The organism is Micromonospora sp. CPCC 206171, from assembly GCF_036906755.1.
GTDB classification, from domain to species: Bacteria; Actinomycetota; Actinomycetes; order Mycobacteriales; family Micromonosporaceae; genus Micromonospora; species Micromonospora purpureochromogenes.
The window spans coordinates 57080-112754 of record NZ_JBAKHT010000014.1 but is presented as its reverse complement, the minus strand read 5'-3'; the positions used below and the strand labels follow the sequence as shown (position 1 = coordinate 112754).

The 55675-nt window shown below is 72.4% G+C and carries 59 protein-coding genes, 3 tRNA genes, 1 pseudogene and 1 riboswitch (2 of these 64 cut by a window edge); of the genes and pseudogenes, 31 read left to right on the top strand and 32 right to left on the bottom strand.

The genetic code is table 11. The annotated features are described in order from the left end of the window. Positions 1-102, bottom strand: the start of a protein-coding gene (gene bluB, locus V6U89_RS17805; protein ID WP_334572338.1) for a 5,6-dimethylbenzimidazole synthase. It extends 525 nt beyond the left edge of the window; 102 of the gene's 627 nt are visible here — the first part of the coding sequence; the start codon lies at positions 100-102; the stop codon falls past the left edge of the window. Between the two features lie 35 nt (positions 103-137). Beyond that, a riboswitch (cobalamin riboswitch) is annotated at positions 138-335 on the bottom strand. Between the two features lie 123 nt (positions 336-458). Between bluB and V6U89_RS17800 the strand changes: the two genes are divergently transcribed. Both V6U89_RS17800 and V6U89_RS17795 read left to right on the top strand, forming a co-directional pair. After that, the gene (locus V6U89_RS17800) at positions 459-932 is read left to right on the top strand and encodes a hypothetical protein (protein WP_334572337.1); all 474 of its coding nucleotides are present in this window, start codon (positions 459-461) and stop codon (positions 930-932) included. A 58-nt stretch (positions 933-990) separates the two neighbouring features. Next, on the top strand, positions 991-1752 hold the full coding sequence (locus V6U89_RS17795; RefSeq protein WP_334572336.1) for a crotonase/enoyl-CoA hydratase family protein: 762 nt from the start codon (positions 991-993) through the stop codon (positions 1750-1752). Here V6U89_RS17795 and V6U89_RS17790 read toward each other — a convergent pair. Further along, the gene (locus V6U89_RS17790; RefSeq protein ID WP_334572334.1) at positions 1745-3229 is read right to left on the bottom strand and encodes a dihydrolipoyl dehydrogenase family protein; all 1485 of its coding nucleotides are present in this window, start codon (positions 3227-3229) and stop codon (positions 1745-1747) included. The genes V6U89_RS17795 and V6U89_RS17790 overlap by 8 nt on opposite strands. A 92-nt stretch (positions 3230-3321) precedes the next feature. On the opposite strand from V6U89_RS17790, the gene V6U89_RS17785 reads away from it, so the two are divergent. Continuing rightward, positions 3322-4377, top strand: coding sequence for a serine hydrolase domain-containing protein (locus V6U89_RS17785; protein WP_334572333.1), 1056 nt, complete (start codon positions 3322-3324; stop codon positions 4375-4377). A 206-nt stretch (positions 4378-4583) separates the two neighbouring features. Here V6U89_RS17785 and V6U89_RS17780 read toward each other — a convergent pair. Then, positions 4584-5750, bottom strand: a pseudogene (locus V6U89_RS17780) (cryptochrome/photolyase family protein); the annotation flags it as partial. Continuing rightward, positions 5747-6664, bottom strand: coding sequence for a phytoene/squalene synthase family protein (locus tag V6U89_RS17775; protein ID WP_334572331.1), 918 nt, complete (start codon positions 6662-6664; stop codon positions 5747-5749). The gene V6U89_RS17775 and the pseudogene V6U89_RS17780, both read right to left, overlap by 4 nt. A gap of 64 nt (positions 6665-6728) precedes the next feature. On the opposite strand from V6U89_RS17775, the gene V6U89_RS17770 reads away from it, so the two are divergent. The 12 genes from V6U89_RS17770 (at position 6729) to V6U89_RS17715 (ending at position 14530) form a co-directional block, all read left to right on the top strand. Continuing rightward, a complete protein-coding gene (locus V6U89_RS17770) occupies positions 6729-7883 on the top strand; it encodes a polyprenyl synthetase family protein (RefSeq protein ID WP_334572330.1) in 1155 nt (384 codons plus the stop codon). Positions 7884-7911: 28 nt separating this feature from the next. After that, on the top strand, positions 7912-9393 hold the full coding sequence (gene crtI, locus V6U89_RS17765) for a phytoene desaturase family protein (protein WP_334572329.1): 1482 nt from the start codon (positions 7912-7914) through the stop codon (positions 9391-9393). Positions 9394-9469: 76 nt separating this feature from the next. Next, complete coding sequence (gene idi / locus V6U89_RS17760; RefSeq protein WP_334572328.1) at positions 9470-10075, top strand: isopentenyl-diphosphate Delta-isomerase; 606 nt, start codon at positions 9470-9472, stop codon at positions 10073-10075. Further along, positions 10065-11006, top strand: a complete 942-nt coding sequence (locus V6U89_RS17755; protein WP_334572327.1) for a MerR family transcriptional regulator — start codon at positions 10065-10067, stop codon at positions 11004-11006. The genes idi and V6U89_RS17755 overlap by 11 nt, the downstream gene beginning before the upstream one ends. A 74-nt stretch (positions 11007-11080) precedes the next feature. Continuing rightward, entirely contained in the window at positions 11081-11881 is an 801-nt protein-coding gene (locus V6U89_RS17750; RefSeq protein ID WP_334572326.1) for a polysaccharide deacetylase family protein, read from the top strand. 157 nt (positions 11882-12038) lie between these two features. Further along, positions 12039-12111, top strand: a tRNA-Glu gene (locus V6U89_RS17745). Positions 12112-12144: 33 nt separating this feature from the next. Further along, positions 12145-12221 (top strand) — tRNA-Asp (locus V6U89_RS17740). 101 nt (positions 12222-12322) lie between these two features. Continuing rightward, a tRNA-Phe gene (locus tag V6U89_RS17735) sits at positions 12323-12396 on the top strand. A 189-nt stretch (positions 12397-12585) separates the two neighbouring features. Then, complete coding sequence (locus V6U89_RS17730; RefSeq protein WP_334572325.1) at positions 12586-12822, top strand: hypothetical protein; 237 nt, start codon at positions 12586-12588, stop codon at positions 12820-12822. Continuing rightward, on the top strand, positions 12804-13043 hold the full coding sequence (locus V6U89_RS17725; protein WP_334572324.1) for a tyrosine-type recombinase/integrase: 240 nt from the start codon (positions 12804-12806) through the stop codon (positions 13041-13043). The genes V6U89_RS17730 and V6U89_RS17725 overlap by 19 nt, the downstream gene beginning before the upstream one ends. A 90-nt stretch (positions 13044-13133) precedes the next feature. Continuing rightward, on the top strand, positions 13134-13418 hold the full coding sequence (locus V6U89_RS17720; protein ID WP_334572323.1) for a hypothetical protein: 285 nt from the start codon (positions 13134-13136) through the stop codon (positions 13416-13418). 773 nt (positions 13419-14191) lie between these two features. Continuing rightward, complete coding sequence (locus V6U89_RS17715; protein ID WP_334572322.1) at positions 14192-14530, top strand: DUF7668 domain-containing protein; 339 nt, start codon at positions 14192-14194, stop codon at positions 14528-14530. Positions 14531-14660: 130 nt separating this feature from the next. On the opposite strand, the gene V6U89_RS17710 is transcribed toward V6U89_RS17715, so the two are convergent. Beyond that, entirely contained in the window at positions 14661-15152 is a 492-nt protein-coding gene (locus tag V6U89_RS17710) for a hypothetical protein (RefSeq protein WP_334572321.1), read from the bottom strand. Positions 15153-15583: 431 nt separating this feature from the next. Then, positions 15584-15910, bottom strand: a complete 327-nt coding sequence (locus V6U89_RS17705) for a hypothetical protein (RefSeq protein WP_334572320.1) — start codon at positions 15908-15910, stop codon at positions 15584-15586. A 508-nt stretch (positions 15911-16418) separates the two neighbouring features. Here V6U89_RS17705 and V6U89_RS17700 point away from each other — a divergent pair. After that, positions 16419-17621: an NAD(P)/FAD-dependent oxidoreductase gene (locus V6U89_RS17700; RefSeq protein ID WP_334572319.1), complete on the top strand. Its 1203-nt coding sequence runs from the start codon at positions 16419-16421 to the stop codon at positions 17619-17621. Between the two features lie 14 nt (positions 17622-17635). Then, positions 17636-18532: an RNA polymerase sigma-70 factor gene (locus V6U89_RS17695; protein WP_334572318.1), complete on the top strand. Its 897-nt coding sequence runs from the start codon at positions 17636-17638 to the stop codon at positions 18530-18532. An 84-nt stretch (positions 18533-18616) separates the two neighbouring features. Here the strand turns inward: V6U89_RS17695 and V6U89_RS17690 are convergent, their stop codons facing one another. The 4 genes from V6U89_RS17690 to V6U89_RS17675 all read right to left on the bottom strand — a co-directional run bounded on the left by V6U89_RS17690 (position 18617) and on the right by V6U89_RS17675 (position 21895). Beyond that, positions 18617-19081: a GNAT family N-acetyltransferase gene (locus tag V6U89_RS17690; protein ID WP_334572317.1), complete on the bottom strand. Its 465-nt coding sequence runs from the start codon at positions 19079-19081 to the stop codon at positions 18617-18619. 88 nt (positions 19082-19169) lie between these two features. Then, the gene (locus tag V6U89_RS17685) at positions 19170-20318 is read right to left on the bottom strand and encodes a CU044_5270 family protein (RefSeq protein WP_334572316.1); all 1149 of its coding nucleotides are present in this window, start codon (positions 20316-20318) and stop codon (positions 19170-19172) included. A 17-nt stretch (positions 20319-20335) separates the two neighbouring features. Beyond that, complete coding sequence (locus V6U89_RS17680) at positions 20336-20896, bottom strand: RNA polymerase sigma factor (RefSeq protein WP_334572315.1); 561 nt, start codon at positions 20894-20896, stop codon at positions 20336-20338. A 162-nt stretch (positions 20897-21058) separates the two neighbouring features. Next, a complete protein-coding gene (locus V6U89_RS17675) occupies positions 21059-21895 on the bottom strand; it encodes an FAD-dependent monooxygenase (protein ID WP_334572390.1) in 837 nt (278 codons plus the stop codon). 29 nt (positions 21896-21924) lie between these two features. On the opposite strand from V6U89_RS17675, the gene V6U89_RS17670 reads away from it, so the two are divergent. Together V6U89_RS17670 and V6U89_RS17665 are read left to right on the top strand one after the other, a co-directional pair. After that, a complete protein-coding gene (locus V6U89_RS17670; RefSeq protein WP_280840550.1) occupies positions 21925-22284 on the top strand; it encodes an ArsR/SmtB family transcription factor in 360 nt (119 codons plus the stop codon). Further along, on the top strand, positions 22281-22976 hold the full coding sequence (locus tag V6U89_RS17665; RefSeq protein WP_334572314.1) for a cation diffusion facilitator family transporter: 696 nt from the start codon (positions 22281-22283) through the stop codon (positions 22974-22976). The genes V6U89_RS17670 and V6U89_RS17665 overlap by 4 nt, the downstream gene beginning before the upstream one ends. Positions 22977-23282: 306 nt before the next feature. Here the strand turns inward: V6U89_RS17665 and V6U89_RS17660 are convergent, their stop codons facing one another. Further along, a complete protein-coding gene (locus V6U89_RS17660; RefSeq protein WP_334572313.1) occupies positions 23283-24266 on the bottom strand; it encodes a hypothetical protein in 984 nt (327 codons plus the stop codon). A 172-nt stretch (positions 24267-24438) separates the two neighbouring features. Between V6U89_RS17660 and V6U89_RS17655 the strand changes: the two genes are divergently transcribed. Then, positions 24439-24954, top strand: coding sequence for an SRPBCC family protein (locus V6U89_RS17655; protein WP_334572312.1), 516 nt, complete (start codon positions 24439-24441; stop codon positions 24952-24954). An 11-nt stretch (positions 24955-24965) separates the two neighbouring features. Here the strand turns inward: V6U89_RS17655 and V6U89_RS17650 are convergent, their stop codons facing one another. Then, positions 24966-25670, bottom strand: coding sequence for a DUF2786 domain-containing protein (locus V6U89_RS17650; protein ID WP_334572311.1), 705 nt, complete (start codon positions 25668-25670; stop codon positions 24966-24968). A gap of 118 nt (positions 25671-25788) precedes the next feature. On the opposite strand from V6U89_RS17650, the gene V6U89_RS17645 reads away from it, so the two are divergent. Beyond that, positions 25789-26202, top strand: coding sequence for a hypothetical protein (locus V6U89_RS17645; RefSeq protein ID WP_088959459.1), 414 nt, complete (start codon positions 25789-25791; stop codon positions 26200-26202). A gap of 38 nt (positions 26203-26240) precedes the next feature. Here V6U89_RS17645 and V6U89_RS17640 read toward each other — a convergent pair whose 3' ends face one another. Next, positions 26241-26630 carry a hypothetical protein gene (locus V6U89_RS17640; RefSeq protein ID WP_334572310.1) on the bottom strand — a complete coding sequence of 130 codons (390 nt, stop codon included), beginning with the start codon at positions 26628-26630 and terminating at the stop codon, positions 26241-26243. Between the two features lie 166 nt (positions 26631-26796). Here V6U89_RS17640 and V6U89_RS17635 point away from each other — a divergent pair, with 166 nt between their 5' ends. Further along, positions 26797-28152 (top strand): ABC transporter substrate-binding protein, encoded by a 1356-nt coding sequence (locus tag V6U89_RS17635; protein WP_334572309.1) that lies wholly within the window; start codon positions 26797-26799, stop codon positions 28150-28152. 61 nt (positions 28153-28213) lie between these two features. Here V6U89_RS17635 and V6U89_RS17630 read toward each other — a convergent pair whose 3' ends face one another. Beyond that, positions 28214-28957 carry an enoyl-CoA hydratase/isomerase family protein gene (locus V6U89_RS17630; protein ID WP_334572308.1) on the bottom strand — a complete coding sequence of 248 codons (744 nt, stop codon included), beginning with the start codon at positions 28955-28957 and terminating at the stop codon, positions 28214-28216. Then, positions 28954-29832, bottom strand: coding sequence for a 3-hydroxyacyl-CoA dehydrogenase family protein (locus V6U89_RS17625; RefSeq protein ID WP_334572307.1), 879 nt, complete (start codon positions 29830-29832; stop codon positions 28954-28956). The genes V6U89_RS17630 and V6U89_RS17625 overlap by 4 nt, the downstream gene beginning before the upstream one ends. A gap of 160 nt (positions 29833-29992) precedes the next feature. Here V6U89_RS17625 and V6U89_RS17620 point away from each other — a divergent pair, with 160 nt between their 5' ends. Next, positions 29993-30298 carry a hypothetical protein gene (locus V6U89_RS17620; RefSeq protein WP_154940649.1) on the top strand — a complete coding sequence of 102 codons (306 nt, stop codon included), beginning with the start codon at positions 29993-29995 and terminating at the stop codon, positions 30296-30298. A gap of 41 nt (positions 30299-30339) precedes the next feature. Here the strand turns inward: V6U89_RS17620 and V6U89_RS17615 are convergent, their stop codons facing one another. Continuing rightward, the gene (locus tag V6U89_RS17615) at positions 30340-31119 is read right to left on the bottom strand and encodes a class I SAM-dependent methyltransferase (RefSeq protein ID WP_334572306.1); all 780 of its coding nucleotides are present in this window, start codon (positions 31117-31119) and stop codon (positions 30340-30342) included. A 54-nt stretch (positions 31120-31173) separates the two neighbouring features. On the opposite strand from V6U89_RS17615, the gene V6U89_RS17610 reads away from it, so the two are divergent. Continuing rightward, positions 31174-31554, top strand: coding sequence for a PPOX class F420-dependent oxidoreductase (locus tag V6U89_RS17610; protein ID WP_334572305.1), 381 nt, complete (start codon positions 31174-31176; stop codon positions 31552-31554). Positions 31555-31649: 95 nt separating this feature from the next. On the opposite strand, the gene V6U89_RS17605 is transcribed toward V6U89_RS17610, so the two are convergent. Both V6U89_RS17605 and V6U89_RS17600 read right to left on the bottom strand, forming a co-directional pair. Continuing rightward, complete coding sequence (locus V6U89_RS17605; protein ID WP_007073996.1) at positions 31650-31859, bottom strand: BldC family transcriptional regulator; 210 nt, start codon at positions 31857-31859, stop codon at positions 31650-31652. A gap of 252 nt (positions 31860-32111) precedes the next feature. After that, complete coding sequence (locus tag V6U89_RS17600; protein WP_334572304.1) at positions 32112-32951, bottom strand: hypothetical protein; 840 nt, start codon at positions 32949-32951, stop codon at positions 32112-32114. Between the two features lie 170 nt (positions 32952-33121). Between V6U89_RS17600 and V6U89_RS17595 the strand changes: the two genes are divergently transcribed. Further along, positions 33122-34204: a Glu/Leu/Phe/Val family dehydrogenase gene (locus V6U89_RS17595; RefSeq protein WP_334572303.1), complete on the top strand. Its 1083-nt coding sequence runs from the start codon at positions 33122-33124 to the stop codon at positions 34202-34204. A gap of 290 nt (positions 34205-34494) precedes the next feature. Continuing rightward, positions 34495-34710, top strand: coding sequence for a DUF3073 domain-containing protein (locus V6U89_RS17590; protein WP_334572302.1), 216 nt, complete (start codon positions 34495-34497; stop codon positions 34708-34710). A gap of 143 nt (positions 34711-34853) precedes the next feature. On the opposite strand, the gene amcA is transcribed toward V6U89_RS17590, so the two are convergent. From amcA to V6U89_RS17565, 5 genes are all read right to left on the bottom strand, one after another. Then, positions 34854-35090, bottom strand: coding sequence for a multiple cyclophane-containing RiPP AmcA (amcA, locus tag V6U89_RS17585; protein WP_154940662.1), 237 nt, complete (start codon positions 35088-35090; stop codon positions 34854-34856). After that, positions 35059-36162, bottom strand: a complete 1104-nt coding sequence (gene amcB, locus V6U89_RS17580; protein ID WP_334572389.1) for a cyclophane-forming radical SAM peptide maturase AmcB — start codon at positions 36160-36162, stop codon at positions 35059-35061. The genes amcA and amcB overlap by 32 nt, the downstream gene beginning before the upstream one ends. A gap of 128 nt (positions 36163-36290) precedes the next feature. Beyond that, positions 36291-37445 (bottom strand): phosphoribosylformylglycinamidine cyclo-ligase, encoded by a 1155-nt coding sequence (gene purM, locus V6U89_RS17575; protein WP_154940666.1) that lies wholly within the window; start codon positions 37443-37445, stop codon positions 36291-36293. A gap of 55 nt (positions 37446-37500) precedes the next feature. Further along, on the bottom strand, positions 37501-39039 hold the full coding sequence (gene purF / locus V6U89_RS17570; protein ID WP_334572301.1) for an amidophosphoribosyltransferase: 1539 nt from the start codon (positions 39037-39039) through the stop codon (positions 37501-37503). Between the two features lie 172 nt (positions 39040-39211). Further along, on the bottom strand, positions 39212-39565 hold the full coding sequence (locus tag V6U89_RS17565) for a sterol carrier family protein (RefSeq protein WP_334572300.1): 354 nt from the start codon (positions 39563-39565) through the stop codon (positions 39212-39214). A 152-nt stretch (positions 39566-39717) separates the two neighbouring features. Here V6U89_RS17565 and V6U89_RS17560 point away from each other — a divergent pair, with 152 nt between their 5' ends. Next, positions 39718-41739, top strand: a complete 2022-nt coding sequence (locus V6U89_RS17560; protein ID WP_334572299.1) for a carboxypeptidase-like regulatory domain-containing protein — start codon at positions 39718-39720, stop codon at positions 41737-41739. 64 nt (positions 41740-41803) lie between these two features. Here the strand turns inward: V6U89_RS17560 and V6U89_RS17555 are convergent, their stop codons facing one another. The 4 genes from V6U89_RS17555 to purS form a co-directional block, all read right to left on the bottom strand. Beyond that, entirely contained in the window at positions 41804-42559 is a 756-nt protein-coding gene (locus V6U89_RS17555) for a 2-phosphosulfolactate phosphatase (RefSeq protein WP_334572298.1), read from the bottom strand. A 4-nt stretch (positions 42560-42563) separates the two neighbouring features. Next, the gene (gene purL / locus V6U89_RS17550; protein WP_334572297.1) at positions 42564-45353 is read right to left on the bottom strand and encodes a phosphoribosylformylglycinamidine synthase subunit PurL; all 2790 of its coding nucleotides are present in this window, start codon (positions 45351-45353) and stop codon (positions 42564-42566) included. A 70-nt stretch (positions 45354-45423) separates the two neighbouring features. After that, a complete protein-coding gene (purQ, locus tag V6U89_RS17545) occupies positions 45424-46107 on the bottom strand; it encodes a phosphoribosylformylglycinamidine synthase subunit PurQ (protein ID WP_334572296.1) in 684 nt (227 codons plus the stop codon). Beyond that, positions 46104-46367, bottom strand: a complete 264-nt coding sequence (purS, locus tag V6U89_RS17540; protein ID WP_334572295.1) for a phosphoribosylformylglycinamidine synthase subunit PurS — start codon at positions 46365-46367, stop codon at positions 46104-46106. The genes purQ and purS overlap by 4 nt, the downstream gene beginning before the upstream one ends. A gap of 460 nt (positions 46368-46827) precedes the next feature. Between purS and V6U89_RS17535 the strand changes: the two genes are divergently transcribed. Continuing rightward, complete coding sequence (locus tag V6U89_RS17535; protein WP_334572294.1) at positions 46828-47511, top strand: S1 family peptidase; 684 nt, start codon at positions 46828-46830, stop codon at positions 47509-47511. Between the two features lie 23 nt (positions 47512-47534). After that, on the top strand, positions 47535-48101 hold the full coding sequence (locus V6U89_RS17530; protein ID WP_334572388.1) for a YbjQ family protein: 567 nt from the start codon (positions 47535-47537) through the stop codon (positions 48099-48101). Between the two features lie 98 nt (positions 48102-48199). On the opposite strand, the gene purB is transcribed toward V6U89_RS17530, so the two are convergent. The 5 genes from purB to V6U89_RS17505 form a co-directional block, all read right to left on the bottom strand. After that, positions 48200-49624 carry an adenylosuccinate lyase gene (gene purB, locus V6U89_RS17525; RefSeq protein WP_334572293.1) on the bottom strand — a complete coding sequence of 475 codons (1425 nt, stop codon included), beginning with the start codon at positions 49622-49624 and terminating at the stop codon, positions 48200-48202. A 49-nt stretch (positions 49625-49673) separates the two neighbouring features. After that, positions 49674-50327, bottom strand: a complete 654-nt coding sequence (locus V6U89_RS17520; protein ID WP_334572291.1) for an NYN domain-containing protein — start codon at positions 50325-50327, stop codon at positions 49674-49676. A 230-nt stretch (positions 50328-50557) separates the two neighbouring features. Continuing rightward, a complete protein-coding gene (locus V6U89_RS17515) occupies positions 50558-50803 on the bottom strand; it encodes a hypothetical protein (RefSeq protein WP_179802599.1) in 246 nt (81 codons plus the stop codon). A gap of 63 nt (positions 50804-50866) precedes the next feature. Then, the gene (locus V6U89_RS17510; RefSeq protein ID WP_334572289.1) at positions 50867-51793 is read right to left on the bottom strand and encodes a TNT domain-containing protein; all 927 of its coding nucleotides are present in this window, start codon (positions 51791-51793) and stop codon (positions 50867-50869) included. A gap of 143 nt (positions 51794-51936) precedes the next feature. After that, positions 51937-53229, bottom strand: coding sequence for an acetyl-CoA C-acetyltransferase (locus V6U89_RS17505; protein ID WP_334572287.1), 1293 nt, complete (start codon positions 53227-53229; stop codon positions 51937-51939). A 56-nt stretch (positions 53230-53285) separates the two neighbouring features. Here V6U89_RS17505 and V6U89_RS17500 point away from each other — a divergent pair, with 56 nt between their 5' ends. Next, positions 53286-54668 carry a 3-oxoacyl-ACP reductase gene (locus V6U89_RS17500; RefSeq protein WP_334572285.1) on the top strand — a complete coding sequence of 461 codons (1383 nt, stop codon included), beginning with the start codon at positions 53286-53288 and terminating at the stop codon, positions 54666-54668. A gap of 236 nt (positions 54669-54904) precedes the next feature. Then, positions 54905-55675, top strand: partial view of a MaoC/PaaZ C-terminal domain-containing protein gene (locus V6U89_RS17495; protein WP_334572387.1) — the 5' portion only. 57 nt of this gene lie beyond the right edge of the window; only the first 771 of its 828 coding nucleotides appear in the window; it begins with the start codon at positions 54905-54907; its stop codon lies beyond the right edge, outside the window.

The following is a 55675-nucleotide window of genomic DNA, read 5'->3' as shown; positions in this document are numbered from 1 at the left end:
CGCGGCGTCGAGGACGCGGTGCAGGGTGTCGTCCGGCACCGGCGCCCCGGTGAACTCGGCCCGGACGTCACGGCGACGGTGGATGGCGGTGTAGAGGTCCACGGCAGGCTCCCGCTGCGCAAGCCCACCCCGGACGGGTGGGCGGTCGACGCGAGGCCGGTCTTCGGACTCCCGGATCGACGCCTGGCCGCCCGCCTTCCCAGCCGTACGGCCAGTGGCTGCGCTCTCGCGCGTGGACGGTGGCTCCCCGGTCACCGCGGCGGGCCCGTGCCGGACTCGCACCGGCTTCCCGATTCTCCCCGCGCACGCGGGGCACCTCGCATGATCGTTGCCGTCGGCGATGCTACCGGCCCGGCACGGCGGAACGGGCATGCGCACCCGGGTTGCCGCGCCCTAGAGGGACGGGCTCCCGGGTCGATCCGACCGCCGGGAAGACACACCACCACGGGGGAACCACCATGACGAACCGCCCTGCCCGCGTCGTCCGTACCGTGCTGAGCCTGGTCGTCGCCGCCGGAGTCGCGGCCGGCTGCCAGCCGGCGGAACAGGAGAAGACTCCGGCCGCCGCCTCGTCGGCGACCGGCGCGCCCAGCCCGACGGTCGACGTCGCCGCGAACAGCAAGCAGGTCTGCGACGCGGCGCTCGCGGTGGCCAAGGAGCACTTCGTCGGGATGGCCGACGACGCCATCGCGGCCATCGACAAGCCGGTCAGCGCCAAGGAGGCCGGCGAGAAGGTCCGCGCCCACTACACGGCGATGGCGGAAGGGCTGCGCAAGGAGGCCGCCCGCGCCGCCGACCCGCAGGTGCGCACGGCGGTGGAGAACCTGGCCGGCGCGATCGAGAAGCGGCTGACCGGCCCGAACGCCACCAAGGTCGAGGCGCCGGACCTGGAACCGACCCTGAAGGCGCTCGACACCACCTGCAGCCACTGACCCATCGGGCGCCGGCACGCCCTGGCGCGCCGGCGCCGCCGGGCGGCATGCTGTGCCGATGGCCGTACACGTCACGCACGACGGACCGGTGACCACGGTGATCCTCGACCGGGCGGCGTCGCGCAACGCCGTCGACGGTCCCACCGCGCGGGCGCTCGCCGACGCGTTCCGCGCCTTCGAGGCAGATCCGGAGGCCCGGGTCGCGGTGCTCTGGGGCGCCGGCGGCACGTTCTGCTCCGGCGCCGATCTCAAGGCGATCGGTACGCCCAGCGGCAACCGGGTCGAGCCGGACGGCGACGGTCCAATGGGTCCGACCCGGATGTCGCTGTCCAAGCCGGTCGTCGCCGCGATCTCCGGGTACGCCGTGGCGGGCGGCCTGGAACTGGCGCTCTGGTGCGACCTGCGGGTCGCCGAGTCCGACGCGGTGCTCGGGGTGTTCTGCCGGCGCTGGGGCGTACCGCTGATCGACGGCGGGACGGTCCGGCTGCCGAGGTTGATCGGGGAGAGCCGGGCGATGGACCTGATCCTCACCGGCCGCCCGGTGCCCGCCGAGGAGGCGTACGCGATGGGGTTGGTCAACCGGTTGGTCGCGCCGGGTGAGGCGCGGGCGGAGGCCGAGCGGTTGGCCGCCGAGATCGCCCGCCATCCCCAGACCTGCCTGCGCAACGACCGCGCGTCGGTGCTCGCCACCGCCGGCCTGGCCGAGCCGGAGGCGCTCGCCACCGAGTTGGCGTACGGCGTGCGGTCGCTGGACACGGACGCGGTGGCCGGCGCGGCTCGGTTCGCCGCCGGCGCCGGCCGCCACGGCACCGTCAGCTGAGGTCGCGCAGGGCGTCCTCGATCGCCCGGTGGAACGTCGGGTACGCGTAGATCATGTGCCGGAGGTGGCTCAACGGCACCGCCGCGTGCACCGCCACCACCAGCGCCGACAGCACCTCGCCGCCGGCCGGGCCGACCGAGGTCGCGCCGACCAGCACGCCCTGGTCGGCGTCCGCGACGAGCTTGATGAAGCCCTCGTTGCCGGCCTTGTGGATCCAACCCCGGGCGGACGACGACAGCTGGGCGAAGCCGACCTGCACGTTGATGCCGCGCTGGCGGGCCTGGTGCTCGGTGAGCCCGACCGCACCGACCTCCGGATCGGTGAAGGTGACCCGGGGCAGCGCCCGGTAGTCGGCGCGGGGCAGGGTACCGGCGGCACCGCTCGGGCCCGTCGCGGTCATCGCGCCGCCGACCGCGCTGGCCGCGCCCATCGCACCGCCCACCACGCTGGCCGTCCCGCTCGGGTCGGGGCCGCCGGCGGCGTGCCGGGTGCGGTCCAGCACGTCGGCGATGACGATCGCCGCCTGGTACATCGCGATGTGGGTGAAGGCTCCCTCACCGGTGACGTCGCCGACCGCCCAGACACCGTCGGTCACCCGCATCTGCCCGTCGACCGGCAGGTAGCGCTGCCCGGGGTCGACGCCGATCGTGTCCAGGCCCAGCTCCTCCAGGTGCGCCCGGCGCCCGGTGACCACCAGCAGCCGCTCCGCGTGGAACGCGTCGTCGCCGCCGTGCACGGTGAAGGTGGCACCGTCGTGGCTGACCCGATCCGCCTTGACGCCGGTGTGGATCTCCACCCCGTCGGCGCGCAGCGCCTTCTCGGCCACCTCGGAGGACTCGGGCTCCTCGACCGCGAGTACCCGGTCCGCCGCCTCGACCACCGTCACCCGTACGCCGAACCGGGCGAACACCTGCGCCAGCTCCAGCCCGATCGCGCCGCCGCCGAGGACCAGCAGCGATTCGGGCAGCTCCTCGGCCTCGATCGCCTGGTGGTTCGTCCAGTACGGCGTGTCGGCCAGCCCGTCGATCGGCGGTACGGACGGCCGGGTGCCGGTGCCGAGCACGATCCCGTGGCGGGCCTGGACGACCTGGTCGCCGACGCGTACCCGGCCGGGGCCGTCGAGCCGGGCGCTGCCGCGCAGGAACCGCCCACCCCGGCCGGTGAACCGGTCGACCGCCACCGTGTCGTCCCAGGTGTCGGTGGCCTCCTCGCGGATCCGCTTGGCCACCGGTGCCCAGTCCGGCTGGACCTGGGCCGAGCCGGCCAGCTCGTTGACGCGCCGCGCCTCGGCGAGCGCGTTCGCCGCCCTGATCATCATCTTGCTGGGGATGCACCCCCAGTACGGGCACTCCCCGCCGACCAGGTCCCGTTCGATGCCGACGACGCTCAGGCCAGCCTCGGCGAGCCGCCCGGCCACCTCCTCGCCGCCGACGCCCAACCCGACCACGACCACGTCCACCACTTCCGGCTCCGCCATGCCGTCAGCATTCCCCAGCCACCGGACGCCGGCCAGCGGACCGCACGGGAATTCCCGCGCCCGTAATCATTCCTACCGCCTACGGTGGCCGCATGCCCGATCGCTTCGCCCCCGTCCGCGACTGTTTCCACGATCTGCTGGCCACCGGCCGGGAGACCGGCGCCGGCCTGACCGTCTGGTACGACGGCCACCCGGTGGTCGACCTGGGTGCCGACACCCGCGGGGCATGGCGGCCGGACACGCTGGTGAACGTCTACTCGGTCGGCAAGCCGGTCGCGGCGCTCTGCCTGCTGCTGCTCGTCGACCGGGGTCGGCTCGACCTGGACGACCCGATGGCGACCCACTGGCCCGGGTTCCGCACCCCCGCCACGGTCCGTCAGGTGCTGAGCCACACCGCCGGCCTACCGGCCTTCCCGGTGGCCCGGCCCGCCGAGGCGGTCGCCGACTGGGAGCTGCTCTGCGCCGACCTGGCCGCCGCCGACCCGGAGTGGGAGCCCGGCAGCGTCGCGGGCGAGCACGCCTGGACGTACGGGCACCTGGTGGGCGAGCTGGTCCGTCGGGTCGACGGGCGGCCGGTGGGGCGCTTCCTGGCCGAGGAGATCGCCGACCCGTGGCGCCTCGACCTGGGCTTCGGCCTCGGGGCGGCGGACCAGCGGCGGTGCGTGGACCTGTCGTACGGCGATCCGGCCTGGCCGGTGCGGATGCTGGGTGAGCCGGGGTCGCTGCGGGCCCGGGCGCTGAGCAACCCACCCGGCGGTCTCGACGTGGCGGTGGTCAACAGCCCGCTCTGGCGGGGCGCGGAGGTCCCGGCGGTCAACCTGCACGCCACGGCGTCCGCGCTGGCCCGGCTCTACGCGGGCCTGGCCGCCGGCGGCACCCTCGACGGGGTACGCCTGTTCAGCGCCGAGCTGGTCGCCGAGGCCACCCGGGTCCAGTACGACGGCCCGGACCTGGTCCTCGATCGCCTTGCCTGCTGGACGCTGGGGATGCAGCGCGAGCCGGACGGGAGCTGGGGCATGGGCGGGATCGGCGGCAGCAGCGCCTGGGCCGACCCGGAGCGGGGCTACGTCTTCGCCTACGCCACGTCCCACCTGGCCGACCACGACCGGGTGGACGAGCTGGTCGAGGTGCTGCATTCCTGCCTCTGACTCCGGCCACCGTGACCCACCGTCACGATCCCCGGGCTTACACCGACGGTGACAGTGGCCGGAGGGCCGCGCCTCCCACTCGGACGCCTTGCTCTGCTGCCGCGACGGCGACACCTCGCACGAGCAGCAGTTTTCTTCAGGGCGGTTCGGCTGCGGCGCTCAGTCGCCGAGACGGATCGTCACTGTCGCCGCGAGGGCAGCAGAGCAAAGCGTCCGAGCAGGTGGTCAGGTGGCAAGGGTGATCTCACGCTGCATGCCTCCTGTCGGCCGGAGTCGGCGGCCCACTGCCAGTTGCCGGAGTTGTTGGCCACGTCCCCGTCCAGCAGCCAGCGGAAGAAGACGGCCACGCCGGGCCGCCAGTCGAGCCCGAGCACCTTCGTCAGGTAGCCGGCGGTGATCAGCCGGGCCCGGTTGTGCATCCACCCCTCGGCGCGCAGCTGCCGCATCCCGGCGTCGACGATCGGCATTCCGGTGCGCCCCTCGGTCCAGGCGGCGAGGGCGTCCGCGTCGTACCGCCAGTCCTCGCCGGCGCCGCGCCGGTAGGCGCTGGTGGAGATGTCGGGGAAGGCGGCGGTGACCTGGTGGTAGAAGTCCCGCCAGCAGAGCTGCCGGACGAACGGCCCCTCGGTGCCGCCGGCCCGGTTCGCCACGGCCAGCGGCGACAGGCAGCCGAAGCGCAGGTACGGGCTGAGCCGCGAGGTCTCGTCACCGGCCAGGTCGTCGTGGATGTCGTCGTACCGGTCGAGGGTGGGCAGCCACCGCGTGAGCCGGCGCTGCCCGACGCTCTCGCCGCCGACGGCGGCCCCGGGCGACTCGCCCGTCGGCGGCGCGGGCAGCCGGCCGGGCCGCACGCCGTCGGGCAGGGTCACGCGCCGGGGCGCGGCCAGCTCCTCGCGACGGTCGGCCACCGCCCAGGCGCGGTGGTACGGGCTGAAGACCCGGTAGTGGTCGCCGCCGCCCGGGCGCAGCGCTCCCGGCTCGACGATCGTCAGGCCGGGGAAGAGTCGCAGGAAGAGCCGATGCCGATCGCACTCCGCACGCAGCCGGCGCTCCCGACGGCGGGCGTACCGGCTGACGTCGGCGGAGAGCCCCACCCCCTCCGCGCCCACCTCACGGGCCAGCCGGATCGTCTCGGTCACCGGGTCGCCCTGGCGCACCACCAGGTCGCCGCCGCGCCGGCGCAGTTCCTCACGCAGGTCGGCCAGGCTCTGGTGCAGGAAGCGGGTGCGGTTCGGCGACCTGTCGGCCAGCGCCGGGTCGAGCACGTACAGCGGCACCACCCGGTCGAACGCCGCGCAGGCGGTGGCGAGCGCCGGGTGGTCGTGCACCCGCAGGTCGCGGGTGAACAGCACCACCGCGGTCCGCGTACTCACCCCGAGACCAGGCTCGGCCCGGGTACGGCGACCGGGCTCCCGGTCGGGGTGAGCAGGGCCCGGGCGGCCACCGCCAGCCGGCGGCGCTGCGGCACCAGCGCCCGGCGGACGAACACGTCGTAGCCCTGCGCGGCGACCTCGTCGAGGATCCCGCCGTAGAGCGCGTACGCGGTCCGCATGCACGCCTGCGAGGCGGGGTTGAGCAGGGTGATGCCCGGTGCGGCGGCCTCGTAGTGCGCCTGGGCGCGGCTCACCTCGTACTCGATCAGGTCCCGGATCCTCGGCGTGGCGCGGGCCTGTGCCTTCGCGGCGAACAGGTCGTCGCGGGTGACGCCGAACTTGGCGAGATCCTCGTCGGGCAGGTAGGTGCGGCCCCGGTCGAGGTCCTCGGCGACGTCCCGGATGAAGTTGGTGAGCTGGAAGGCGAAGCCGAGCTGGCGGGCCGGCTCGCGGGCCGCCGCCGGGTCGGAGCTGCCGAGGATCGGCAGCATCATGGTGCCGATGACCGCCGCCGAGCCTTCCATGTAGTCGAGCAGGTCGTCGTAGGTCGGGTACGACAGCACGGTCAGGTCCATCGCCATGCTGCGCAGAAACGACGCGAAGTCGGCGCGGTCGAGATCGAAGACGGCGATGGTGTGCAGCACGGCCGGGAGCAGCGGGTCGTCGACCGGCTCACCGTGCAGGCCGGCGACGAACCGCGACGACCACTCGTCCAGCCGGGCGGCGCGGTCGGCGGGCGGCAGCTCCTCGGTGCGGTCGACGATCTCGTCGGCGTAGCGCGTGAATCCATACAGGGCGTGCACGTGACGTCGTTTCCACGCGGGAAGCAGCCGGGTGGCGAGATAGTAGGTGCGACCGTGCCGTCGGTGCAGCTCCTGACAGCGGGCATAGGCAGCGGTGAGATCGGCGTCCACCGGCCCTCCTCGAATTCGACGCAGCAATCGACGCAACTCGTAACCCTAGGGTACGCTCGCTCCCATGGCCAACGACGCAGTCGCGGGTAATACGCTCCGCGTCGCGCCGGCACAGCCGGGAGCGACGGACGATCCGGTCCGCGGCGTACTGGCCGCGTTCACGAAAGAGCTGATCAGGGGGGTGGACGACACCCTGGCGGCGTTCCTGGCCGCCGAGGTCGGCTCACTCACCGAGATCGACGCAGCGATGGGTGGCTTCGCGGCCACCGCGCGCGACTGCGTCCTGGCCGGCGGCAAGCGGCTCCGGCCGACCTTCGCGTACTGGGGCTGGCGCGGGGTGGTCGGCGGCGCGGAGCCGCTGCCGACGGTGCTGCCGGCGTTCGCCGCCCTGGAACTGCTGCACACCTTCGCGCTGGTGCACGACGACGTGATGGACTCCTCCGACACCCGCCGCGGCCGGCCCACCGCGCACCGGGCCGCCGCCGCCCGGCACGTCGCCGCCGGGTACGCCGGCGACCCGGCCCGGTTCGGCGAGGCGGTGGCCGTGCTCGTCGGCGACCTCTGCCTGGTCTGGGCCGACCGGCTGCTCAGCCACGCCACCGTGGCGCCGGCCCGGCTCTTCGAGGTGCGGCGCTGCTACGACCAGATGCGGATCGAGACGATCGCGGGGCAGTACCTCGACGTGCTGGGCGAGCACGATCCGGCGAACTGGTCGGTGGACCGGGCGCTGCGGGTGGCCCGCTACAAGACCGCCAGCTACACCGTCCAGCGCCCACTGCTCTTCGGCGCCTGCCTGGCCGGCGTCGCCGCCGACACGCCACTGATCGCCGCGTACACCCGCTACGGCCTGGCCGTCGGGGAGGCGTTCCAACTCTGCGACGACCTGCTCGGCGTCTACGGCGACCCGGCGACCACCGGCAAGCCGGCCGGCGACGATCTGCGTACCGGCAAGCCGAGCGCGCTGCTGATGCTGGCCCGCCAACTGGCCACCCCCGGCCAGCGGCGGGCGCTGGAGCGGGCCGGCCGGGTCACCGGCGCCCGGGACGTGGCCCGGCTGGCCGAACTGGTCGCCGACACCGGGGCGGTGTCGCGGGTCGAGCGGATGATCTCCGACCGGGTGTCCGAGGCGCTGACCGCGCTGGCCACCGCGTCGATCGACGAGACCGCGCGCACCGCGCTGACCGGCCTCGCCACCGCCGCGACCAGGCGGCCGGCATGATGAGCGACCTTGCGAAGGAGGTGGTCACGTGCGGACCGTGAACGGGCGTACGGATCGGGTGGTGGTCGTCGGCGCGGGCCTGGGCGGGCTGGCGTGCGCGCTGCACCTGGCCGGCAGCGGCCGGCAGGTGACCGTGGTGGAGCGCGAGCCGGTGCCGGGCGGCCGGGCCGGCCGGCTGGCCGTCGACGGGTACGAGTTCGACACCGGCCCCACCGTGCTCACGATGCCCGACCTGATCGCCGAGGCACTGGGCGCGGTCGGCGAGGAACTCGACGACTGGCTGGATCTCACCCCCGTCGACCCCGCCTACCGGGCCTGGTACCCCGACGGCTCGACGCTGGACGTCATCACCGACACCACCCGGATGGCCGCCGAGATCGCCCGGGTCTGCGGCCCTCGCGAGGCCGACGGCTACCTGCGCTTCGTGGACTACGCGCGCAACCTGTGGCACTGGGAGCGGACCGACTTCATCGACCGCAACCTGGACGCCCCGACCGACCTGCTCACCGCCAACCTGGTGAAGCTGCTGGCCAACGGCGCGTTCCGGCGGCTCCAGACGAAGATCAACCAGTTCTTCCGGGACCCGCGTACCCAGCGCATCTTCTCCTTCCAGGCGATGTACGCGGGCCTCGCGCCGCACGACGCGCTGGCCATCTACAGCGTCATCGCGTACCTCGACTCGGTGGCCGGGGTCTACTTCCCGCGCGGCGGCATCCACGCGGTCTCCCGCGGCATGGCCGGCGCCGCCGAGAAGCACGGCGTGCAGTTCCGGTACGGCACCACCGTGAGCCGGGTGGAGACCACCAACGGCCGGGCCACCGGCGTGCTGACCGCCGACGGCGAACTGATCCCGGCCGACGTGGTGGTGCTCAACCCGGACCTGCCGGTCGCCTACCGTGACCTGCTGCCCCCGGCCCGCCAACGGAAGTTGACCTACTCGCCGTCCTGCGTCGTGCTGCACGTCGGCTCGACCCAGGGGTATGAGAAGATCGCCCACCACAACATCCACTTCGGACGGAGGTGGAAGGGCACCTTCGACGAGGTCATCCGACGCGGCGAGCTGATGACCGACCCGTCGCTGCTGGTCACCAACCCCAGCCGGGCCGATCCGGCGGTGGCCCCGGCCGGGCGGCACACCTACTACGTGCTGGCGCCGGTGCCCAACCTGGAACGGGGCCCGTTCGACTGGCGCGGCGACCTGAGCCGGCGCTACACCGACCAGCTCGTGGCGACGCTGGAGGAGCGCGGGTACGTGGGCTTCGGCGCCGGCATCGAGGTGCTGCGTACGATCACCCCCGCCGAGTGGGAGGAGCAGGGCATGGCCGCCGGTACGCCGTTCGCCGCCGCGCACAGCCTCTTCCAGACCGGCCCGTTCCGCCCGTCGAACCTGCACCGGCAGCTGCCCAACGTCGTGTTCACCGGCTCCGGCACCCAGCCGGGAGTGGGCGTACCGATGGTGCTGATCTCCGGGAAGCTGGCGGCCAACCGGATCACCGGTGCCGGGCGGTGAGCGCGCGGAGCGCCGCCCGGCGGCACGGCACAGGCAGGACGGGCGCGATGCACACACCGAACGGGGGGCGGGTCCGGTGACGTCCCGGGAAGGGCACCTGGTCGAGCTGGTCGACGACCGCGGCAACGTGCTCGGCGAGGCCACCGTGGCCGCGGCGCACCAGGCGCCGGGGCGGCTGCACCGCGCCTTCTCGGTGCTGCTGGTCGACCCGGCCGGCCGGGTGCTGCTGCAACGGCGGGCCCCGGTGAAGACCCGGTTCCCGCAGCGCTGGGCCAACTCCTGCTGCGGCCACCCCCGGCCGGCCGAGTCGCTGGTGGAGGCCGCCAACCGCCGGCTGGCCGAGGAGCTGGGCGCCGCCCCGGTCACGCTGACCGAGGTCGGCGTCTACCGCTACTACGCCGAGGACCCGGCCACCGGCCGGGTGGAGTTCGAGTACGACCACGTGCTGCGGGCCGACGTGCCGGCCGACGTCACCGTGCTGCCGGACCCCGACGAGGTGTCCGAGCTGCGCTGGGTCGACCCGGTACGGCTGATGGCCGAGATCGACGCGGACCCCCGCGCGTACGCGCCCTGGCTGGGCGGGGTGGTGAGCCGGCTGCTGCGCGCCGGCGGCCCCGCCGACACCACCACTCCGTCCGGCGTTCCGGCGGACGACGCGTCGGAGCGGTCGGGTGGCCGATGAGGCGCTGAGCGCGGGGGCCGTCGCACGCCGACTGGGCGTGGCGGTCACCACGCTGCGTACCTGGCACCAGCGCTACGGCCTCGGTCCCAGCCAGCACGTACCGGGTCACCACCGGCGCTACACGCCGGCCGACCTCGCGCGCCTGGAGATCATGCGTCGGCTCACCGCGGAGGGGATCACCCCGGCCGAGGCGGCCCGCTGGGCGAAGCAGAGCCCCGGGGTCGGTCCCGCCGCCGGGGTACGGCTGCGCGCCGGAGCCGGTCGGGACGGCGGCGGGCAGACGATCCCGGTCGGCCGGGCCGGACCGGCCGCCCGTGGCCTGGCCCGGGCCGCCATGCGACTGGACTCGGCGGCGATCAGCGAGACGATCGCCAACGCCCTCGCCCGGGACGGCGTGGTCGCCACCTGGGACGGCCTGCTGCGCCCGGTGCTGGCCGGCATCGGGGAGCGGCACGCCGCGACCGCCGGTCTGATCGAGGTCGAACACCTGATGTCCCGGTGCGTCTCCGAGGCGTTCGCCACGGTGGCCCGGCCCGGCCCGGCCGCCGGCCCCGCCCGGATCCTGCTCGCCTGCGCCGACGAGGAACAGCACACCCTGCCGTTGGAGGCGTTGGCCGCCACGCTCGCCGAGGCGGGTGTGGCGTATCGCATGCTGGGTGCCCGGGTGCCGCTCGCCGCGCTGATCGAGGCGGTGAACCGGACCGGACCGGCCGCGGTGGTGCTCTGGTCGCACACCCGCGCCACCGCCGACCCGCGGCAGCTGTCCGCCCTGCTCGGGATGGTTCGACGCCCCCTGCTGGTGCTGGCCGCCGGCCCCGGCTGGCAGGCCGACACGCTGCCCGCCGGAGTGGTCCGGCCGGTCGACCTGACCGAGGCGGTGTCGCTGGCGTTGGCCGTCCGGGACTCACTGGATCAGTCGAGCGGGGCCTGACCGACCCTGCCGGATCGGCGCGTCGTCCACTACCGTCGGGGCCTACCGCATACCCGACCCCCCTCGGAGTGACGATGCGTGCACGCCCCGTACTGGCGGCCGCCCTCGGCCTGGTCCTGCTCCTCGCCGGCGGCTGCGGCGAACCGCAACGGGACCCCCAGCGGGCCGCGGCACCCGCCCCGACCGCGGCGGCGAGTCCATCGGCGGTGGCCGCCCCGTCACCGACAGCGACCCCGCGGCCGACCACGAAACCCAAGCCCCGGCTGCGGCCGAAGCCCACCACGCTGCCCGCGGGCCTGCGGCGCGCCACCGGGGTACGCGCCGTCGCGCTGACCTTCGACGACGGCCCGGACCCGGCGTGGACGCCGAAGGTCCTCGACCAGTTGCGGGCCGCCCGGGTCAAGGCGACGTTCTGCCTGGTAGGAACCGAGGTCCGCAAGCACCCGGAGCTGGTCGTCCGGATCGTCCGTGAGGGTCACCAGCTCTGCAACCACAGCTGGCGGCACGACTTCGACCTGGGCCGACGGCCGGTGGCGGAGATCCGGGCAGACCTGGCCCGGACGAACCTGGCCATCCAGGCCGCCGTGCCGGGCGCCAAGGTGCCGTTCTACCGCCAACCGGGCGGCCGGTGGACCCCGGAGGTGGTGGCGGTGGCCCGTCAGCTCGGCATGCGGTCGCTGCACTGGAGCGTGGACCCGCAGGACTGGGCGAAGCCGACCGCCGCCACCCTCGCCAAGCGGGTGCACGGCGCCGCCCGCCCCGGCGCGATCGTGCTGATGCACGACGGCGGGGGCGATCGCAGCCGCACCCTGGCCGCCTGCCCGCACCTGATCATCGACCTGAAACGGCGCTTCGGCATCGCCCCACCCCGGTGAAACACCCACTCTGAGCTGCGGTTTTGTCGGGGAATGCGCCAGCGGCCATACCGGTTTGGACCACTGACCGGGCATGGCATATGCTTCTCATGCCTCCGGCGGGGCCGGATGGGAGCAAGTCCGCTTAAAGTTGCGAGTGTGCAATGATGGCGGGGCCGCCCTCATCGTCTAGCGGCCCAGGACGCCGCCCTTTCAAGGCGGTAGCACGGGTTCGAATCCCGTTGGGGGCACGGTCCGGCTCACGCCGGATGCAACACCAGCCAGGTCCTGTGGAGCAGTTGGAGTGCTCGCCGCCCTGTCAAGGCGGAGGTCGCGGGTTCAAGTCCCGTCAGGACCGCCAGCGCCGACGCCGCGTGAACCATTGCGCGGCGTTCTGCGTATCGGAGCATGTGACCCTTCGGCGGAGACCCCGCCTTCCGGGTAGCATGGACCGAGCACCACGGCCAGGTAGCTCAGTTGGTACGAGCGTCCGACTGAAAATCGGAAGGTCGGCGGTTCGACCCCGCCCCTGGCCACATAGCCTTTCGCCGGGCTACAGAGGTCCCCACCAGCGGAAACGCCGGTGGGGATCTTGCTTTATGCGCCTCGGCCGCGTTGATCGCCGTTGCCCGTCGTTGACCGCTCTTGGCCGATGATCACCGCCACAAGTTGCACGCTCGCTGCACGCCGCCCGGCGCCTTGCGCATCCCCGTTACCGTGGCCCGGTGCTGCTGACTCCCGTGCCGCTAGCTATCGACTGGCAGGAGATATCGGATCAAGCAACGGTCCTTGGCGTCTTTGTCGCCCTCGCCGTGGGCCTTGCAACGACCGTCGTCATGATCCGCCAGGAGAAGGTCACCCGGAGGGGCCAGCAGCTTCAGTCGGAACACGCGACCGCTGCCGCCGAGCGGGCAGAGTCGGCTGCTCGGCTGACCGAGGAGTGGTGGGTCTCGACGATCTGACCTTCCACGACCTGCGGCACACCCGGCAGACCCTCGCCGCGCAGACCGGCGCGACCTTGGCCGACCTCATGAAGCGACTCGGGCACTCGTCCATGGCGGCGGCTCGCCGGTACCTGCACGCCGTCGACGGGCGTGATCGTGAGATCGCCAAAGCCCTGTCGGAACTCGCCGCGCACGGTGATGTTGCACGGCTGCCCCGGCACATCACCATGCGGCACTAGTTGGTGAGTGCCATGGAAGCCTTTCCCGGGTGTTTCATGAAGCCTGGAACGGGGAGACGGCGCACCGGGCGAGCTGTAGGAGGTTCCCTCGTGACCGAGCAACAGCAGCACATGAACATCGACATGCAGGATGCGCTCCTGATCATTCACCGCGCTGCCGTAAGGCACAAGGACGACCAACTGCACGAGGCGGCCGGAAGCATCAGCCGAGCGCTGGAAAAGCTGGGGCAGCCGTGCCCCGAGAGACCGGAATATCGCCACTGCCCAGTGTGCAATGCCAAGCCTGGGCAGTTCTGCATAGCGGTGCCGGGGCGCCCGTTGGACGACTCGGCAACCACGCACCGGGAGCGGGCGACCGAGGGGGCGTGCGCCTAGTTGCACCCTAGTTGCACGGCAACCTCCGGCGGCTCCCTGACCTAGCCGAAATGCGGGTGCCTGAAAATCGGAAGGTCGGCGGTTCGACCCCGCCCCTGGCCACATAGCCTTTCGCCGGGCTACAGAGATCCCCACCAGCGGAAACGCAGGTGGGGATCTTGCTTTGCGCCCCGGCAGTCCGGCTGTCCGGTCTGCCTCTCGTTGGCCCCGGAATCCCACTAGTGGCTGACCCCTGTCGCCCGTGGATCTCACGGCCCGATCCTGTACCCGAGATCAGGCTGCCTACCGCGCTCCGGCGCGGGCAGCAACTCGTCGCTGAGGTCCCCGCTTCCCTGCCCGAACGCCAAGCCTGGATCGCCATCTACCCGATCCGGCACTCCGCCCCCGCCAGCGACAAGCAGGCCTTCAACCTGTTTCACCGCGAGTTCGAAGCCAGCTACATCGACAACGACTAGTGCATTGGGCCAGGTGACGGCATGACCGACCTGCGGGCCGCGCAGGCTCAAGACGAGAACGAGTTGAACGAGCTGCTCACTAACTGGGGCGTCGACCTGAGCCAGCTCACCTACGTCCATCGGAGCGACTACCCCGTCTGAGGCGGACCGACAGCGTCCCCTGCTTTGCAAAGATCAAGACTGCTGTCGGTCAGCGCCGGTGACCGTAGCTGACCTGCTCGGCTTGTCGGTTGCCGTCGCTCGTCACCCACGCCCGTCGGCCGGCTTGGCTGTACCGATGGCTGTACAGCCATCGTCCCCGCTTCTCATACTCGACCGGTGACTGCTGTGGATCTTCCGGACCGGTTCAGACCCATCATCGAGCAGGTGGGCGAACGGATCGCCGTCGGCGATTTCGACGGCCTAGCGCGGGACTATTCGCGGCCGGACCACGACTTGGGCGTCTGGGCACGCGATTACCCGGCGACGTTCATCCCACTGCCGCCCGAGGCGTGGAACCACGCCGACGCCTACTCCCTTCCTGGCCACGACGCCTGGAAGGTCAACGTCGACCTCTGGTCTCGCGAGGAAGGCCGAAGCGACATGACCTTGGAGGTAACGGTCTGGGAAGAAGCCGGCGCAATCAAGCTGACCATCGATGACCTGCACGCTCTCTAGTAGCGCTGCCGCCCCCACCGCACCGTCAGTTTGAAGAAGCGCGATCAAGTGGTCGTGATGCCCGCAACGCCAGGTCGCTACGGAGAGCCGGTTGCGTCTCGTGCCCGCTCGTGACCGCTGTGCCCCGTGGCTACTGGCCCGTGGGCGGCCCATGACGGTCCGATGATCTGCTGTCCGGACCTTGCCCCGCTACCAGATCGCGAACGTGTTGTCCGACGCCCCGGTACCGGGCCACCGCCCGCGGCAGGTCGTTGTCCTGGATTGCTTGGTTCACCTCGTAATCGAGGCCGCGCATCCCTGTCTCGGCCTCCACGATGCGGGCGAGGGCGTACGCGGTAGCGATGGCAGCATGCGCGCTGGCTGCGGTCGCTGTGTATCGGTAGGGGATTTCGATGGACGCGGAGTTGCCGGCGTAGCAGAGCTGCATGGCGGGGTCTTGGAGCCACAACTCAAGGTGCGTCGGGTATCGATCTTCGTCGGCTGCGCCGATCTCCTGCTGTGCCCGCGCGACGATCCGCCGCCAGCCAGCCTCCTGTTCGTTCGCCAGTTGGAGCAGCGGCACCTCCTCGCTCAAGCGGTCATCGTCTTGACCTGGCATGAGGAAGCCGATGTCGTATCCCATGCTGGGACAGTAGGAGGCAAGCCCAAAGCGTCGGCACTCGGCTCGTCGCCGCTCTGCTGCCATCCGCCGACCGGTGCCAGGACTGCGGCGCCCGGTCGGGGTCAAGGGGTGGCCATAGGCCGTCGGCTTGCCGAGGCGCAGCGCCCTTGACGCGGGCGGGTGGCGTAGAGGATCGGGCATCCGGGGGATGGTCACGCCCTGGTGCTCGCCGTCGATGGGATGCGGACCGGGACCGATAGGAATTCGAGGGCAAGCAGCTCCGCTGCGCGGCAGCCGATCGCCCCAGCCCTCGAAGGTGGTCGCCCTGTCCGGCGATCGTTCCGCCTCGCCCCGCTGGTGCTCCTATGTCCCGTCAGCGTGGCCGGCCGGCCCGGCCGATGCCGGCCGGGGATGTCGGGCGACTGCCCCGGCACATCACCATGCGCGGCTAGCTAGCGGCGGAGCAGCGCAAACGATCCCACCGCCGTCACCAGTAACAGCAGTGACACGGCGAACAGGGCGCGTCCAACCGGAAAGGGCATGGAGATGAGGAAGGGTGCCTGTTGGACCACCAGACCCGCACCGATCATGGCCTGGGCGCTGCCCATGCGCACGGGCTGGGACCGCTGGCTCGGCGTCAGGCGTGCAAGCCGAACCCAGGCTGCGGGAAACCGTCGTGACCTGGCCACACGCACGCCGAGTGCAGCCGCAGCGAGACCGAGGACCACGGCCACCAGGCGCAAAGCGATCATGATCGGGTCCCCGCCATCCAGGCTCATGCGCCCATCATCGGAGGGGCGTCAAGGGTGCAATCGCATGACAGATCGCACGGCAGCCTCCGACGGTTCCCTGACCTGCCGAAATGCACGTGCCTGAAATCGGAAGGTCGACGGTTGGACCCCGCCCCTGGCCACATAGCCTTTCGCCGGGCTACTAGAGCGCCGATCAGCGGAAACGCCGGTCGCCGCTCTTGCTTTGCGCCCCAGCAGTCCGCCTGTCTGGTTTAGCCCTCGTTGACCCCGGAATCCCGCTGCTGGCCGGCTCCTGATGCACGTGCACGGCAACCTCCACCAGCGGCTCATGATCCGTGTCAACGACCATGCGTTGAGCGCCGGGTCCAGGTCGACACCGCGTACCTCAGCCGCGACGACATGGCCGCCCTGTTGCGGCAGATGGAAACGACGGTGCTCGACTCGGCGCTCGCCGAGTGATCTGACTCACTGATGTCACAACCCGCCCGACGCGCGGTGTCTTGAGGCCGAACCTTGGAAAACCGAAGGAGAGGCCATGGCTGGGAACACCGATGTCATCGTGGTCGGCGGCGGATACGCCGGCGTGATGGCGGCCAACCGCCTGACGCGGCGCGACGGCGTGACAGTGACCCTGATCAACCCGCGTCCGGCCTTTGTCGAGCGGATCCGCCTGCACCAGCTCGTCGGCGGGTCGGACGACGCGGTTGTGGACTACCAAAGGATTCTGGCCGGCGGCGTCGGGCTGGTGGTCGACACCGTGACCCGGATCGACACGTCCGGGCGTCGCGTGACCCTGGCGAGCGGCGGCACACTCGGCTACGACTACCTGATCTACGCCGTGGGCAGCGGCAGCGCCGACCCGAGCGTGCCCGGCGCGGCAGAGCACGCCTACCCGATTGCCACGCTGGAGGAGGCGCGGCGGCTGCGGCCGGTCGTCGACGCCGCGCCCACATCGGCCCCGGTGACGGTGGTGGGAGCCGGGTCGACCGGCCTTGAAACCGCTTCCGAACTCGCGGAGCTGGGCCGGAAGGTGACCCTGGTGTGCGGAAGGGTGCTCGGGCCCTACCTGCATCCCCGGGCCCGGCGCTCGGTGGCCGAGCGGCTCACCAAGCTCGGCGTGACCGTGATCGAGGGCCCCGGCGCGACGGTGACGGGCGTGACCCGCGATGCGGTCCAGCTCGCCGACGGCCGCGAGTTGGTCAGCGGCGTGACCATCTGGACCGCGGGATTCGGCGTGCCGGATCTGGCCGCCCGCAGCGGGCTGAGCACGGATGCCTTGGGGCGCCTGCTCACCGACGAGACGCTCACGAGCGTGGACGACACACGCGTCGTCGCGGCCGGGGACTCGGCGGCACCGTCGAACCTGCCGGTGCGGATGAGCTGCCAGTCGGCGGTGCAGTTGGGCCCGCAGGCCGCCGAGACGGTGCTGAGCCGGATCGCCGGCAAGCAGCCCGCCGACTTCAACGTCGGGTTTTTCGGCCAGTGCATCAGCCTGGGGCGCCGCACCGGAATCGTCCAGTACGCCAGGAAGGACGACACCGCGACAGGGGTGTTCCACCTGGGCGGCCGGTCCATGGCGATGCTCAAGGAGACCGTGTGCAGGAGCACCGTCTGGCAGATGGCGCAAGAGGCGCGCAGACCCGGCTCGCTCAACCTCTGGTTCAAGGATCGCCAGCGCCAGGAGTTGCGGCGCGCCAAGGCCGGCGAGGAGCCGGCGGTCGCCGGCCGGCGGACCTAGGGAGAGGTGGCGAGATGAGCGACCACGCCGGTGACCCGGCGACCGAGACCTTCGTTGCCCACCGAAACCTGCTCTTCACCGTCGCCTACGAGATCCTCGGATCGGCGGCCGACGCGGAGGACGTGCTGCAGGAGACCTGGCTGCGGTGGGTCAAGGTCGATCTGGATCAGGTACGCGATCAGCGCGCCTACCTGATCCGGATCACCACCCGCCAGTCGCTCAACCGCCTGCGCAGCATGCAGCGGCGCAAGGAGGCGTATGTCGGTCCGTGGCTGCCCGAGCCGCTGCTCACCGCGGCGGACACGGCCGAGGATGTCGAGTTGGCCGAGAGTGTGTCGATGGCGCTGATGCTCGTCCTCGAGACACTCTCGCCGACCGAGCGCGCCGTCTTCGTACTGCGCGAGGCCTTCGATGTCAGCTACGACGAGATCGCCGCCGCCGTCGGCAAGAGCCCGGCGGCCGTACGCCAGATCGCGCACCGCGCCCGCCGGCACGTCGATGCCCGCCGCCCCCGCAAGGTGGTCTCCCCGAGCGAAAGGCGGGCGGCGCTGGAGGCGTTCCAGCGCGCGGTCGAGACCAGCGACCTGCAGGGCCTGCTCGACGTGCTCGCGCCCGAGGTGGTCGTGGTCAGCGACGGCGGCGGTGTCAAACAGGCCGCGCTGCGGCCGATCGTCGGCGCGGAGAAGGCGATCCGCCTGTTCATCGGCAGCATGCAAAAGGTCGGAGGCACCCTCACCACCGAACCGACCGTGATCAACGGCAGCCCGGCACTGCTTTTTCGCCTCGACGGAGAGATCGACGGCGTCGCCGCGCTGCGGATCGAGGACGCTCGCGTCACCGGCATCTACTACGTCCGTAACCCGGAGAAGCTGTCCCGCATCGAGTCCGAAACCCCGCTCACCCTGCACTGAGACGACCTTGAGCAGCTACGTCTATCGGGTCGATTGCGGGAACTCCTTCACCCCGCGTTCATCAGTTCGTAGACGAACGGGAGCTCAAGAAGGGGGGTTGACCAGGGGAATGGGTACAGCGAGGACTGGGAGCGGCTTGACCCACCGTGACCACTCGGCCTGCCGCTCGTAGCCGCACGCTTGCCAAGCAGGGTGTGCCCCGGCGTTGTCGTCGAGCACCATGGCGTCGACCCGGATACCGCCCAGTCGGTGGAACCGTTCCTCGGCTGCCTTGACCAGCAGGCGACCAATGCCCTGCCGGCGCCGCTCGGGTGCTACTGCCAGCCGGTAGATGTGACAACGCCAGCCGTCCCACCCGGCGATGACCGTGCCGATCAGCGCTGAGTCGTCCACGGCGAGGAGGAGAGCCTCAGGATCGCGTTCGAGAAGCACCTCGAGCGCCTGCGCACTGTCCGGCGGGCGGTGCGCATCCTCGGCAGCGGTCTGCCAGAACTCGAGTACGGCAGCGATGTCGGCGACAGTCGCCGAGCGGATGGTCCAGACGGGCACCGACAAGACGATAAGCGAAAGCCGGCCGCGCGGCGGGGGTGACGGCCGGCGGCGCTGCTGTGCCGCCGCCGGCCGGGTGTTCAGGAGGTCAGTTCCTGGCGTCCACCGCCGGCGGGTCGTCGTTGGTGTTCTTCGATACGAGTACCAGGTCATACGTGTACAGCGCGCCCGGCGCGAGCCACGACCACGAGCCACGCGGCTCCATCACGCGCATCTCCTTGGCCAGGGCCTGCCCGGTGTCCGGGTTGATGATCAGACGCACCTCGACGCGGCCGTTCCCGGGGCTGTCCTGCGCGAACGCAACCGCCTGCCCGGGCCGACCACGCATGTCGTGAACAACTCCCAGCCCGCGCACTCCGGGCACCGTGGCGAGCATCCGGTATGCGGCGGCGCGGACCTCGTTGCTGACCGGCAGGTCGATCACCAAGTGGGCGCCGACGGTGAACAGCCACTGGTCACGGTCGGTGGGCATGTCGCCACCTCCCCCGTCGAAGCGGTTGAGCAGTGCGGCGCGGAGAGCGGGCGGGTCGGTCGGCAGCGCATCGAGTTGCGCCTGCGACACGTTGCGGTCACCGAGGGCGAAGAGGTGTGCGGGGTCCACCCTGTCGCGGTAGACCTTGCCCGGGGCGATCTGCAGGTCGTACGGCTTCGGCTTGGTGATCCTGACAACGGTCGGGGAACCGTTGCGGCGCCAGGCGGCCTCGTCGCCCGGTGTGGCGGGCGCGGCGCCGAGCGGCTGCGAACTTGCCCAACTGCTGTCGGCGCTGGAGCGGGCCAGCCAATACTCGCCACCGGTCTTGTGGAACATGGTGTACGTGCCGTCGGCGGCCTCGACCGGCACCGCGTGGCCGCTCTCCGTTTGGATGTTCAGATAGCGTCCGCCGGTCTGCGGGGCCTTGTCGCTGCGTTCGGCTGCCACGAGCAACAACCGCCTGGAGTCCATCGGCGCCTGCGTGCCGGGCGACGCGACGTCGGGTGCGGCGTCGGGTGCGTTGCGTGGAGCGGCGCCTGGTCCGGGCACGGCCACCACGACCGCGGTGACGGCGGCCGCGGCCACCCCCATCGTCCCGAGCACAGCCAGCCGTACCCGCCCAGGCCTGCGGGGCCGGTCGAGCGCGGCCTGCCCTCCGGCCGCCCGAACGTTGGCCAGGATGCCGGCAACTGCCTGTGCGGTGTGCTCGCCCCGGTTCGGCGGTGGGTCCAGTCGTGCCGGCCGGGCCTTGGCAAGCAGGTTCATGACATCTCGTGATCGGCTCATCGGACCGACTCCTTCGGGACGAGCGTGGCGGCGGGTCGAGGCAATTCCAGGTCGGTGGCGACAGCCATGGCGTCTTTCAAGTGACGCCGGGCGCGATGCAGGCGCACGTAGTACGTCGCTGTAGAGCAGCCGAGGACCCGAGCTGCGTGACCCGGCGTCAGCCCGTGCCAGGCAACCAGCGTCAACAATTCGCGGTCGCCGTCCGACAGCTGAGCCAGAGCAGTGAGCACCGCGGCCCGCTCGGCGACGCCGTCTGCCACGTCGGCGACGGACAGCTCCTCGTCGCTGATCCACGCGCGCATCTCGGCAGCGATGGCCTGCTGCCGTTCCTCTGCGCGGTATCGCTCACCCACGACGTTGCGGGCGACGGCAAGCAGCCACGGTAGCGGCGTCGCCCTCGGCAGCTCCGTCAACCGCCGCCACGCCACCAGGAACGTTTCGGCCACGACCTCATCGGCCAGCTGGCAACCGGCGCGCGTGACGGCACACGCATACACCTGCCGGTAGTGCGCCTGGTACACAGCCTTGAAATGATCGTCCGATTCGGGTTCTGACACTGGCTTCGGCCCTTCCTGTCAGAGTTTCTCGGTCACCAGGAAATGTCTGGGGCCCGCCGCTTCTTACATCGGTCACCGTTTCGACCCGGTCACGCCGGTGAGGATCTTGCTTCGTGCGGCCGTGCCGTGGCCATCGTCGTCGCCGTGCGGGACGCTGCGCGCTCAGCTGACGGCAGCGCCGAACCACCTCGGCAGCTGGCTGAGGAGATCCGCCTGTTCTTCGCCGACCCAGGCCACGTGACCGTCCGGCCGCAGCAGCACGGCGGGCACATCCAATTCCTCGGTGCCGTCGACGACGTGGTCGATCCGGTCGGCCCACCCGGTGACCGAGAGTCGGCCGGTTCGGTCGAGGAGCAGCCCGCGACCATCGTGCAGCAGCTCGTAGAGGCGGCCCCGCTTCAAGCCGATGTCGCGCATCCGCCTGCCGAGCAGTGCGTGCCGGTCGCCGAAGTCGTAGCGGACTCCGATCGCAGTGATCTTCTCGATCAGGTACCGGTGCACGTTCTCGAAGTCCATCAGTTCCGACACAAGCCGGCGCACTGCCTGGGGGCCCGGCTCGGGGGACAGCAGCTGCATCTGTGCCCGGGGGTTCTCCAGCACGTCGGCGGCCACCGGGTGCCGTTCGGTGTGGTAGCTGTCCAGCAGCCCTTCCGGCGCCCAGCCGTTGATCTCGGCGGCCAGTTTCCAGGAGAGGTTGAACGCATCCTGGATGCCGAGGTTGAGCCCCTGCCCGCCGACCGGCGGGTGAATGTGCGCCGCATCGCCGGCCAGCAGCACCCGGTCGACCCGGTAGCGCTCGGCCTGTCGGGTGGCGTCGCCGAAGCGGGAGAGCCAGCGCGGTGAGTGCACGCCGAAGTCGGCACCGGCGAACACCCGCAGCTGTTGCCGGAACTCCTCGATGGTCGGCGGGACCGTGCGGTCCTCGGCCATCCCCTCGGCGGGCACGACGACCAAGGTCGCCCTTGAGGCCACCCGTCCCTGTTGGCGCGGATCGCAGATCGATCGCTGGAGTTGACTATCATCACGGAATGGCGATTGATTGCGCTCCCGGGCTGGCCCCGGCGGTGGCGTTGTTCCGCTCTCTCGGCGACCCGACCCGGCTGGCCATCCTGCGCCGGATCGCGACCGGGGAGGCCCGGGTGGTGGACCTGACCGGCGAGCTGAGGTTGGCGCAGTCGACGGTGTCGAAGCACCTGGCGTGTCTTCGTGACTGCGGGCTGATCGACTATCGGGCCGAGGGCCGCCAGTCGTTCTACGCCCTGACGCGGCCGGAACTCCTGGACCTGCTGCGCTCGGCCGAACAGGTTCTCGCCGCGACCGGCGAGGCGGTCGCCCTGTGCCCGACCTACGGGACGTCGACCGAGCCCTCGGCGGAGGTGACGGCGTGAGCGCCTCGCTGCTGAGCCCCGAGCGTCGGGCGGTGCTGTCCCGGCGCAGCCTTTGGCTCGCCTACGCCACCGCCGGCTACAACCTGCTGGAGGGTCTGGTCGCCATCGCCGCCGGCGCGGCCGCCTCGTCGACGGCGCTGATCGGCTTCGGCTTGGACTCGTTCGTCGAGGTGTCCAGCGCGGCCGTGCTGATCTGGCAGTTCCGCTCCCGGGTGCCCGAGGCTCGGGAACGCCTGGCGCTGCGGCTCATCGGCGCGTCGTTCTTCGGCCTCGCGGGCTGGGTGACCTTCGACGCCGTCCGCTCGCTGCTGGCCGGCGGCGACGCCGACGCCAGCCCGGTGGGGATCGGCCTCGCCGTGGCGTCGCTGCTCGTGATGCCCCTCCTCGTGGCGGCCAAGCGACGCACCGGGCGGGAACTCGGATCGGCAACGGTGATGGCCGACTCGACACAGACCATGCTCTGCACCTACCTTTCCGCGGTACTGCTCGTCGGCCTGGTTCTCAACGCCACCTGGGGCTGGTCGTGGGCCGACCCGATCGCCGCGCTCGTCATCGCTGGCGTCGCGGTCAAGGAAGGCGTCGAAGCCTGGCGGGGTGAACACTGCGACGACTGCGCACCCCTGCCTGCCGTCGACGCCACCGGCGAATCCCCGGGCTGCGCCGATGACTGCTGCACCGACCGGAAGGCGTGACCGGACCGCCGTTGAACACGGGACCGATCGATCAGCCGGATCGTCGATCTAGCCTGTGCGCATGGGCGGCGGCCTGACCTACGAACGACCGGCGCGGCTGGGCCTCCATCGATGGTGGATGCCGCCGGTTGCTCTGGCGGCAGCGGTGTCGGTCGCCGCCGTGACGGCGCCCGGCGAGCCGCACCGTCGGCCAGCGGCCCGACGCCGGTCCCCCCGTCGTCCGGGCCACCGCCGGCGTTCCCTAGGACCCGCGACGGTTTCCCACTCGTCGTCGGAAGCCGCGGAGCTGAGGCGCCGGGTTTCGCGTCAGCGGTCCCGGCGCTGCTGCCCCTGGCGTCGCTGCGCCATGCCGCCCTGGATCGCCTCCCAGACGCTCCGACCGGCCTGCCGCAGCGTCTCGCCCGCCTGCCCGGCGAGCTGGGACGCCTGCGCGGTTCCACCCTGCTGCCGCCCGCCCTGGGTCGATCCGCCACCCTCGGCCTCGCCGCGCGACTCGCGGTCGCCCGCGGTCGTACCCCGGTCGGCGGGCCTGCCCCCCTCGGCGCCCGCCCGGCCGGACGGCGCCGGGCCCAGCGGCGGCTCCTGCGGCGACCCCGCCGGCAACGGACCGGCCGGCGACTCCGGGCGAGGCCCTGCGGGCCGCTCCGGTGCGGTCGGCGCCGGCTCGCCGGCCGTCCGCCCACCTGACGGGCCCTCGGGGCCCGCCGGCGCGCCACCGGGGCCTACGCCGGCGGCCGCGCCGCCCTGCTGGCCAGCCTGGCCCGTCCGAGGTTCGGCCTCAGCGCCCTGCCGCGCCTGCTGCTGCGCCACCTGCCCGGCCTGGCCGGCCTGCTGGCCGGCCACCTGGCCGAGCTGGCCCACCTGCTGGCCGGCCTGGTCGACGACCGGCGTGGCCGCGCTGGCGACCCGGTCGGCCACCCGGTTGACGTCGTTCAGCGTGAGGTTGGCGCTGTTGGCCAGCGCGGCGATGATCTCAGGGTTGCGGTCGATGGTGCTCAACGCCCGGTCCAGGATCTCCAGCACCTTCTCCAGCCGGACCTTCAGCACCGCCTCCGCGCGGACCCCCTCGATGTCCAGCTCCACCTGTTCCAGGTGCACCCGCACGCCGGCGTCGAGCTGGAGCAGGTTGGCCAGCCGGGCGCGCAGTGACAGATCCGCGTCGAGCCCGTCCACCGCCAGCCGGAGCGAGTCGACGGACAGCCCGGGGACGTCCAGCAGGACGTCCGGCTCGACCTTCGGACCCCCGCCGGTCCGGTCCGGTCCACGTGCCGCCGTCCCGCTCTCGCTCATGCTTCCCGCTCCCTCACCCGAGGCCCGGCCGTCGCGCCACGTCAGGCGCGGTTACCCGGTTTCCCGATGGCCATCCGTGGCGAATCCGACACAGTGAGTCTCGATCGACTGTCCGGAAGGGGGCAGTACGCGAAGCTGCACAGCGAGGCATCAGCCGGTATGGTCCGGGCCTATGGGACAGGAGATGGCGGACGTCCGGCAGGACGTCGAGCGGTACGCACTCCGCAGCACCCTCCTCGCCCCAGCCACGGCAGAGCAGGCGTTCGCGGTGTTCACCGGGGCGCTGGCCGACTGGTGGGTCCGCGAATACACCTGGTCGGGGCCGGAGGCGCTGGCCGAGCTGGGGATCGAGCCGAAGGCCGGCGGCATGCTCTACGAGATCGGCCCGTACGGCTTCCGCAGCGACTGGGGTCGCGTGCTCACCTGGGATCCGCCGAAGCGGCTCGTCTTCACCTGGCAGATCGGCCCCGACCGGGTGCCGGTGCCGGATCCGGCGCGGGCCAGCGAGGTGGAGGTGCTGTTCCTGCCCGACGGGCCGGGGCAGACCCGGATCGAGGTGGAGCACCGGCACTTCGACCGGCACGGCACGGCCGCCGAGGGCTACCGGGAGGCGCTCACCGCCGGCTGGCACGAGTTGCTCAGCCGCTACCTGGACACCCTCACCCGATACGACGCCGCGTCGAACTGAGCCGGCGCGGCTCAGCGCGCGATCCCCCGGCCGCCCGTGCCGTCGACCACTCCGCGACCGCCGAGGTCGGCCCGGCGGCCCGCCTCGGCCCCGGAACCGAAGCCGGTGCCGGCCAGCCGGCGGACCCGAGCGGTACGCAGCCTCGGGTAGACCTCGGTCACCCGGCGCGCCACCCGGTCCGAGCGGTCCGCCAGGACCAGCGCCACCGACGGGCCGTCCCGTTCGGCCACCGCGCCCGCCTCGGCGGCCCGCAGCCGCTCCCCGACCACCCGGGCGAAACCGGCCAGCCAGGAGCGGCGGAAGGCGGCCGGATGCTCGCCGGCCGGCACGGCCGTGCCGGACAGCCCATGCGCGGCCTGCACCAGCAGCGACGTGAAGAGCAGGTCGACCCGTTCCAGGTCGCTGGCGAAGCCGAACAGGTGCAGGGCGAAGCCGTCGCCCCGGGCCCGGCGTACGCAGCGGCAGCGCAGCGGGTCGGCGACGGCGGCGAGTAGCCCGGCCTTGTCCCGCGCGTACGGGGCGACGACGTCGACCACCCGGTCGCCGACCGGGTCGGTGGCCGGGTCACGGGCGGCCAGCAGCGCCCGGTCCACGCCGTAGCGGGCGATCAGCTCGGTGGCCTTGGCGGTGAAGGCCGCCGACTCGGCGGGCGTGCAGGCCGGGTCCTCGGCCTTGGCCAGCAACTTGCGCACCTTGCTCAGCATCGCCTCGGACATGTCACCAGAGCTATCACATCGACAGGATGGTCCACTGCGGACGAAGCGCCGGTACCATCACCACGCTCGGCACCCTGTCCGCAACACAGGGTGCACCCCCATCCCTGGAGGCAACCGCATGGCATCCCCGGTCGCCCGCCTGGCGGCAACAACGGCGGCGCTGTCGCTGCTCGCCCTCGGCTCCCCCGCCCAGGCCGCCCCCGAGACCAACCTGTTCGAGTCGTACGCCACCTGCTACGGCGGCGCGGTCCGCTCGTACTTCCAGACCGGCGGCTGGGGCGGTGACGCCGGCCCGTACCGGACCAGCACCCGGTGCAAGGACATCAACGTCCGCAACGCCAGCGAGTTCGGCGTCGAGGCGTGCGTGATCTTCGTGGACAAGACGGACAGGTGCAACTACCGGACGTACCTGCCGTCGAAGTCGGGCTTCATCACCGTGGCGACGAACGTGCGGGACGGGGTCCGGTTCCAGGTCCGCTTCGAGACGCTGCGCTACGAGTACGAGCCGCTGGTGGCGTACCACGCGTACTGAGGGAGGCCGGCGCGGCGCCCGAACCGGGCGCCGCGCCGTCAACCGGCCCGACTGCGCAGGGTGGCCACGGTCGAGCCGGCGAGGGTGAGCAGACAGTCCGGCAGCAGGCCGTCTGCGGCCGCCGCCCCGAACAGCGCCTCGCCGGTGTCCGCGTCGTGGTTGGCGTACGCGCTGACGAAGCGGGCCACCCAGCGGGTGTCGTAACCGGCCTCGTCGATGCCGGGAAAGTCCAGCGCGCAGGAGCCGGGCGGCGGCGGGTCGCCGACCATGGTGGCGGCCAGACACCAGGCCACCCCGTACGCCCCGGCGAGCCCGGACCGGTCGACCACGGCGTCGAACGTTCCCACCACCGCGTCACCATCCCCGGCCAGCGCCGAACGGAGCACGGCGGTCGCGTCGTCGAGCGTCTGGTCAGGTACTTCGGTCACCTGCCGCACAGTAGGACGGCGGGTCAAGCGGTGACCCGGAACAGCCCGTTGATCACGGAGCGTATCCGTGACGGATGGCCGACGCCTACCGGTGGCATCCACGCTCCCACCCGCCGCCCCGGCGCGCTATGGTGCCCAGCGGAACTCCCCAAAGGTAAGGACGACCATGCTCGTAACACGCGGCCCGCGCGCTGCCATCCTGGCGGCGGGTGCGGCGTTCCTGCTCGTCACCAGCGCCTGCGGGACGACCGACAAGCCCGAAGACACAGCCACCCAACAGGTGCGTCTGTACGGCACCGACGGCAACATGCTGAACTCCTTCGCCGGCGAGCTGAAGGAGCGCGCCGACCTGGTCGACGGCATGAAGGGCACGACCCCGCTGACGCCGCTGACGGACGACTTCAAGGACCGGCTACTGGCGGTCGACCCCAAGCTTGCCGACTTCCTCTACGCCGCCGAGGCGTACGACGCGGTCATGATCAGCGCGTTGGCGGCGCAGCTCGCCGGCAGTACGGATCCGGCGGACATCGCCAAGCAGATAGTCGGCGTGACCAACAACGGTCAGCGCTGCTCGGACGCCGAGACCTGCCTGGCCCTGGCCCGCGACGGGCAGGACGTGGAATACCGCGGCCCGTCGCTGACCCGGGCCGGCTTCACGGACGAGGGCGAGCCGGCCACCGCCAGCTACGCGACGCTGCACTTCGACGCCCAGAAGATCAACGACGCGAAGACCGAGTTCGTCGGCGCGGGCTTCGAGACGTCGGCGAGCACCAAGGCCCCGCCGAAGCCCAAGAAGCAGCGCGGCGGCAAGAACGACCGCAGCGACGGCTCCCCGCTGATCCTCGGCGGCCTGCTGCCGAAGACCGGTGACCTGGCCCTGGCCAACCCGCCGCTCGCGGCGGGCGCGGCGCTGGCGGTCAGGGAGATCAACGCGGCCGGCGGCGTGCTGGGCGAGCCGATGGTCTGGATCGACGGCGACGACGGCACCAGCCCGACGGTCGCCAAGGCCACGGTCGCCTCGCACATCCGCAACAAGGTGCAGGTCATCATCGGCGCCGGCGGGTCCGGCATCTCCAGCTCGGTGCTGCCGGACGTGGTCGCCGCGGGGCGGATCCTGTTCTCCCCGTCGAACACCGACTCGGGGCTGACCAAGGCTGAAGACCGGGGCCTCTACTTCCGCACCGCCCCGCCGGACAGCCTCCAGGGCCGGGCGCTGGCCGACGTGATACTGCGCGACGGTCCGCACAAGATCGTCGTGGTGGCCCGCAAGGACTCCTACGGTGAGGGTCTCCAGGAGACCGTCCGCGCCGAGCTGGAGCGGGCCGGGTTCGGCAGCGACCGGGTGAAGCTGCTGACCTACGAGCCTCCGGCGGACGGCGAGGGCGCCGGCGGCGTCGACTTCGTCGGCACCGCGAAGGAGATCAAGAGCTACGCCCCGGAGGCGGTGCTGGTCATCGGCTTCGCCGAGTCCGCCGGGCTGATCCGGGCGTTGGACGACGCGGACGTGCCGATCCGGCACTGAGCACCGACGACGACGGCCGCACCGGGACATCCGGTGCGGCCGTCGCGCGTACGGGGGTGGGTCAGCGGGAGCGGCGCCGGTCCAGGAACTCGGTCATCCGCCGCCGCTTCTCCTCGTCCTCGAAGAGCACCGCCTGGCTGACCAGGTCGAGGTAGGGGTGCGCGGCCGGCGGCGCGTCCACCGCCAGCTTGGTCAGCCGCAGCGCCAGCGCCGAGCCCTTCGCCATCTCGTCGATCAGCTCGTGCGCGCTCGGCAGCAGCTCGGCCGGTTCGGCCACCACCCGGTTGACCAGGCCGATCCGCAGCGCCTCCGCGGCGTCCACCCGCCGGCCGGTGAAGAGCAGCTCCTTGGCCCGGGCCTCGCCGACCAGCGCGGGCAGCCGGTAGGTCGCGCCGGCGCCGGCCAGGATGCCCAGCCGCACCTCGGGCTGGCCGAAGACCGCCCGGGACGTGCAGACCCGCAGATCGCACGCGTACGCCAGCTCGGCGCCACCGCCCAGCGCCGGCCCGTCCACCGCGGCCACGCTCGGCATCGGCAGGGCCCGGATCCGGGCGAAGGCCGCCTGGTTGATCGCGGCGAGAGCATCCAGTCGGCCGCGCTCGCGCAGCTGGCCGATGTCCGCCCCGCCGGCGAAGATGCCCTCCGCGCCGCCGGTGAGCAGCAGCAGCCGGGGGCGGGCCTCCAGGTCGGCGCAGACCTCGTGCAGTTCGCCGATCAGGTCGGCGTCGATCGCGTTGCGCTTCTCGGGCCGGTCCAGCGTCACCACCAGCCGGTCCGGCAGTTCCTCGATCCGCAGCCCGCTCACCGGCCCGCCCCTTCCCCGTCGGCCTTCCGGCCGTCCACCCAGCGGTAGAAACCCTGGCCGGACTTCTTGCCGAGCTTCCCGGCGGCGACCATCTCCACCAGCAGCGGCGGCGGCGCGAAGCGATCGCCGTAGGCGGCCTGGAGGGTGCGCGCGATGTCGAGCCGGACGTCCAGTCCGACCAGGTCGGTGAGTTCCAGCGGGCCGACCGGGTGCCGGTAGCCGAGCACCATCGCCTTGTCGATGTCGCCCGCGCTGGCCACCTCGTCGGCGACCATCCGAATCGCCTCCAGGCCGAGGGTGACCCCGAGCCGGGAGGTGGCGAAGCCGGGCATGTCGCGTACGACGACGGGGTCCTTGCCCAGCCGGCCGGCGAGCGCGACGGCCGCCTCGGTGGTCTCCCGGGCGGTCGCCGGGCCCACCACGACCTCCAGCAGGGCCATCGCCCAGACCGGGTTGAAGAAGTGCAGCCCGAGGAAGCGCTCCGGCCGGGCCAGCGGGTCGGCCAGCTCGGCGATCGGGATGCTGGAGGTGTTGCTGCCGAGCAGCACCGGGCGCAGCCCCTCGGCCTCGCGCAGCACGGCGCGCTTCAGGTCGAGCCGCTCGGGCACCGCCTCCACGACAACGTCCGGCTCCGGCGCGACCTCACCCAGCGCCGCGCGCAGGGTCACCCGGGCCCGGTGCCCGGCGGCCTCGTCGGCGCCCACCTTCCCGCGTTGCACCGCCCGGTCCCACAGCTCACCGAGGCGCGCGGCCGCCGCCTCCGACCGGCCCCGGTCCACCTCGACCAGTTCGACGGCGTGTCCCGCACCGGCGGCGACGTAGGCGATCCCGAGCCCCATCGTGCCGGCACCGACGACGACAAAACGACCACTCATGACGCTCCCTCGCTGCGCGCGGCGACGCGCCGGGGTCTCCGTCGCGCCCTGCCGCCCACTCCTGGGTGCGACCCTATGCAGCAGTGCCCCGGGCGGCATGCGTGGGGGACCGCCGGACCGGGTACAGACGGCCCTCAACGTCAAGGGAAGGACGTAGCGCATGAGCCAGGCACCGGAGACCGTGGACGGCACCGGCACCAGCGAGGGTGGGGAGACCGTGGAGACGCGCGGCGACGAGCGCGTCGACCTGCTCCGCGCCGACACCAACAACGACGGGAAGACCGACGTGTGGGTGGTGGACACCGACGGTGACGGCAAGGCCGACCTGTTCCAGTTCGACACCGACGGTGACGGCAAGGTCGACATCACGATGGTCGACATCGACGAGGACGGCACCCCGGACGAGGTGGTCGACGGCGACGGCGGGCTCCCGCCGGAGCAGCTGCCCCCGACCGTGCAGGTCTAGGTGCGCGCCGGGGCCCCGGTCCGGGGTCCCGGCGGCGCGGTTCAGCCCGCCAGCCGCAGGGTGGCCAGATAGTACGGGGCGTCCCGGTCGTCCACGTCGGTCAGCCGCCAGGCGGTGTCCCGGACCAGGTCGGCCAGTTCCTCGGCCGAGCAGACGAGGTAGTCGAACCATTCCGTGCCCAGCTCGCGGTAGCGCAGTCGCAGCCGCAACTGGCCGCCGAGCCGGCCGCGCCGCCGGTTGAGTTCGTGGTAGCCGGTGTGCACCGGGTCCTTCGTGCCGTACGGGTCGGTGCCGTGCGCGATGACCTGCGCGCCGGGGGCGGCCATCGCGGCGAGCGCGGCCAGGAACGCCGCCGCCCGGTGCCGCCCCTCGATCAGTCCCAGGTTGTTGCCGAGCAGCAGGAACGTGTCGTACCGCCGGCCGTCGGCGGAGTGCTCGTCGACCGTGCCGAGGACGAGCTCGCGCACCCCCCGGTGCCGGCACACCCGTAGCGCGCCGACCGAGGTGTCCAGTCCGGTCACCGGTACGCCGCGCTCCTGGAGAAGCAGCGCGATCCGCCCGCCCCCGACGCCGATGTCGAGCGTCGCGCCCCGGACCCGGTCCACGGCCCGGTGGTCGTACGGCTGCCAGTCCTGCGGCCCGTCGAGGTAGTGCGCGGCGGGCGCGCCGTTGATCAGCCCGTCGTCCCGTTCGATGATCTCGATGACCGGTCGAGGCAGCCGCCCGCCGACCAGCGGCCGGGGACCGATCCCGGTGTGCACGGCGTACGTGTCGCGCAGCATCTCGCCGAACACGTCGCCGATCCTCGGTTCCCCGGTCACGGGGTTCACGCTATCCGTGCGGCCGGACCCTGTCGCGGTCGTATCCTGGGCGGCGTGACCGACCTGGACCGCCTGGCGGCGGAGAAGTACGTCCTGCTGACGACGTTCCGCAAGGACGGTCGGCCGGTGCCGACCCCGGTCTGGGCGGTGCGCGACGGCGACACGCTGGCGGTCTGGACGGCGGCGGACTCGGGCAAGGTGAAGCGGATCCGGCGCGACGGCACGGTGACGCTGGCCCCCTGCGACGTGCGGGGCCGCCCGCGCGGCACGGCGGTCCCCGGGCACGCCGTGCTCAGCTCCCCGGAGGAGACCAAGCGGGTCCGTGACCTGATCAAGCGGAAGTACCGGCTGCTGGGCCGGCTCAGCCTGCTGGGCAGCCGGCTGCGGCGGGGCGAGCGGGGCACGATCGGAATCCGGATCACCGTCCAGGAGTGAGCGTCGGAGCCCGGACATGGTTCAGGGGCGGTGGATCGTCACTGTCGCGACGTCCGCCCGCCCCTGAGACCTAAACGCTTCTCGGTGTCGGTAGGTCAGTCTCCCTGACGCTGCTGCGGGATCTGCCCCTGAAGCAGGGCCCGAACCTCCGACTCGCGGTACCGACGGTGGCCGCCCAGGGTCCGGATCGCGCTGAGCTTTCCCGCCTTGGCCCACCGGGTCACCGTCTTCGGGTCGACACGGAACATCGACGCCACCTCGGCCGGCGTGAGTAGCGGCTCTGGTTCGTGCGTTCGCGATGCCATCGGTCACTCCTCCACATGTATAGACATCGGCCGGGGTCCCGCCGGCCGACGCGTCTCCCATGGTCCGGCTAGTCCCCGATGTCCGACATGGGCCGAACGGCCGAAGGTCCCTAGACGGACGGATGAACCATGCCCGATTTATCTGACTTTTACACGGCAGAAAGTACCTTATTCGGACTCATGATCACGGTTCGTGATGCGTCAACTACGAAATTGCCTCGTATCTGACAGCATGGCTGGGTGGATTCGTGGTCAGTTGCACCGCTCGAGCAGCTGCACCGCACGCCAGCGGGCCACCAGCCGGTCGTACGCCGCGGAGGCCTCCTCCGCCTCGCCCCGGGCGAGCCCGGCCAGGCCGGCGGCGACCAGCTCGGTCGAGTCGTCCGCGGTCAGCGTCTCGTCGGAGAGCAGCTGCACCAGGCCGCCGTAGTCCAGCTCCACCACCGAGCGCGGATGGAACTCCTCCAGCCAGCGGGCGGCCTCCTCGACCGCCTCGGTGATCGGGGCGTCCCCGACCGACTTGCGCAGCACGGACAGGGCCCGGGACGAGCGGCGGCGGGCCTTGGAGATCTCGGTGCGGTAGCGCAGCGCCCGCCGCCCCGGCTGGGTGACCAGGTCCCGCTCCGCCGGCTCGAAGAGCACGAACCACCGCAGCGGCACGCCCCAGGTGGCGATCTGCTCGTGCAGCCGCGGGACCCCGTGTTCGAGCACCCGCGCCCCGCTGCGCCAGTCGTCGACCACCGCCTTGGCCTGACCCGCCAGCACGGGCGGGACGAACGCGTCGGCGAGCACCGACGGCACCCCGTCCCGCGCGCTGAGCGCCGCCTCGGCCACCCGGATCCGCAGGTTCCACGGGCAGACCAGCAGCGTGTCGTCGGCCTCCAGGACGTACGCCTCGTCCGGCAGGTCGGGCAGCCGGGTCCAGCCGGCGCCGAGCGCCTCGATCACCGAGGTGCGCTGGCGTCCGGGGCCCTCCAGCGGGGCGACCGCCCGCCCCTCCCGCACGTAGCGCCGCCAGTACGACTGACGGTCCCGGTCGAAGGCGGTCAGCGGCTCGTAGACGCGCAGGTAAGCAGCGAAGAGCGACGGCACGGCGCGATCCTCCCACGAGACGGGGCCCCACCGCCGTCAGCGCCCGGCAGGCATGACGTGGACGGCGGTGCGGCGTGGACCGATATTAGGCTCAGCAGCACCGGCAGCATCCCGCCGGCGTCCAGCAGGTCCGCGTCCCACAAGGGCGCACACCGAAACAGGAGCAAGCCATGGGCGTATTCGCGAGCACCGACGATCCGGGATCGACCGGTCACGAACAGGTCGTCTTCTGCCAGGACAAGCAGACCGGCCTCAAGGCGATCATCGGCATCTACTCGACCGCGCTGGGCCCCGCGCTCGGCGGCACCCGGTTCTACCCGTACGCCAGCGAGGAGGCGGCGCTGGCGGACGTGCTCGACCTGTCCCGCGGCATGGCGTACAAGAACGCCCTCGCCGGGCTGGACCTGGGCGGCGGCAAGGCGGTCATCTGGGGCGACCCGGAGCAGACCAAGAGCGAGGCGCTGCTGCGCGCGTACGGCCGGTTCGTCGAGTCGCTGGCCGGCCGCTACTACACCGCCTGCGACGTCGGCACCTACGTCGCCGACATGGACGTGATCGCCCGGGAGACCCGCTACGTCACCGGCCGCAGCGTGGAGCACGGCGGTGCCGGCGACTCCTCGATCCTCACCGCCTGGGGCGTGTTCCAGGGCATGCGCGCCGCCGCCGAGCACGTCTGGGGCGCGCCGACGCTGGCCGGCAAGCGGGTCGGCGTGGCCGGCCTGGGCAAGGTCGGCAAGTACCTCACCAAGCACCTGCTCGACGACGGTGCCGAGGTCGTGGCGACCGACGTCAACCCGAAGGCCCTGGAGTGGGTGCGCACCACCCACCCGCAGGTCGAGCTGGTCGACGACGCCTCCGCGCTCGTCGCCGCCGACATCGACGTGTACGCCCCGTGCGCGCTGGGCGGCGCCCTCAACGACGACACCGTGCCGGCGCTGCGCGCCAAGGTCGTCACCGGGGCGGCCAACAACCAGCTCGCCCACCCGGGCATCGAGAAGCTGCTCGCCGACCGGGGCATCCTCTACACCCCCGACTACGTGGTGAACGCCGGCGGCGTGATCCAGGTCGCCGACGAGATCGAGGGCTTCAACTTCGAGCGGGCCAAGCTGCGCGCCACGAAGATCTACGACACCACCCGGGAGATCCTGCAGCTCGCCGACGACGAGGGCGTGCCGCCGGCGGTGGCCGCCGACCGGCTGGCCGAGCGCCGGATGGCCGACGTGGGCCGGCTGCGCAGCATCCTCCTGCGCTGACGACGGGTACCCGGGGTGGGGGCACCGGCCCGCGCCCCGGGGCACCCCCGAGTAAGCTCCATTCGGGGAGTTCGTCACGATCTGTCCGGTGTCACGGCCGGCCCCGGCATCCGCTCCTTACCGGGTACACTCGGTGACGGCCGGATCGCTGCGACGCGCAGGGCCGGCTGACGGTAACCCGAGGTGCCGAACGGTGGCATCCCCATGTACCGTAAGAGCCACGAGAGATGCCTGACGTCATCGGGGCCCGCCTTCGGGCTGCCCCGCATTCTGTGCGAGGGGGTCGAGCCATGGGGCGCGGCCGTGCTAAGGCCAAGCAGACGAAGGTGGCCCGGGAGTTGAAGTACCACTCCCCGAACACCGACCTCACCGCCTTGCAGCGCGAACTGGCGGGTGCTGGTAAGTCTGAGCAGAACTTCGACGACGACTACAAAGAGTATGTCGACGACGATGATGAGGATCACGCGGACGACGACCCGGATCTCTGGGTTCCTCCGACCCGCTGACCTCCGGTCGCATCTGAGCACGCGGTAACTCCCCGCGTGCTCACGCATGTGCCCGACAGAAGCGGCGCCACGACCGACGATCAGGGACCTCGCCCCGCCGGAACGCTCTCCGGCCGGCCGGCAGGTCCCTGATCGCGGCCTGTTCAGCGCGGGCGGTTGTTCCAGTTGTAGAACGTCGGGATGTTCTCGAAGTGGTTCCACGCGCAGACCGCGCTGGCGCCGTCGGAACCCGACACCTCCGCCCGCGACCGACGCGCGGCCTCGGCCTCGTGGAGCAGGGCGGTAAGCCCCGGGGCGGCCTGCCGGACCCGGTCCACGACCGGATCGACGGCACCTCTCCCGACGTGCTCAGGCTGCCGGTGACTCGTGGTCTCTGGCATGCTCCAACACTCCCTCCAATAGGCGGATCTTGCTGTTGCGGCAGTGCTCGGTCTCCGTACCGTCAAAACGCCCCAGCTCGAAGTAACGGTTGGCCGCGTGGCCGCCACCGCAGAAGCCGAAGTACGGGCAGGACGACCGGCAGGCCTCGACCCCGGTCAGGAACTCGCCGACCCACGGCGTGCCCGCCGCGCCGGCCAGGATCTCGGCCAGCGGGGTCGCCAGCACGTTGCCGCTGCTGAAGTCGCCGTAGCGGGGGTGGGTGAAGCCGGCCAGCTCGGGGGAGAGCACGGTCACCGACCCGTCGTGGCCGATCGTGGGGATCGGGTCGAGCTGCCGGGGCAGCAGGTCGTCCGCCGCGCCGTCCAGCACCGCCGCGGCGTAGCGCAGCGACCACTCCACCTCCCGCAGATGGATGCGGGGCGCCCGGCGCCAGGCCGCGACGAGCTCCGCCCAGAACGCGGTCACCGTCGCCGCGTCGTGCGCGTTGCCCCGGGTGTTGACCCCCTCGGTCTCCTCGATGTTGACGCCGAGCACGTCGCAGCCGAGGTCGAGGAAGTAGTCGTACAGCTCGGTGGCGTAACCGGGGGCGGGCCGGCTCACCACGGCGAGCGCCGAGAACGGCAGGCCGTGCCGGCGCAGCGCCGCCACCCCGCGCACGATCCGGTCGTACGCCGGCTGCCCGGCCCGGGTCACCCGGTCGCCGTTGCGCTCCCGGGCGCCGTCGACGCTCACGCTCACCCGCACCCCGTGCTCGACGAAGAACGCGCACCAGGCGTCGTCGATCAGCGTGGCGTTGGTCTGGACGTGGTGCTCCACCTGCGGCCCGAACGGGGCCATCAGGGCGGCCAGGTGCTCCCGGCCGGCCGCGAGGGGCTCACCGCCGTGCCACACCACCGAGAACCGCCCGGTGGCCGCCCACGGCTCGACGGCGGCGGCGACCGCCTCCGCGACCGCCACCGGCATCCGCCGGTCGACGGCGCGGAACGGCAGGTAGCAGTAGACGCAGTCCAGGTTGCACAGGGTCGTCGGCTGCATCACCACGTACGAGGGAACGCCGGCGATGCCCCGCATCCCCGTCACGGGCTGTGCCCGAGCAGCCATCGGCCCTCCTCCCCCGTGCCTGAGGCCCTTCAGGCTAGGCGGCGATGGCCACTCGGGTGAAGCCCTGATCAGGTGCCCGGATGATCAACGCAGCGTGATCACCCGCGGGTGTGCTGCCCGATCATCTGCACGTTGCCGGAACCCTCGATGATCTCGCCGGCCTGCCAGGCGTCGACGCCGCGGCCGGTCAGGGTGGCCAGCGCCCGGTCGGCGTCCTCGGCCGAGACGATAGCGAACATGCCGACGCCCATGTTGAAGGTCGCCTCCATCTCCGGGTCCTCGATCCGGCCCTTGGACTGGATCAGGTCGAAGACCGGCTGCGGCTTCCAGGTGGAGCGGTTGACCACCGCGTCGACGTGCTCCGGCAGGACCCGCACCAGGTTGCCCGGGATGCCGCCACCGGTGACGTGGGCCAGCGCCCGCACCTCGGCCTCGGCGATCAGCTTGAGGCAGTCCTGCGCGTAGATCTTGGTCGGGGTGAGCAGCTCCTCGCCGAGGGTGCGCTGCCGGCCGAAGTCCTCGATCACCACGTCCAGCCGCATCCGGCCCGCGCCGAGCAGCACGTGCCGGACCAGCGAGTAGCCGTTGGAGTGCAGGCCCGAGGAGCGCATGGCGATCACCACGTCGCCGACCTCGACCCGCTCCGGGCTGAGGATGTCGCTCTCCTCCACCACGCCGACGCCGGTCGCGGAGATGTCGTACTCGTCGGGGCGCAGCACACCCGGGTGCTCGGCGGTCTCGCCACCGAGCAGCGCGCAGCCGGCGTACCGGCAGCCGTCGGCGATGCCGGCGCCGATCTCGGCGACCTTGTCCGGCACGACCTCGCCGGTGGCGATGTAGTCGAGCAGGAAGAGCGGCTCGGCGCCGCAGGCCACCAGGTCGTCGACGACCATCGCGACCAGGTCGATGCCGACCGTGTCGTGGATGTCCATCTGCTGCGCGATCACCAGCTTGGTGCCCACGCCGTCGGTGGACGAGGCCAGGATCGGGTTCTTGTACTTCTTGGTGTCCAGGCGGAACAGCCCGGCGAAGCCGCCGAGGTCACCCATGACCTCCGGCCGCCGGGTCTGCTTGACCTTGGACTTCAGCAGCTCGACCGCGCGGTCGCCCGCCTCGATCGACACACCGGCGTCCGCGTACGAGACCGAGCGTTTGCGCGCCGTGCGGCCGGAGCCGGCCGTCCAGGGCTGGCGGTCGCCGCCGGCGCCCGTCGGGCTGCTTCCTGCGCCGCTGCGCTCGGACACGTGCGTCACGGTTCTCCCCTTTGGTTCTCGGTGCCGCTCGGGGTGCCGGGCGGCGCCGGTGGTGCTACGGGTGGACGGTCGCGCCGCCGGGAGTGGCGACGAGCGGTGGGGCGGTGTGCCCGAGGTCGGCGGAGGGCTGGTTCGTGACCCGCCGCTCCACTCCTTCGAGCACGTGCTTGCCGATCAGGTTCCCGGCCGGCAGCTCGATCGGGTACTCCCCGTCGAAGCAGGCACGGCAGAGCCGGGTCTTGGGCTGCTCGGTCGCGGCGATGAGACCCGGGAGTGAGACGTACCCGAGGGTGTCGGCGCCGATCGACCGGCGGATGCCCTCGTTGTCCAGCCCGTTGGCCAGCAGCTCGGCGCGGGTGGCGAAGTCGATGCCGTAGAAGCACGGCCAGTTGACCGGCGGGGAGGAGATCCGCACGTGCACCTCCAGCGCGCCCGCCTCGCGCAGCATCCGCACGATGGCCCGCTGGGTGTTGCCGCGCACGATCGAGTCGTCGACCACCACCAGCCGCTTGCCCCGCACGTTCTCCCGCAGCGGGTTGAGCTTGAGCCGGATGCCGAGCTGGCGCAGGGTCTGCGACGGCTGGATGAAGGTGCGCCCGACGTACGGGTTCTTCATCAGGCCGGCGCCGTAGGTGATGCCGGACTCCTCGGCGTACCCGATCGCGGCCGGCGTGCCGGACTCCGGCACCGGGATCACCAGGTCGGCCTCGACCGGGTGCTCCTTGGCGAGCTGGCGGCCGATCTGCACTCGGGCGGAGTGCACGTTGCGCCCGGCGATGGTGGCGTCCGGGCGGGCGATGTAGACGTACTCGAAGAGGCAGCCCTTGGGCTCCGGCGCGGCAAACCGGGCCGACCGCAGCCCGTCGGCGTCGATGGCGATCAGCTCGCCCGGCTCGACCTCGCGGACCACGCTGGCGCCGACGATGTCCAGCGCGGCCGTCTCGCTGGCCACCACCCAGCCGCGCTCCAGCCGGCCGAGCACCAGCGGGCGTACGCCGTGCGGGTCGCGGGCCGCGTAGAGCGTCGACTCGTCCATGAAGACGAAGCTGAACGCGCCCCGCAGCTGCGGCAGCACCTCCAGCGCGGCGGCCTCCACGGACAGGTCGGGGCGGCTGGCCAGCAGCATGGTCACCAGCGAGGTGTCGTTGGTGGCGCCGTCGGCGACCAGACCCCGCTCGGCGACCTCCTTCTGCAGCTCGGCGGTGTTGACCAGGTTGCCGTTGTGGGCCAGCGCGATGGTGGTGCCGGAGGTGGTGGACCGGATGGTCGGCTGGGCGTTCTCCCAGGTCGAGCCGCCGGTGGTGGAGTAACGGGCGTGCCCGATCGCGACATGGCCGCGCAGGCTCGCCAGCGTCGGCTCGTCGAAGACCTGGGCCACCAGACCGAGATCCTTGTAGACCACGACGCCGGAACCGTCGCTCACCGCGATGCCGGCGGCCTCCTGGCCCCGGTGCTGGAGCGCGTAGAGGCCGAAGTAGGTGAGGTTGGCGACCTCCTCGCCGGGGGCCCAGACACCGAAGACGCCACAGGCGTCCTGCGGGCCGGGCCGTTGGGGATCAAGGTCGTGGCTCAGCCGGCCGTCGCCTCGGGGCACCCTGCCGCTCCCTCATGCTGGTCTGGAACTGGCCTGGCGGAATCAGAGGTGCTGATCCGCGTTCCTCGGCCGGGACCACTGTCGTCGCCTGACAGTGTACGCGAATGACAGTCGATACAGATAGTCACGATTTGGCTCCAGCGCGTCACCACGGCGGACGGTGGAGTCGCTGCTAGAGGGGTAGCTGTGCGGACAGATCCGCCCGGTTCCCACTCACCTGTACGCGACCCTCGGTGACGGCCTCGGCCCAGGAGAGGCGTCCGGTCGCCAGCGCCAGCCAGGTCGCCGGATCCATCTCCACCACGTTCGGCGGGGTGCCCCGGGTGTGTCGGGGGCCCGGAAGGCACTGAACTGCACCGTAAGGTGGGACACGCACCTCCACCGATCGGCCGGGGGCGCGCTCCGCGAGGGCGGTCAACAAGGCACGGACCGCCTCTCGGTACACCGGCCGTTCGGGCGTACGCCCCTCGTCGAGCGCCGACAACGCCGCCGCGACCGCGGCGGACTTAATGTGCGGAGAGGACACGACGGGACGATACGACTCGATGGCGGAGGCCACGACGCTGGCCCTGGGTCGCGCTGATCCGGTCAGACAAGGCATAGTTGCCGACGGCGTATTCGTACCGTGATGATCCCGGGCCCACCCGGCCCGGGGAGTCAGCCCGGAAGGCGGTGGACGTGTCAACACACCGACGTGCCTGGAAGCAGCGGGCCGGTGTGGTCGTAGCGCTGGTTGCCGGCGCCCTGCTCACCGTCCCCGCCACACCGGCCCTCGCGGCCAAGATCACCTCTTCCGACGGCTCGGTCACCATCGACGCCGGCCGCAGCAGCCGCATCAGCGTCCAGGTCAACCCGGACGGCGACGAGAAGACGGCGAATGTCAGCATCACCGGTCTTCCGCAGGGCGTGTCCTGCGGCGGCTGCGGGGAGATCGACTTCGGCCTGATTCCCGGGTCGCAGCGGGTGACCCTGACCCTGTCGGCCAGTAACGACGCGCCGGCAGCCAACGGGACCCGGGCCACCGTGCGCGTCGAGGGCGACGGGGGCTCCGACTCCAAGCCGCTCAGCGTGACCGTGAACGCCAAGGCGGCCCCGCCGACCACTCCGCCGCAGAACCAGACGGTCAAGTCGATCTCCGGCAAGGTGGTGGTGGCCGCCAACGGCGACGCGGTGCCCAACGCCGTGGTGCTGCTGCTCGATACGCAGGGACACCAGTACCAGACCACCAGCGACGGCAGCGGCAACTACCGCTTCAGCGGCTCCAGCACGCAGCCGATCAGCCCTGGCCGGATCGACCTCGGCGCCACCAAGGACAACATCCGCGCGACGAAGACGATCAACGCGAGCGCCGGTCAGAGCCTGACCAGCCAGCGGATCGCCCTGGCGCTGAAGGTCGAGGTCTCCCCGAGCGCCACGCCGTCGGCGACCGAGGAGCCACTGCCCACCGACGAGGCGACCGAGGAGGCCGCTGAGGAGACCGAGGCGGCTGCCCCCGGGCAGTCCCAGGCCGCGTCGGACGACGGCGGCGGCTTCGGCTCCTTCATGATCATCCTGCTCGGTGGCCTGCTCGTCGCGGCCGGCGTCGGCACGATCGTGCTGCTCTGGATGCGACGCAAGAACGCCGACGAGGACGACGACGCCCCAGCCGGCGCCGCCGGCGCGGTTCCCGGCGCGCGGGGCGCGTTCCGGGGGGCCGACGACCAGACCCGCGTGGTCAACCGGGCCGGGGCGGCCGGGCCGGACCCGACCATGGTCGGCGGGACCGCGCTCAGCGACGCGCCGACGATGATGCACCGCCCGGTCGTGGACGACGTCCCGCCGGACCCGTACGGGGCTCCGCCGCAGTCGTACGGCGCCGCGGGCGCCGCAGCGGGCGGCTGGGCCGGCAGCGGTTACGGCGACGAGCCCGCCCAGGGCGGATACGGCCAGCAGAACGGCTACGGCAACGCCCCCTCCTCCGGTGGCGGCTACGGCAACGCGCCCGCCTCGGGTGGCGGCTACGGCGGCGCCCCGTCCGCCGACGCCGGTTACGGCGCGGCCGGCGCGGCGGCCGTCGGCTACGGCAACGCTCCCGCCTCCGGCGGGGGCTACGGCAGCCGGGACTACGGCGCACCGGCCGGCGGCCCGGGCTACGGCGGCCAGGACCAGGGTGGCGGCTACGGCGAGCGCTACGACGAGCCCACCGGCCGGTACACCGGGGAGAGCACGGGCGCGTACGCCCCGGCGGCCGACCCGTACCCGACCAGCACCTACCAGCCCGACCAGGGCCACGGCTACGGCCAGCCGGACCCGGCGCCGTACGGCCGGGGCCAGGAACCGGCCGGCGGCTACGGCGGCGGCAACGGCTACGGCGCGCCGGGCGGCGGCTACGACGCCGGCGGCCAGCAGCCGGGCTACGACAACGGTTACGGCGCTGCCCAGGGCGGGTACGACCAGCAGGGCGGCGGCTACGGCGCCGGCCAGGGCGGGTACGACCAGCCGGCCGGCGGCTACGGCAGCGGCCAGGGTGGCTACGGCCAGCAGGGCGGCTACGACCAGGAGCCGCCGCAGCAGCGCACCGGCGGGTACGACGACCGGGGCTACGACCAGCAGCAGGGCGGCGGCTACTACGGCGACCAGGCCCAGGCGGGCCGGGGGCGGCCGGACGCGGCGCCGCAGCAGGACCGCGGCGGGCGCCGCCTCGACTGGCTGGACGACTGACCCCCCGGGACCGACGTGGAAAGGGCCGCCCGGAGCACCGGGCGGCCCTTTCACATGTGCCTGGTCAGGCGGCGGAAAAGACGCCCTGGCGCAGCAGCGGCACCACCTCGGAGGCGCCGACCCGCACGGCGATCTCCACGTCGCCGGCGAAGCCGCCCTCGATCAACTCCCGCCCCGAGACGCAGCCGCGCACCGCCGCCGGAACGTCGGGGGTGCTGGCCAGCGCGGCGAGCGCCATCGCCGCCTCCACCGAGAGCCCACCCGGTACGCCGGACAGGGCGTCCAGCACACTCGCCGCGCCCAACTGGTCCTCCACCGAGGGGCGCAGCGAGCCGTCCGGCCAGCGTTCGCCGGCGGCCACCACGCCCACCGGGGCGTCGGTCGAGCCGTACCCCTGGCGGCGCAGCCAACGCCCGACGGCGCGGGCGTTGCGCAGGCAGGCCGCGACCACCGGCAGCCCGGTGGCGCTGGCGGCGGCGCTGATGGCGGAGCCGTTCGGCGACGGCAGCACCAGGTCGGTGACGACCGGCGCGGTGCTCAACGCGGCCGGCGAGAGCGACCACGGGTGCTCCGGGGTGGTCTGCCGGCGACCGACGGCGGCGACCGCGCCGACCCGCCGCGCGAAGTCCGCCGCCTGCGCACCCCAGGGGAAGGGGTGCACCCGCATGCCCCGGCCGACCGCCACCTCGACGGCGGTGGTGAACGAGAGCACGTCCACCACCACCAGCACGGCGCAGACCCGGCCGAGCTCGGCGGCCCCGGTCAGCCCCCAGTCGAACCGGGCGCCGGAACCGGGTTGGGCGTAGACGGCCCCGGCCAAGGCCTCAGCGCTTATCGGGCGCGGAGGACTGCTCGTCGGCACCCGGGTCGGACGGGGCCGCCGAAGCGTCGGGAGCCGTCGCATCTGCGGTGACCTCCGTGGTCGGACGCTCCCGCTCCGCCGCCTCGACGGCGGTGGGCTCGGCGACGGTGCCTTCGGCGACGCTGCCCTCGGTCCGGGGCGACTCGTCGGCGGCCGGCTCCGGCTGCGCGTCCTCGTCCGCCTCGGCCCGGTCGGCCTCCGCGTCGGCGGCGGTCGGCACGTCCACCGGCTGCCCGGCGGTGGCCGGCGCGACGGTGGTGGTGCCGGTCCGGGTCGCCTCGACCTCGACCTGCGCTGCCTCCGCGCCACCGAAGAGCCGCGGCAGGGTGGCGGTGTGCACCTCGCGCAGCTCGTCCAGGCCGATCCGGAACTGGCCGTGCACCTCGAGGGCGCCGCCCGCCGGGTCGGTCACGCCGATCAGCTCCCACGGCACACCACGCTCGCCGCAGAGAGCGGTGAACGCCTTCTCGCGACCGCGCGGCACCGAGACCAGCACCCGGCCGGCCGACTCGCTGAACAGGAAGACGAACGGCAGCGAACCGTCGGCGAACCGCTCCGGCACGGCGATCCGGGCACCGACCCCGCGCCGCAGGCAGGACTCGACCAGGCTCTGGGCGAGACCACCGTCGGAGAGGTCGTGCGCGGAGCTGAGGTGACCCACCCGGGCCGCCTCGGCCATCAGTTCGGCCAGCACCCGCTCGCGGGCCAGGTCGACCTGCGGGGGCATGCCGCCCAGGTGCTCGTGGGTCACCCAGGCCCACTCCGAGCCGGAGAGCTCGACGTGCGTGTCACCGAGCAGGAAGAGCTGGTCGTGGTCGCCACCGGCCCGCGGGACGAAGCCCATCGGCACCCGGTCGGCGACGTTGTCCAGCACGCCGAGCACGCCGACCACCGGGGTCGGGTGGATCGCGGCGGCACCGGTCTGGTTGTAGAAGCTGACGTTGCCGCCGGTCACCGGGATACCCAGTTCGAGGCAGCCGTCCGCCAGGCCGCGCACGGCCTCGGCGAACTGCCACATCACGCCCGGGTCCTCCGGCGAGCCGAAGTTGAGGCAGTTGGTCACGGCGATCGGCTTCGCGCCGGTCACCGCCACGTTCCGGTACGCCTCGGCCAGCGCCAGCTTGGTCCCGTTGTACGGGTCGAGGCGGGCGTACCGGCCGTTGCCGTCCACCGACAGGGCCACCCCGAGGCCGGTGCGCTCGTCGATCCGGATCACGCCGGAGTCCTCCGGCTGGGCGAGCACGGTGTTGCCCAGCACGTACCGGTCGTACTGCTCGGTGACCCAGGTCTTGTCGGCCAGGTTCGGCGACGCGATCATGCGGAGCAGGGTCTCCCGCAGCGCCTCCGGCGTGCTCGGCCGGGGCAGGGTCTCGGCCCGGTCGGCCTGGAGCAGGATCAGGTCGGCCGGCTCGCGCATCGGGCGGGCGTAGACCGGGCCGTCGTCCACCAGCGAACCCGGCGGCACGTCGACCACCACGTGGTCGTTCCAGGTGACCAGCAGCCGGCCCGGCTGCCCGTCCGGGGACGGCGCGGTGACCTCACCGATCGCGGTGGCCAGTACGCCCCACTTGTCGGCGGTCTTGAGCACCGCCTCCAGCTTCTCCGGGGCGACGACCAGCAGCATCCGCTCCTGGGACTCGCTGGCCAGGATCTCGTGCGGCTCCATCGAGGGCTCGCGCAGCGGCACCCGCTCCAGCCACACCCGCATGCCGGTGCCGGCGGAGGCGGCGGTCTCGGTGAGCGCGCAGGTCAGGCCGGCGCCGCCCAGGTCCTGGATGCCGACGACCAGCTCGGCGTCGTACAGCTCGAGGCAGGCCTCGATCAGCAGCTTCTCGGTGAACGGGTCACCCACCTGCACGGACGGGCGGCGCTGCTCGCTGCCCTCGTCGAAGGTGGCGCTGGCCAGCACCGACACGCCGCCGATGCCGTCCCGGCCGGTCTTGGCGCCGAGCAGCACCACGATGTTGCCCGGGCCGGTGGCGTCCTTCTTCTGCAGCCGGTCGACCGGCAGCACGCCGAGGCAGAGCGCGTTGAGCAGCGGGTTGCCCTGGTAGCAGGGGTCGAAGACCAGCTCGCCGCCGATGTTGGGCAGGCCGAGGCAGTTGCCGTAGCCGCCGACGCCGGCGACCACGCCGGGCAGCACCCGGGCGGTGTCCGGGTGGTCGGCCGCGCCGAATCGCAGCGGGTCCATCACGGCGACCGGGCGGGCGCCCATGGCGAGGATGTCCCGGACGATGCCGCCGACGCCGGTCGCCGCGCCCTGGTACGGCTCGACGAAGCTCGGGTGGTTGTGCGACTCGACCTTGAAGGTCACCGCCAGCTCGTCGGAGATCCGCACGACGCCGGCGTTCTCACCGATGCCGGCGAGCAGCCGGTCGCTCGGCGGGGCCTTCTCGCCGAACTGGCGCAGGTGCACCTTGCTCGACTTGTAGGAGCAGTGCTCGCTCCACATGATCGAGTACATGGCCAGCTCGGACTGGGTGGGGCGCCGGCCGAGGATGTCCCGGATCCGGTCGTACTCGTCGTCCCGCAGGCCCAGCTCGGCGTACGGCTGGAGCTCCTCGGGAGTGCCGGCGGCCTGCGACACGGTGTCCACGCCCGCGGTCCAGTCGGCGGCCGGCGCCGAGCCGGCGTGCCGGCCCGCGTCGGCCGGGCCGCCCTGCGGCGCCACGGAGGCCGCGCGCGGCTCAGTCGGGGCAGCCGGGAAGGTACCCGGTGTCTCCCGTACGACCGGGTCCGGATGGGTGGTCATGACGTCTCCTCGCTGCGCTCGTGGCCGCCCGTCGGGCGGTGGAGCCGACCGATGATCCCGCCGCGCACGGTCACGCCGGCGCCCCCACCAGGTGCTTGAGCACCGAGGTGAAGAAGCCGAGACCGTCCAGGGAGGGGCCGGTGAGCGCCTCCACCGCGTGCTCGGGGTGCGGCATGATGCCGACCACGTTGCCGGCGGGGTTGGTGATCGCGGCGATGTCGCGCTGCGACCCGTTGGGGTTGCCGCCGACGTAGCGGGCGACGACGCGCCCCTCGCCCTCGAGCTCGTCCAGGGTCGCGGTGTCCGCGACGTAGCAGCCCTCGCCGTTCTTGACCGGGATCAGGATCTCCTGACCGGCCTGGAAGGCGTTCGTCCAGGCGGTGCCGGCCGACTCGACGCGCAGGATCTGGTCCCGGTTGCGGAAGTGCAGGTGCTGGTTGCGGGTGAGCGCCCCGGGCAGCAGGTGGGCCTCGCAGAGGATCTGGAAGCCGTTGCAGATGCCGAGCACCGGCAGGCCGCCCCGGGCCGCGTCCACGATCGTCTCCATCACCGGGGCGAACCGGGCAATGGCGCCGCAGCGCAGGTAGTCGCCGTAGGAGAAGCCACCCGGGAGAACGACGGCGTCCACCCCGTGCAGCTCCGCGTCGCCGTGCCAGAGCCGGACCGGCTCGGCCCCGGCGATCCGGACGGCCCGGGCCGCGTCCCCGTCGTCGAGCGAACCGGGGAAGGTCACCACACCGACGCGGGCGGTCACGGGTGTGCGCCCACGGTCTCGTCCGCCTCGACCACCCGGACGGTGAAGTCCTCGATGACGGGGTTGGCGAGCAGCTTGTCGGCGATCTCGCGGGCCCGGTCCAGGTCCGGTTCGCCGGTGAACTCGATCTCGATCCGCCTGCCGATCCGGACAGAGGCGACGTCACTGACGCCGAGCCGCGGCAGCGCGTTTGCGACGGCCTGGCCCTGAGGATCGAGGATCTCGGGCTTGAGCATGACGTCGACGACGACGCGAGGCACTGGGCACTCCTGACTGTGTACGCAGTTGGGTGCCGGCCCACTACGGGCGAGCGCAGCCAGCGTACCTGGCAGATTCCGGTCCGGACGCACCGGCCGGGGGCAGTTCAGGCAGTGATCGACATAACGACCCGTCCCGACGGAGGGCCGATGCGGGTTCGTTGCCGGGCCGATGCGGTTTCGTTGCCCGCCACGACGGCGGACCGCCGCCGCCACCCCACTGACCAGGCAAATCCCGGTGGGTGTTCGCCAGGGCTGACCAGTTCCCGACAAACACGGACGAGCGCGCCTCGAACCCCTCGCGTCACATCCGTTAATCTCGATTAACTCTTGTGAACGGGACTCGCGGACTCTAGCCTACATCGACAGATGTCGATGCTTTTGATGTCCCCGGCGGGTCACCCCCGCCCGCCGCGGCCGACGCTGCCCGGCGACCCCGGGCCCCTGACCAAGGAGTTCCCCCATGCGCCTTCGCCCCCTGCTCGCGGTGCTGACCACCGCGCTCGCCGGCGTCCTCGCCACCGCCTCCGGCGCCACCGCCGCCCCGGCCGGCCCCCAGCCGATCATCGGCGGCAACACCGTCTCCTCCGCGCCGTGGGCCGCCGCGGTGTTCAGCAACGGCTCGTTCACCTGCTCCGGCAGCGTGATCTCGTCGCAGTGGGTGCTCACCGCCCGGCACTGCATCAACGGCTCGATGTCCGTCCGGGTGGGCAGCGTCTACCGCTCCTCGGGCGGCGTCACCCGTACGGTCAGCGCCACCTACACCCGCTACGACCTCGCCCTGATGCGCCTGTCCAGCCCGGTCACCACCAGCGCGGTGACGCTGGCCAGCAGCAACCCGCCGATCGGCTCCACCAACTCGATCTACGGCTGGGGCATGACCTGCTACAGCGGCTGCTCGGCCGCCAGCCAGCTCAAGACCGCCACCGTCCAGGTGACCAGCACCAGCGTCACCGACGCGTACGGCGGGCAGGCGATCCGCAGCACCGAGATCAGCGGCAACGCCTGGCGCGGTGACTCCGGCGGCCCGCAGTTCTACAACGGCCGGCAGGTCGGGGTCGCCTCCACCGCCGACGGCGTGAGCATCCAGAACTACGGCAGCGTCGCGTACAACCGGGCCTGGATCACCTCGGTTTCCGGTGTCTGACGGTTAGCGCCGTGGCGGCGCAGATGGCCGGCCGAGCGCCCGCCGTCCGCGCCGCCTGGTTTTGCAGCATCCGATCAGGTGAACACGGCTCGCGAACGGCCCGGGCGTGGACTGACAGCATCGGAACCGTGCTGGTCGTGACGACGGATCAACTGCCTGGCTACGAGATCCGCCAGATCCTCGGCGAAGTGGTCTCATCGATGGCCCGGACGCGCAACCCGTACCGCGAGGGGGTCAAGAACCTGCGCGGTGGCGCGTACGACCCGATGGCGCCGGACAACCTCACCCGGTGGCGAACCGACTCGGTGGCCCGGCTCGGCGAGGAGGCCCTCCGGCTCGGCGCGAACGCCGTGGTGGGGATGCGCTTCGACAGCCGCGACTGCGGCGAGATGTGGATGGAGATCTGCGCGTACGGCACGGCGGTGGTCGTCGTACCCAAGGTGCCCGACGTCATGCCGAGCGACCAGCCGCTGGTCGCGGCGGAGACCGCCCACGAGCCCGGCTTCACCGAGGCCCCCGGCGGCATCGCTGAGCCGGCGAGCGCCCCGAACCTCTCCACCGCCGCTGACACCCCCACCCGCAAGACCTGACCCCCACCCTGGTTGATCAAGGAGTTCGCGTCGGATCGATCTCGGATCCAGACGCGAACTTCTTGATCACCGGAGCAGGGCGCGGGCGGCGTCAGGGATCAGAGGATGGGCGGCGGGGAGTAGGTGGCGGCCTCGGGGTGGGCCGTCACGACCGCGGTGATGCGCTTGGTGACCGCGTCGACCTGGGCCTGGGCGGCGCCGGTGAAGGTGGTGGGGTCGGCGACCAGGGCGTCGATCTCGGCCCGGGTCAGGCCGAGGCGGCCGTCGGCGGCGAGGCGGTCGAAGAGGTCGTTCTCGGCGGCGCCCTTCTCCCGCATGGCGAGCGCCACGGCGACCGCGTGCTCCTTGATCGCCTCGTGGGCGACCTCCCGGCCGACGCCCCGGCGCACCGCCGCCACCAGGATCTTGGTGGTGGCCAGGAAGGGCAGGAACCGCTCCAGTTCCCGGTTGATCACCGCCGGGTACGCCCCGAACTCGTCCAGCACGGTGAGGAAGGTCTGGAACAGCCCGTCGGCGGCGAAGAACGCGTCCGGCAGGGCGACCCGGCGGACCACCGAGCAGGAGACGTCCCCCTCGTTCCACTGGTCGCCGGCCAGCTCGCCGACCATCGACAGGTAGCCCCGGATGATCACTGCGAAGCCGTTCACCCGTTCCGACGAACGGGTGTTCATCTTGTGCGGCATCGCGCTGGAGCCCACCTGGCCGGGCTTGAAGCCCTCGGTGACCAGTTCCTGGCCGACCATCAGCCGGATCGTGGTGGCCAGCGAGGACGGCGCGGCGGCGACCTGGGCCAGCGCGGAGAGCACGTCGAAGTCGATGGAGCGGGGGTAGACCTGCCCGACGCTGTCCAGCACCCGGTTGAACCCGAGGTGCCCGGCCACCCGGCGCTCCAGCTCGGCCACCTTCTCCGCGTCGCCGTCGAAGAGGTCGAGCTGGTCGGCGGCGGTGCCGACCGGACCCTTGATCCCGCGCAGCGGGTAGCGGCCGATCAGGTCCTCCAGCCGCTCGTACGCGATCAGCAGCTCCTCGGCGGCCGACGCGAAGCGCTTGCCGAGCGTGGTGGCCTGCGCGGCGACGTTGTGCGAGCGCCCGGTCATCACCAGCCCGGAGTGCTCGTGGGCGAGCCAGGCCAGCCGGGCCAGGGCGGCGACGACCCGGTCCCGGATCAGCTCCAGCGAGCGGCGCACCTGGAGCTGCTCGACGTTCTCGGTGAGGTCCCGGGAGGTCATCCCCTTGTGCACGTGCTCGTGCCCGGCGAGCGCGCTGAACTCCTCGATCCGGGCCTTCACGTCGTGCCGGGTGACCCGCTCCCGCTCGGCGATCGAGGCCAGGTCGACGTCGTCGACCACCCGCTCGTACGCCTCGACCACCCCGTCCGGCACGGCCACGCCGAGGTCGCGCTGGGCCTTCAGTACGGCGAGCCAGAGCCGCCGCTCCAGCCGTACCTTCTCCTCCGGTGACCAGAGGGCGACCAGCTCGGGTGAGGCGTACCGGTTGGCGAGCACGTTCGGGATCGTCGTCACGTGCCTCATTCTCTCGTACGCACAAGCGCTGGCCACGCCGGGCGGGTGGCTAGGCCCACTTCACGGGTCGGCGGTAGGACACCCCGGTCCCGCGATCCGCCACGAGGGCGGGCAGCTGAGCGTTTCGTAGGGCAGGCTCGTTGATCGAGAAGAAGCCGAGGTCGCCCACGCTGGCCCTGTGCCGGGCCACCCCGCCGCTCCCCGGCGGCATGGCCAGGTAGATCCGCTGCGAAGGCTTCACCCGCCGGGCGGCCACCAGTGCGGGCACGAGGTCGGTGTCGGCGCTCACCAGAAGTGTCGTGTCGGCGACCTCGAGCGCCGCGTCGGCGACCATCATGGCCCCGAGCGCCACGTCGGTCTCCTTCTCCTCGTAGCTCCGGTACATCCGACCGCACTTGCACATGTAGGGCTGACCACAGCGGTGACAGTTCCGGATGGTGCGGTCCTTGAAGCGGCCGAGATGCACGTCGAGCAGGGGGCCGTTGCGCGTCTTCATGGCCTCGATGTAGTCGAGTTGGTTCTGCGCCGCCGCTGGTTCGTTCTTCACGATCGCCGAGAAGTAGCGAACCACCCTCACCTGGTCCTTCGGTCGCAGTTGACGAACAAGCTCTACGACGTCCAGCCACAGGTGTTTGCGGCCGTACTTGTTCTTCATCCCGTAGTACAGGTTGAAGCCGTCGATGTACGCAGCGACCGTGGCCACGTCCACTCCTGCACAGCCACGAGGGTGTATGGTTGTCCCATACGACGCCGAGAGATACGGCAGGAACGGCCCCGCAAGGGGCCGTTTTTTTGTCCGCGTGAGGCCCTGTCACCCTATCCAGGCCAGGGCAAAGGCCCACCGACTCACGATTGCGGCCGTTCGCCCACCAATCGGGCATTAGGCTCTTTCACCGGTCTGATGACTGCTGTCCCCCTGCAGCCCCCTCTGCGTCACGCGGGGCGTCCGGTGAGCGCCCGCCACAGTCCCGCGCAGGCCTCCTCCTCGGTGTCGAAGACCTGCCGCACGTCCCGCGTCCCGCGCTCGTACAGGCCGATCTCCCAGCGCCCACCCGCCGACCGGCGCAGGAACCAGAAGTCGGGCGGCACCGGCACGTGCTCGTGCACCCCCTCCAGCTCGAAGGCGTCCGGCGACAGTCCCGTCGCCAGCAGGGCGTTGCGCACCTCGTGCCGATCCACTCCCGACCTCCCGCTCCGCACCGGCCGCTCCGGCGGTCGCCGCTGCGGTGACCGCCCACCGGGTCAGCAGACGTGTACGGCGGGAACACCGCCACCGGTACCACCCCGCCGGGGCACACTGTCGGTCACGCACCCGCCGCCGGCCAGCGACTCCTCCACGAGGAACTGGTGGTCGACCAGCCACTGCACGGTCAGGTTCGCGCCGGCCTGCGGCAGGTAGGCCGGGTTCAGCTGGAACTGGGTGCCCAAACCGGGCTGGGCGAACCACGGCGCGGTCGGGCCGGAGTCGACGTCGAACGGCTTGAGCACGCAGTAGGTGTGGTAGTTGGCCAGCGGCGCGGCCGACGGAAGCGCCGGCCGCGGCGCGGGAAGTGGCGGCGTGTCGAGGCTCTGCGGCGCCAGGGAGCGGGCGCTGGCCGGGGTGCCGAGCGGGGCCAGGAACGCGCCGCCGGCGAAGCCGAAGCGGTCCAGGCGGTACCCGGCCAGCAGGGCCTGCCGGGTCTTGAGCGGCGTGCCGTCCGGCGCGACGACGAAGCCGTTGGCCGGCGGGAAGACGTACCCGGCAGGGGTGCCGGTGGTGTACCGGGCGAGGAACTTGTTCTCGGTCAGCTCGCCGAAGCGCTGGTAGCCGGCGAGCAGCGGCCCGAGCGGCGACGCGGTGGGCAGTTGGGCCGGGCCGAGCAGCGGATTGTCGTCGAGGTACCGGGTGGTCGGCGGCGCGCTCGGCGGCCGGCCGGGACGGCAGAGGCTCGGCCCGGCCGGCGACTGCGGCCGGTCGTCGCCAGGGCGCACACCAGGCGGGGCGCTGCGGCGGACACCAGGCGGGTCGCCGGGACGGCCGCCGGCGTCGCCCGCTTCGGGTGCGCCGTCGTCGGGGTGGGTGCCGGCCCGCGCGACCACGTCGGGCGCGGCGGCCTGATCGGCGGGCCCGGGGAAGAGGATCAGCGCCGCGCCGGAGAGCAGGGCGAGCAGCCAGCGTCTGCGGTCCACGACGAACCTCCCGATGAAGGACGGCCAACGCCTTCATCGTCTGGAGGGCGGTGCGAGAATGTGAGCCTTTGTGCCTTTTGTCGCCGAACGGGGGACCGCTACCCGCTCGTCGCGTGGACGAGCCGGGTAGCCGCGCGGAACGGTCAGCGCTCCAGGATCGCGGTGACGCCCTGCCCACCCGCCGCGCAGATGGAGATCAGCCCCCGGCCGCTCCCCTTCTCGGCGAGCAGCTTCGCCAGGGTGGCGACGATCCGGCCGCCGGTGGCGGCGAACGGGTGCCCGGCGGCCAGCGAGGAGCCGTTGACGTTGAGCTTGTCGCGGTCGATGGATCCGAGCGGGGCGTCCAGGCCCAGCCGGTCCTTGCAGAACTCCGGCGACTCCCAGGCCGCGAGCGTGGCCAGCACCTGCGAGGCGAACGCCTCGTGGATCTCGTAGTAGTCGAAGTCCTGCAGCGTCAGCCCGGCCCGGGCGAGCATCCGGGGCACCGCGTACGCGGGGGCCATCAGCAGCCCCTCGTCGCCGTGCACGAAGTCGACGGCGGCAACCTCGGACCAGGAGAACCAGGCCAGCACCGGCAGGTGGTGCTCCCGGGCCCACTCCTCCGACGCGAGCAGCACCGCCGACGCGCCGTCGGTGAGCGGGGAGGAGTTGCCGGCGGTCATGGTCGCCTGGTCGGCGTCCGGGCCCTTGGCGCCGAAGACCGGCTTGAGCGAGCCCAGCTTCTCCAGGGTGGTGTCCGGGCGCAGGTTCGCATCCCGGGTCAGCCCCAGGTACGGCGTGATCAGGTCGTCGAAGAAACCCTTGTCGTACGCGGCGGCGAGCCGCTGGTGCGAGCGGAGCGCCAACTCGTCCTGCGCCTGCCGGTCGATCTGCCAGCGCACCGCCGTCCGCGCGGCGTGCTCACCCATCGACAGCCCGGTACGCGGCTCGGCGTTGCGCGGGATCTCCGGCTTGAACGGCTGGTGCGGCCGCAGCTTGGCGGCGATCTTCAACCGCTCGCCGAGGGTGCGGGCGGAGTTGAGCTTCAGCAGCGTGCGGCGCATGTCCTCGTTGACCGCGAGCGGCGCGTCGGAGGTGGTGTCGACGCCGCCGGCGATGCCCACCTCGATCTGCCCGAGGGCGATCTTGTTGGCGACCAGGATGGCCGCCTCCAGGCCGGTGCCGCAGGCCTGCTGGATGTCGTACGCCGGGGTGTGCGGGTCGAGCTTCGAGCCGAGCACCACCTCGCGGGTCAGGTTGAAGTCCTTCGCGTGCTTGAGCACCGCGCCGGCGACCACCTCGCCGACCCGCTGCCCGGCCAGGCCGAACCGGGCCACCAGCCCGTCCAGCGCCGCGCCCAGCATGTCCGCGTTGGACGCGTTCGCGTAGCGGGAGTTGGACCGGGCGAAGGGGATGCGGTTGCCGCCGATGACCGCGACCCGCCGGATGCTCTGCACGATCCCGCCTCCGTTTCAGGACTTGCCCACAACCTACTGGCCAGTAGGCTACGCCTATGACCGACAGGTACGCGAGCTTCGTCCAATCGGGGGCCGGCCGCGCGCTGGTCAAGCGCCTCGGGCTGCCCGATCCGCCGCGACTGCGCCGGCACACTCCCGGCGATCCCCTCGTCGAAGGGCCGGTGCTGCTCGGGGCGGCCACCGGGGGCCGGCTCGCCGAGCCGGTCGGCAAGATCCTGACCGCCGCCGCGGTCGAGCTGCGCGATCCCGCCGCCGTCGCCGAGGCCACGCGCTTCGGCGCCCTGGTGTACGACGCCACCGGCATCACCGACTCCACCGGCCTGCGCCAGCTGTACGACTTCTTCCACCCGCAGGCCCGCGCGCTGCTGCCCAGCGGTCGGGTCATCGTGCTGGGCACCCCGCCGGCGGAGTGCGACTCGCCCCGCGAGGCGACCGCCCAGCGGGCCCTGGAAGGGCTGACCCGCAGCATCGGCAAGGAGTTCGGCCGCGGCGTCACCGCCCAGCTCGTCTACGTCACGAAGGAGCCTGGTAACGCCTCGGACGGCCCGGACCTCTCCGCCGGCACCCTCACCAGCCTGGAATCGACCCTCCGTTTTCTTCTCTCGGGCCGGTCCGCGTACGTCTCGGGGCAGGTGGTCCGGGTCGGTGCCGGCACCGCCGAGCCGCCGGCGGACTGGGACCGCCCGCTCGACGGGCAGGTCGTCCTCGTCACCGGAGCGGCGCGGGGCATCGGCGCGGCGCTGGCCCGGGTGCTCGCCCGCGACGGCGCCCAGGTCGTCGCGCTGGACATCCCGGCGGCCGGTGACGAGCTGGCCGCGGTGGCCAACGAGATCGGCGGCAGTGCCGTCCAGCTCGACCTGACCGCCCCGGACGCTCCCACCCGGCTCGCCGAGCACCTCGCCGGCCGGCACGGCCGGGTCGACGTGGTGGTGCACAACGCCGGCATCACCCGGGACAAGACGCTGGGCCGGATGGACGCCGACCGCTGGGACCAGGTGCTCGACGTCAACCTCTCCAGCCAGGAACGGATCAACGACGTGCTGCTGGCCCGCGACCTGATCCCGGCCGGCGGGCGGATCGTCTCGGTCTCCTCGATCGCCGGCATCGCCGGCAACCGGGGCCAGACCAACTACGCCACCAGCAAGGCCGGCGTGATCGGGCTGGTCGAGTCGCTGGCCCCGGCGCTGCGCGGGCGCGGGATCAGCGTCAACGCGGTCGCCCCCGGGTTCATCGAGACCCGGCTGACCGCGCGTGTCCCGCTGACGCTGCGCGAGGCAGGCCGCCGGATGAACAGCATGTCGCAGGGCGGCCTGCCGGTGGACGTGGCCGAGACGATCGGCTGGCTGGCCTGGCCGGCGTCCGGCGCGGTCAGCGGCAACGTGGTCCGGGTCTGCGGCCAGAGTCTGCTGGGGGCGTGATGGCGAGGAAGAGGAACAAGCGGCCGGAGGACGGCCCGGCGGAGAACCTCTCCGTCGGGGACCTGATCGACGGGCCGACCGAGGTGATCTCGGCGGCGGACCTGGCCGCCGTCCGGGCCGCCTCGTCGAAGCACGACGTGAGCCTGGAAGCCACCCACGACCTGTCGGCGTACGCGACCACGGACCTGTCCGCGCACGCCGCCCCGGCGGGACGGGCGCGGGTCGAGCTGCCTCGAATGCCCGCACCCGGCGCGCTCTACCGCCGGGCGCTGCGCGACGCGGTGCCGGTCATCGGCCGGTCCCGCCGCCCGGACGCCCCGCCGGAGGTCGAGCTGGCCGTCGCCGGCGTCACCGTGGACCGCGCGCACCTCGCCGACTACGACCGGGTCTGCGGGTTCCGGCTCTCCGACCGGCTGCCGGCGACGTACCCGCACGTGATGGGTTTTCCGCTGTCGCTGCGACTGATGACCACGCCGGAGTTCCCCATCGCGCTGACCGGCGTGGTGCACGTGGGCAACCGGATCACCGTGCACCGCCCGATCGAGGCCGGCGAGACGCTGGACTTCGTCACCCACGCGGAGAACCTCCGGCCGCACGAGCGGGGGCGGCAGGTCGATGTCGTCCTGGTCGGGTCGGTCGGCGGCGAGGAGGTCTGGCGCGGCGTCTCGACGTACCTGGGCAAGGAGCGCTCGGCCGACGGTGGTGGGCGGCGCGAGCGGGGTGAGCGGCCCGCGCCGCCGGCCGCCACCGCCCACTGGCGGGTCGAGCCCCGGGTCGGTACGGACTACGCCCGGGTCTCCGGCGACCACAACCCGATCCACACCTCCCGGCTCGGGGCGCGGCTGCTCGGCTTCCCCCGCCCGATCGCGCACGGGATGTGGAGCAAGGCCCGCTGCCTGGCGGCGCTGGAGAGCCGGCTGCCGGAGGCGTACACGGTGGACGTGGCGTTCAAGCTGCCGGTGCCGCTGCCCGGCACCGTGGCGTTCAGCGCCACCCCGGCCTGGGAC

Bases quoted from the DNA above. Each gene is read 5' to 3' on its own strand.
- V6U89_RS17800 (WP_334572337.1), top strand. From the start codon at position 459: ATGACGAACCGCCCTGCCCGCGTCGTCCGTACCGTGCTGAGCCTGGTC.
- V6U89_RS17795 (WP_334572336.1), top strand. From the start codon at position 991: ATGGCCGTACACGTCACGCACGACGGACCGGTGACCACGGTGATCCTC.
- V6U89_RS17790 (WP_334572334.1), bottom strand. From the start codon at position 3,229: ATGGCGGAGCCGGAAGTGGTGGACGTGGTCGTGGTCGGGTTGGGCGTC.
- V6U89_RS17785 (WP_334572333.1), top strand. From the start codon at position 3,322: ATGCCCGATCGCTTCGCCCCCGTCCGCGACTGTTTCCACGATCTGCTG.
- V6U89_RS17770 (WP_334572330.1), top strand. From the start codon at position 6,729: ATGGCCAACGACGCAGTCGCGGGTAATACGCTCCGCGTCGCGCCGGCA.
- V6U89_RS17750 (WP_334572326.1), top strand. From the start codon at position 11,081: ATGCGTGCACGCCCCGTACTGGCGGCCGCCCTCGGCCTGGTCCTGCTC.
- V6U89_RS17710 (WP_334572321.1), bottom strand. From the start codon at position 15,152: ATGGGATACGACATCGGCTTCCTCATGCCAGGTCAAGACGATGACCGC.
- V6U89_RS17705 (WP_334572320.1), bottom strand. From the start codon at position 15,910: ATGAGCCTGGATGGCGGGGACCCGATCATGATCGCTTTGCGCCTGGTG.
- V6U89_RS17700 (WP_334572319.1), top strand. From the start codon at position 16,419: ATGGCTGGGAACACCGATGTCATCGTGGTCGGCGGCGGATACGCCGGC.
- V6U89_RS17695 (WP_334572318.1), top strand. From the start codon at position 17,636: ATGAGCGACCACGCCGGTGACCCGGCGACCGAGACCTTCGTTGCCCAC.
- V6U89_RS17685 (WP_334572316.1), bottom strand. From the start codon at position 20,318: ATGAACCTGCTTGCCAAGGCCCGGCCGGCACGACTGGACCCACCGCCG.
- V6U89_RS17670 (WP_280840550.1), top strand. From the start codon at position 21,925: ATGGCGATTGATTGCGCTCCCGGGCTGGCCCCGGCGGTGGCGTTGTTC.
- V6U89_RS17660 (WP_334572313.1), bottom strand. From the start codon at position 24,266: ATGAGCGAGAGCGGGACGGCGGCACGTGGACCGGACCGGACCGGCGGG.
- V6U89_RS17655 (WP_334572312.1), top strand. From the start codon at position 24,439: ATGGGACAGGAGATGGCGGACGTCCGGCAGGACGTCGAGCGGTACGCA.
- V6U89_RS17650 (WP_334572311.1), bottom strand. From the start codon at position 25,670: ATGTCCGAGGCGATGCTGAGCAAGGTGCGCAAGTTGCTGGCCAAGGCC.
- V6U89_RS17645 (WP_088959459.1), top strand. From the start codon at position 25,789: ATGGCATCCCCGGTCGCCCGCCTGGCGGCAACAACGGCGGCGCTGTCG.
- V6U89_RS17635 (WP_334572309.1), top strand. From the start codon at position 26,797: ATGCTCGTAACACGCGGCCCGCGCGCTGCCATCCTGGCGGCGGGTGCG.
- V6U89_RS17625 (WP_334572307.1), bottom strand. From the start codon at position 29,832: ATGAGTGGTCGTTTTGTCGTCGTCGGTGCCGGCACGATGGGGCTCGGG.
- V6U89_RS17620 (WP_154940649.1), top strand. From the start codon at position 29,993: ATGAGCCAGGCACCGGAGACCGTGGACGGCACCGGCACCAGCGAGGGT.
- V6U89_RS17605 (WP_007073996.1), bottom strand. From the start codon at position 31,859: ATGGCATCGCGAACGCACGAACCAGAGCCGCTACTCACGCCGGCCGAG.
- V6U89_RS17595 (WP_334572303.1), top strand. From the start codon at position 33,122: ATGGGCGTATTCGCGAGCACCGACGATCCGGGATCGACCGGTCACGAA.
- V6U89_RS17590 (WP_334572302.1), top strand. From the start codon at position 34,495: ATGGGGCGCGGCCGTGCTAAGGCCAAGCAGACGAAGGTGGCCCGGGAG.
- amcA (WP_154940662.1), bottom strand. From the start codon at position 35,090: ATGCCAGAGACCACGAGTCACCGGCAGCCTGAGCACGTCGGGAGAGGT.
- amcB (WP_334572389.1), bottom strand. From the start codon at position 36,162: ATGCGGGGCATCGCCGGCGTTCCCTCGTACGTGGTGATGCAGCCGACG.
- purL (WP_334572297.1), bottom strand. From the start codon at position 45,353: ATGACCACCCATCCGGACCCGGTCGTACGGGAGACACCGGGTACCTTC.
- V6U89_RS17535 (WP_334572294.1), top strand. From the start codon at position 46,828: ATGCGCCTTCGCCCCCTGCTCGCGGTGCTGACCACCGCGCTCGCCGGC.
- V6U89_RS17530 (WP_334572388.1), top strand. From the start codon at position 47,535: ATGGCCGGCCGAGCGCCCGCCGTCCGCGCCGCCTGGTTTTGCAGCATC.
- V6U89_RS17500 (WP_334572285.1), top strand. From the start codon at position 53,286: ATGACCGACAGGTACGCGAGCTTCGTCCAATCGGGGGCCGGCCGCGCG.